Annotated in this window: 42 protein-coding genes; 24 read left to right on the forward strand and 18 right to left on the reverse strand. The window is 38.3% G+C overall.

The features are described from left to right. Window positions 1-318: 318 nt before the first annotated feature. Window positions 319-1593, reverse strand: a complete 1275-nt coding sequence (locus GVN22_RS21955; protein WP_095166370.1) for a Glu/Leu/Phe/Val dehydrogenase — start codon at window positions 1591-1593, stop codon at window positions 319-321. 443 nt (window positions 1594-2036) lie between these two features. Between GVN22_RS21955 and GVN22_RS21960 the strand changes: the two genes are divergently transcribed. The 5 genes from GVN22_RS21960 (at window position 2037) to GVN22_RS21980 (ending at window position 6996) form a co-directional block, all read left to right on the forward strand. Next, window positions 2037-2435: a TraR/DksA C4-type zinc finger protein gene (locus GVN22_RS21960; protein WP_240915740.1), complete on the forward strand. Its 399-nt coding sequence runs from the start codon at window positions 2037-2039 to the stop codon at window positions 2433-2435. A gap of 171 nt (window positions 2436-2606) precedes the next feature. Continuing rightward, window positions 2607-5192 carry a M14 family metallopeptidase gene (locus tag GVN22_RS21965; RefSeq protein ID WP_166553160.1) on the forward strand — a complete coding sequence of 862 codons (2586 nt, stop codon included), beginning with the start codon at window positions 2607-2609 and terminating at the stop codon, window positions 5190-5192. A gap of 71 nt (window positions 5193-5263) precedes the next feature. After that, window positions 5264-5602, forward strand: a complete 339-nt coding sequence (locus GVN22_RS21970; protein WP_166553161.1) for a phage holin family protein — start codon at window positions 5264-5266, stop codon at window positions 5600-5602. Between the two features lie 238 nt (window positions 5603-5840). Next, window positions 5841-6269, forward strand: a complete 429-nt coding sequence (locus GVN22_RS21975; protein WP_166553162.1) for a hypothetical protein — start codon at window positions 5841-5843, stop codon at window positions 6267-6269. After that, window positions 6229-6996 (forward strand): geranylgeranylglyceryl/heptaprenylglyceryl phosphate synthase, encoded by a 768-nt coding sequence (locus GVN22_RS21980; protein ID WP_166553163.1) that lies wholly within the window; start codon window positions 6229-6231, stop codon window positions 6994-6996. The genes GVN22_RS21975 and GVN22_RS21980 overlap by 41 nt, the downstream gene beginning before the upstream one ends. A gap of 17 nt (window positions 6997-7013) precedes the next feature. Here the strand turns inward: GVN22_RS21980 and GVN22_RS21985 are convergent, their stop codons facing one another. Together GVN22_RS21985 and prfB are read right to left on the reverse strand one after the other, a co-directional pair. Continuing rightward, the gene (locus GVN22_RS21985; RefSeq protein WP_205691001.1) at window positions 7014-10097 is read right to left on the reverse strand and encodes a glycoside hydrolase family 3 N-terminal domain-containing protein; all 3084 of its coding nucleotides are present in this window, start codon (window positions 10095-10097) and stop codon (window positions 7014-7016) included. Window positions 10098-10665: 568 nt separating this feature from the next. Further along, a protein-coding gene (gene prfB, locus GVN22_RS21990; protein ID WP_166553164.1) for a peptide chain release factor 2 occupies window positions 10666-11740 on the reverse strand; the annotation gives its coding sequence in 2 pieces (ribosomal slippage) (window positions 10666-11679 and window positions 11681-11740; 1074 coding nt in all). Between the two features lie 373 nt (window positions 11741-12113). Here prfB and GVN22_RS21995 point away from each other — a divergent pair. From GVN22_RS21995 to GVN22_RS22005, 3 genes are all read left to right on the forward strand, one after another. Then, window positions 12114-13106 carry a DUF4382 domain-containing protein gene (locus GVN22_RS21995; protein WP_166553165.1) on the forward strand — a complete coding sequence of 331 codons (993 nt, stop codon included), beginning with the start codon at window positions 12114-12116 and terminating at the stop codon, window positions 13104-13106. Between the two features lie 323 nt (window positions 13107-13429). Then, window positions 13430-14824, forward strand: a complete 1395-nt coding sequence (gene lpdA / locus GVN22_RS22000) for a dihydrolipoyl dehydrogenase (protein ID WP_166553166.1) — start codon at window positions 13430-13432, stop codon at window positions 14822-14824. 162 nt (window positions 14825-14986) lie between these two features. Next, window positions 14987-16807 (forward strand): FAD-dependent oxidoreductase, encoded by a 1821-nt coding sequence (locus tag GVN22_RS22005; protein ID WP_166553167.1) that lies wholly within the window; start codon window positions 14987-14989, stop codon window positions 16805-16807. An 80-nt stretch (window positions 16808-16887) separates the two neighbouring features. Here the strand turns inward: GVN22_RS22005 and GVN22_RS22010 are convergent, their stop codons facing one another. Further along, window positions 16888-17883 (reverse strand): YhdH/YhfP family quinone oxidoreductase, encoded by a 996-nt coding sequence (locus GVN22_RS22010; protein WP_166553168.1) that lies wholly within the window; start codon window positions 17881-17883, stop codon window positions 16888-16890. 347 nt (window positions 17884-18230) lie between these two features. Between GVN22_RS22010 and GVN22_RS22015 the strand changes: the two genes are divergently transcribed. The 3 genes from GVN22_RS22015 (at window position 18231) to GVN22_RS22025 (ending at window position 19584) form a co-directional block, all read left to right on the forward strand. Then, window positions 18231-18566, forward strand: a complete 336-nt coding sequence (locus GVN22_RS22015) for a helix-turn-helix domain-containing protein (protein ID WP_166553169.1) — start codon at window positions 18231-18233, stop codon at window positions 18564-18566. Window positions 18567-18701: 135 nt separating this feature from the next. Continuing rightward, complete coding sequence (locus GVN22_RS22020) at window positions 18702-19157, forward strand: GyrI-like domain-containing protein (RefSeq protein ID WP_166553170.1); 456 nt, start codon at window positions 18702-18704, stop codon at window positions 19155-19157. Between the two features lie 34 nt (window positions 19158-19191). Then, on the forward strand, window positions 19192-19584 hold the full coding sequence (locus GVN22_RS22025; protein WP_166553171.1) for a VOC family protein: 393 nt from the start codon (window positions 19192-19194) through the stop codon (window positions 19582-19584). A 152-nt stretch (window positions 19585-19736) separates the two neighbouring features. Here GVN22_RS22025 and GVN22_RS22030 read toward each other — a convergent pair whose 3' ends face one another. From GVN22_RS22030 to GVN22_RS22045, 4 genes are all read right to left on the reverse strand, one after another. Then, the gene (locus tag GVN22_RS22030) at window positions 19737-20987 is read right to left on the reverse strand and encodes a sulfate adenylyltransferase subunit 1 (RefSeq protein ID WP_166553172.1); all 1251 of its coding nucleotides are present in this window, start codon (window positions 20985-20987) and stop codon (window positions 19737-19739) included. A gap of 42 nt (window positions 20988-21029) precedes the next feature. Further along, complete coding sequence (locus tag GVN22_RS22035) at window positions 21030-21407, reverse strand: four helix bundle protein (RefSeq protein WP_166553173.1); 378 nt, start codon at window positions 21405-21407, stop codon at window positions 21030-21032. A gap of 63 nt (window positions 21408-21470) precedes the next feature. Continuing rightward, window positions 21471-22421 (reverse strand): sulfate adenylyltransferase subunit CysD, encoded by a 951-nt coding sequence (gene cysD, locus GVN22_RS22040; protein ID WP_166553174.1) that lies wholly within the window; start codon window positions 22419-22421, stop codon window positions 21471-21473. Between the two features lie 211 nt (window positions 22422-22632). Then, the gene (locus GVN22_RS22045; RefSeq protein ID WP_166553175.1) at window positions 22633-23343 is read right to left on the reverse strand and encodes a phosphoadenylyl-sulfate reductase; all 711 of its coding nucleotides are present in this window, start codon (window positions 23341-23343) and stop codon (window positions 22633-22635) included. 207 nt (window positions 23344-23550) lie between these two features. On the opposite strand from GVN22_RS22045, the gene GVN22_RS22050 reads away from it, so the two are divergent. The 5 genes from GVN22_RS22050 (at window position 23551) to GVN22_RS22070 (ending at window position 30164) form a co-directional block, all read left to right on the forward strand. Continuing rightward, on the forward strand, window positions 23551-24246 hold the full coding sequence (locus tag GVN22_RS22050) for a helix-turn-helix domain-containing protein (protein ID WP_205691002.1): 696 nt from the start codon (window positions 23551-23553) through the stop codon (window positions 24244-24246). Between the two features lie 225 nt (window positions 24247-24471). Beyond that, on the forward strand, window positions 24472-25860 hold the full coding sequence (locus GVN22_RS22055; protein ID WP_166553176.1) for a hypothetical protein: 1389 nt from the start codon (window positions 24472-24474) through the stop codon (window positions 25858-25860). Window positions 25861-26139: 279 nt separating this feature from the next. Next, window positions 26140-28083 (forward strand): KUP/HAK/KT family potassium transporter, encoded by a 1944-nt coding sequence (locus GVN22_RS22060; protein WP_166553177.1) that lies wholly within the window; start codon window positions 26140-26142, stop codon window positions 28081-28083. A gap of 77 nt (window positions 28084-28160) precedes the next feature. Then, complete coding sequence (locus tag GVN22_RS22065; protein ID WP_166553178.1) at window positions 28161-29222, forward strand: NAD-dependent epimerase/dehydratase family protein; 1062 nt, start codon at window positions 28161-28163, stop codon at window positions 29220-29222. 258 nt (window positions 29223-29480) lie between these two features. Then, window positions 29481-30164 (forward strand): hypothetical protein, encoded by a 684-nt coding sequence (locus GVN22_RS22070; protein WP_166553179.1) that lies wholly within the window; start codon window positions 29481-29483, stop codon window positions 30162-30164. Between the two features lie 199 nt (window positions 30165-30363). Here the strand turns inward: GVN22_RS22070 and GVN22_RS22075 are convergent, their stop codons facing one another. The 4 genes from GVN22_RS22075 to GVN22_RS22090 form a co-directional block, all read right to left on the reverse strand. After that, a complete protein-coding gene (locus GVN22_RS22075; protein ID WP_166553180.1) occupies window positions 30364-31356 on the reverse strand; it encodes an aspartate-semialdehyde dehydrogenase in 993 nt (330 codons plus the stop codon). A 114-nt stretch (window positions 31357-31470) separates the two neighbouring features. Then, window positions 31471-31992: a hypothetical protein gene (locus tag GVN22_RS22080; protein ID WP_166553181.1), complete on the reverse strand. Its 522-nt coding sequence runs from the start codon at window positions 31990-31992 to the stop codon at window positions 31471-31473. 212 nt (window positions 31993-32204) lie between these two features. After that, window positions 32205-32792 carry a 5-formyltetrahydrofolate cyclo-ligase gene (locus tag GVN22_RS22085; RefSeq protein ID WP_166553182.1) on the reverse strand — a complete coding sequence of 196 codons (588 nt, stop codon included), beginning with the start codon at window positions 32790-32792 and terminating at the stop codon, window positions 32205-32207. Beyond that, window positions 32789-32938, reverse strand: coding sequence for a DUF2256 domain-containing protein (locus GVN22_RS22090; RefSeq protein ID WP_166553183.1), 150 nt, complete (start codon window positions 32936-32938; stop codon window positions 32789-32791). Before GVN22_RS22090 ends, GVN22_RS22085 begins: the two co-directional genes overlap by 4 nt. A gap of 788 nt (window positions 32939-33726) precedes the next feature. Here GVN22_RS22090 and ileS point away from each other — a divergent pair. Further along, the gene (gene ileS, locus GVN22_RS22095) at window positions 33727-37116 is read left to right on the forward strand and encodes an isoleucine--tRNA ligase (protein WP_166553184.1); all 3390 of its coding nucleotides are present in this window, start codon (window positions 33727-33729) and stop codon (window positions 37114-37116) included. Window positions 37117-37381: 265 nt separating this feature from the next. Here ileS and GVN22_RS22100 read toward each other — a convergent pair whose 3' ends face one another. Both GVN22_RS22100 and GVN22_RS22105 read right to left on the reverse strand, forming a co-directional pair. Beyond that, entirely contained in the window at window positions 37382-37570 is a 189-nt protein-coding gene (locus GVN22_RS22100) for a hypothetical protein (protein WP_166553185.1), read from the reverse strand. A gap of 58 nt (window positions 37571-37628) precedes the next feature. Then, on the reverse strand, window positions 37629-38000 hold the full coding sequence (locus GVN22_RS22105) for a hypothetical protein (protein ID WP_166553186.1): 372 nt from the start codon (window positions 37998-38000) through the stop codon (window positions 37629-37631). 329 nt (window positions 38001-38329) lie between these two features. Here GVN22_RS22105 and GVN22_RS22110 point away from each other — a divergent pair, with 329 nt between their 5' ends. Continuing rightward, the gene (locus GVN22_RS22110; RefSeq protein WP_166553187.1) at window positions 38330-38797 is read left to right on the forward strand and encodes a hypothetical protein; all 468 of its coding nucleotides are present in this window, start codon (window positions 38330-38332) and stop codon (window positions 38795-38797) included. A 157-nt stretch (window positions 38798-38954) separates the two neighbouring features. After that, a complete protein-coding gene (locus GVN22_RS22115) occupies window positions 38955-40388 on the forward strand; it encodes a TolC family protein (protein ID WP_166553188.1) in 1434 nt (477 codons plus the stop codon). Window positions 40389-40736: 348 nt separating this feature from the next. On the opposite strand, the gene GVN22_RS22120 is transcribed toward GVN22_RS22115, so the two are convergent. Beyond that, entirely contained in the window at window positions 40737-43244 is a 2508-nt protein-coding gene (locus tag GVN22_RS22120; protein ID WP_166553189.1) for a glycoside hydrolase N-terminal domain-containing protein, read from the reverse strand. Between the two features lie 622 nt (window positions 43245-43866). Here GVN22_RS22120 and GVN22_RS22125 point away from each other — a divergent pair. The 5 genes from GVN22_RS22125 to GVN22_RS22145 all read left to right on the forward strand — a co-directional run bounded on the left by GVN22_RS22125 (window position 43867) and on the right by GVN22_RS22145 (window position 50724). Beyond that, entirely contained in the window at window positions 43867-45024 is a 1158-nt protein-coding gene (locus GVN22_RS22125; RefSeq protein WP_166553190.1) for an iron-containing alcohol dehydrogenase, read from the forward strand. Between the two features lie 547 nt (window positions 45025-45571). Continuing rightward, a complete protein-coding gene (locus GVN22_RS22130; protein ID WP_166553191.1) occupies window positions 45572-47218 on the forward strand; it encodes a hypothetical protein in 1647 nt (548 codons plus the stop codon). A 586-nt stretch (window positions 47219-47804) separates the two neighbouring features. After that, window positions 47805-48491: a hypothetical protein gene (locus tag GVN22_RS22135; RefSeq protein ID WP_166553192.1), complete on the forward strand. Its 687-nt coding sequence runs from the start codon at window positions 47805-47807 to the stop codon at window positions 48489-48491. A 36-nt stretch (window positions 48492-48527) separates the two neighbouring features. Beyond that, complete coding sequence (locus tag GVN22_RS22140; protein WP_166553193.1) at window positions 48528-50207, forward strand: hypothetical protein; 1680 nt, start codon at window positions 48528-48530, stop codon at window positions 50205-50207. 82 nt (window positions 50208-50289) lie between these two features. Further along, window positions 50290-50724 carry a hypothetical protein gene (locus GVN22_RS22145; RefSeq protein ID WP_166553194.1) on the forward strand — a complete coding sequence of 145 codons (435 nt, stop codon included), beginning with the start codon at window positions 50290-50292 and terminating at the stop codon, window positions 50722-50724. A 22-nt stretch (window positions 50725-50746) separates the two neighbouring features. Here the strand turns inward: GVN22_RS22145 and GVN22_RS22150 are convergent, their stop codons facing one another. From GVN22_RS22150 to GVN22_RS22160, 3 genes are all read right to left on the reverse strand, one after another. Further along, window positions 50747-51406, reverse strand: a complete 660-nt coding sequence (locus GVN22_RS22150) for a hypothetical protein (RefSeq protein WP_166553195.1) — start codon at window positions 51404-51406, stop codon at window positions 50747-50749. 63 nt (window positions 51407-51469) lie between these two features. Further along, window positions 51470-52033 (reverse strand): hypothetical protein, encoded by a 564-nt coding sequence (locus GVN22_RS22155; RefSeq protein WP_166553196.1) that lies wholly within the window; start codon window positions 52031-52033, stop codon window positions 51470-51472. A 105-nt stretch (window positions 52034-52138) separates the two neighbouring features. After that, window positions 52139-53266, reverse strand: a complete 1128-nt coding sequence (locus GVN22_RS22160; protein ID WP_166553197.1) for a helix-turn-helix domain-containing protein — start codon at window positions 53264-53266, stop codon at window positions 52139-52141. Window positions 53267-53380: the final 114 nt, after the last annotated feature.

Genomic DNA, 53380 nt, shown 5'->3' on the forward strand with positions numbered 1-53380 from the left:
AAGCAATATGCCCATAGAACAGGAAATCGGTGCCAAAATGCTTTGACACCGATTTATCGATTGAGAACTGCCATCCAAAACATGCTATGGTGCTACTTCGCACAACAAAATTCGGGATGACTCATGTTTAATGCTACTATGCTAGATATGAATGGCTTGAGACGCAATCATTGCGTCTCTACTGATGAAATACAAATTTTAAATTAATCACTCATTCGCTAAATCACTAAATCGCTAAATTCGGGATGACTCATGTTTAATACGGAGTAAGACGCAATACTTGCGTCTCTACAGATACGTTAAAATCACTCAATACGATTAATATCCACCTCTAAATTTGTAGGTATCAGCTACTTTTTTGATAGCTACGATATAGGCAGCAATACGCATCGGAACATTAAATTGTTGAGAAGTTAGGAATACCTTGTCAAAAGAATCTTTCATGATACGGTCTGAACGACGGTTAATACGGTCAAGATTCCATTTGTAGCCCATGCGGTTTTGTACCCATTCAAAATACGATACGGTTACACCACCAGCATTCGCCAAAATATCAGGTACAACCAAGATTCCTTTTTCATTGATAATATCATCAGCTGATGCCGAAGTTGGACCGTTAGCACCTTCTACAATCATTTTTGCCTGAATAAAGCTAGCATTATCGTGTGTAATAACGTCTTCTTTAGCAGCAGGTACTAATACATCTACATCCAACGTCAAAAGCTGTTCGTTAGTGATTTTTTCTGCTCCTGGGAAGTTTTCTAAAGTACCACGATTCAAGTCTCTATATTTGATAGCACCTTCGATATCGATACCATTTTCGTTGTAATAGGCACCCGAAATATCAGAGATAGCCACTACTTTTACCCCTCTTTCATGTAACAAAATAGCCGCATGGGAGCCAACATTTCCAAAACCTTGAATAGCCGCAGTAGCCTTATATGGATTAATTTTTAGTTTGTCCATACCAGCCATAGCCGAAACCATCACACCTCTACCTGTTGCCTCTGTACGACCCAACGATCCGCCCAATACAAGTGGTTTACCAGTTACGACAGCATTTACAGTCATACCCTTTGCTTTGGAGTATTCGTCCATCAACCAAGCCATCTCACGAGGACCAGTACCCATATCAGGCGCAGGAATATCACGATCTGGGCCGAATACATCTAACATAGCTACCGTGTAAGCACGCATCAAACGCTCCATTTCACCCGCAGACATTTCGCGTGGGTTACAAGCAATACCACCTTTTGCACCACCGTAAGGAATATCCACAACGGCACATTTCCAAGTCATCCAAGCTGCCAAAGCACGAACCTCGTCGATGTTTACAGCTGGGTCAAAACGAATACCTCCTTTGGCTGGCCCAAGAATATTTGAGTGTATAACTCTGTGACCCTCAAACACTTTGATTCTTCCATCGTCCATGGTAATAGGTAATCCAACCGTTACTTGGCGTGCGGGTACTTTCAAGATATAGTACATTTCTTCAGAGATACCTAACAACTCAACAGCCTTGTCAAATCGTTGCATCATGGATTCTAAAGGGTTCTCCTTATCTTTGATAGGAGCTGGTTCTATGTATGTCATAGCATTATCACAGTTTGTTGAAATCTATTAAGTTTTATAAAAAATTGAGTGATTTTTCTCATAAATTAACTACCAGCTCGTTCTTTATAAAATACAAAATAAACTTCCAAAAAATCAATTTGTTAATGAAATATTCACAATATTGCAACCCTTAAACGAGAATGTCAAGTGTCTGGTCTGTAAGTAGAAATACCCGATTTTTTAGCCAAAAACACAATTTTACACAATTTTTCATTTTTGCTTTTTAACTTTATGGGTAATACAAGCATTTACCAAATAACCATTGGCAAAATTGGTAAATTACCAAATTGTTATTTTTGGGAAAATTTTTATTATTTCTTGAAATATTTCAATTACTAAAAATTTACCACGTATATTTGCGCAATTTTAAGGATGTTCCCTACGCAAAGGGATTTTGACTCACTAAAATCATTGGTACAATTATGATGAATACAGGTTCGGCAGAAGAAAAAACACGCTACTCTGAAGAGGAATTGAAGGAGTTTGAAGAGCTAATCACTAAAAAATTAGATGACACTCGTAGTGAATTAAATTACATCCGTGAAGCTCTACACAAGCGTAACGACCCAGGTACTGATGTGACTTCGGGAAGCTCAAAGTTGATGGAAGATGGTGCTGATACTTCTGAAAAGGAAAGTATGAGCCAATTGGCTGCTCGTTTACAAAAATTTGCAACGCAGTTGGAAAATGCCTTGATTCGTATCAAAAATGGCACTTATGGTGTTTGTATTGATACTGGCAAGTTGATTCCAAAAGAGCGTTTGAGAGCAGTTCCTCATACTCAACAAACCATCGAAGCAAAACTCATGAAGCAACGTTAGTAACGTTTGTCCACTGAGTTTCTAGTGCTTTTACTTAAAGGTTATCTAGCTGCTAGAAAATCTTTTGGTAATTCGTGTGCATTTATTTTTTGAAAACTTTATATAAGCGCCAACACACAAGATGGTGCTCAAATTTTTATCGTCTTTCTTTATCAACCAACTTTTCACACTATGAATTACCGCTACTCGTTTAGCATTAGCATATTAAAGCGGGCAACCGCTTTTTTGCTTTTAATGCTTAGTCATTTGTCGTTTGCTCAAGTAGCAGACAGCTATTATTTACCACAAAATGTCAAATATGACCCAGCCATTCCAACGCCACAGCAATATTTTGGCTTCCAAGTAGGCGAATGGCATATCCAGCATGAACAACTTGTTGGATATATGAAAAAAGTTGCTGAAGTATCTAATCGTGTCAAGTTAGTCGAATACGGAAGAACTTACGAAAACCGTCCATTACTCCTCCTAACTATTTCTTCTCCAAAAAATTTGGCCAATATCGACCAGATCAAAGCTGAACACCACAAACTTGTTGAACCAGATAAGTCATCTAGCCTCAAAACGGCAGATATGCCAATCGTTGTTTGGATGGGCTATTCGGTACATGGTAACGAAGCTAGTGGTACTAATGCCTCTCCTTTGGCGGTGTATTATTTAGCAGCAGCACAAGGTGCAGAGATTGATTCAGTATTAAATGAGTCGGTGATTTTGGTTGACCCACGCATCAACCCTGATGGTGGCGAGCGTTTTTCGAGCTGGGTAAATGCTAATAAAAGTATGAACTTAGTAGCTGACCCCAACAGTCGTGAGTTGAATGAAACTTGGCCAGGTGGTCGCTACAATCACTATTGGTTTGACCTTAACCGTGACTGGTTATACACTCAGCACCCTGAAAGTAAAGGTCGTATTGTGAAATACCACGAATGGAAGCCTAATATTTTGACTGACCACCATGAAATGGGAAGCGGCTCGTCATTCTTTTTCCAGCCAGGTATTCCAGCACGTACGCACCCGATTACGCCAAAGAAAAACATTGAACTAACCGAGAAAATCGGAAAATTCCATGCTTCTGCTTTGGACAAAATCGGCTCTTTGTATTTTACCAAAGAAGGTTACGATGATTTTTATTACGGAAAAGGTTCGACCTTCCCAGATGCACAAGGTTGTATTGGTATCTTGTTTGAGCAAGCAAGTTCACGTGGACACTTACAAGATACACCTAATGGACCGATGAGTTTTGCCTTTACGATTCGTAACCAATTTACAACAACGCTTTCTACCTTACGTGCCGCAAAAGCAATGCGTCAAGAATTGTTAGATTACCAACGCTCGTTTTATCAGGAGAAAAATCCTAGCGCTACGCAAGCCTACGTTTTTGGTAATACAACAGACCATGTGAAGACTCATGAAATGATCCGTATTCTACGTCAGCACGACATTGAAGTGTATCGTTTGTCAAAAGATGAAATAGTAGAAGGTAAATCATTCAAAAAAGAAAATTCGTATGTAGTGCCACTTTCACAACCACAGTATCGTTTGGCACAGGGTATTTTTGAAAAACGTACCAAATTCGAAGATTCACTTTTCTATGATATTTCAGCATGGGGAATGCCATTGTGTTTCAACGTACCTTATGGCGAAGCTAAAACGCCTGTAGCTTTAGGCGAGAAGTTATCCAAAAATGAATTCCCTAAAGGTCGTGTAGTTGGTACAAGCAATTACGCTTACTTGTTTGAATGGGATGGATATTTTGCACCACGTGCTGCGTATGAATTACAGAAGAAAGGCTATAAGCTTAAAGTTGCCACAGAGCCATTTACAGGTGTAATCGAAGGCGGCACTAAGTCTTTTGACTATGGTACTGTAGAAATTACCGCTGGCGGTAACCAACTCAGCAATCTCGACGGATTACGAACGTTACTAGAAAAATTGGCTGAAAGAGATGGTATTGATTTCTACGCTGCTCCAACAGGCCTAACGCCAACGGGGATAGACTTAGGAAGTAGTTATTTTGCCCCAATGCGCGCACCACGCCCATTGATGATTACAGGAGCAGGTATCAATCCTAACGATGCAGGAGAAATTTGGCATTTGTTGGATACTCGTGTAAACCTACCATTGACGATGTCTGATATTGCACAAGTAAACCGCATGAGTCTTGACAAATACAATACCTTGATTTTATCGAGTGGTGAGTATAGCGCCTTGAACGATGAGAAAATCAAAAACTGGGTACGTGCAGGTGGTACACTAATCGCCGTAACAGATGCTGTACCATGGGTAGCTTCGAAAGGACTTTCGCCAGTAAAAATCAAAAATACGCCAGCAGATACTACTTCTAGCCCAAAACCTTATGCTTTGGCTGAACGATACAAAGGCGCTCAATTAATTGCTGGAGCTATTTTTCAAGTAAAATTAGACCCAACTCACCCAATTGGTTATGGCTACAAAGAGCCTACTTTGAGTGTATTTAAGGACAATACGATTTTCTTAGAAAAAATCAAAGATCCGTACAATGCTCCATTAATTTACGCTAACGACCCATTGGTTAGTGGGTACATTACAGAGCCAAACAAAAAGACCATGAAGAACACTCCAGCGGTAGTTGCTACAGCTTACGGAGCAGGAAAAGTTATCGTGATGACTGACAATCCTAACTTCAGAGCTTTTTGGTATGGAACTAATAAGTTATTTTTGAATGCTATTTTCTTCGGAAGCAATATCCTTTCTGGTATCAGAGGGGGCGACGAAGACTAATATATAGCCCGAACCTTAGTTCGGAGTTCATCCATAAACCTCCGAACTAAGGTTCGGGCTGATTCAAAAATATGAAACTTTTAGAACCCAACGGCTTGGTCGATAATTTGTACAAATACGTACAAACTCAAATTGAACTAACTCAGATTGAAGTTCAAGAACGCATTGAAGCAGCCATCAAAAAGCTGGTGTTACTGCTTGTTTTGGGCATAGTTTCTGCCATTTTCCTTGTCTTTGTCTTCATTACTTTTGCCCTTTACCTAAATCATCTTACGCATAGTGACTTTTTAGGATTTGTGATTGTCACAAGCCTACTTGGTATCATTACAGGGCTTGTATTTTTTCTTCTCAAACAACCTTTACAGGAAAACGAACCGCTCAAAGCTCCCTCAACTAATACAGTTGAATAGTAGCTCGGAAACTCATTTTTGAAGAATTTTCACAGAAAAGAATACTTTTTTTCCTAGTTTTGAACGCAAAGAGCTTTCCACACCTAAGGGTTGTAGAAGCGCTTGATGCATTGATTGGTATTTTTCTAAACATTTATACCTTAATTTTTCAATGTTTAGAAATGTGTTTTTCGTTTGAATCAAAAGGTTTATCAATCGTTTTTCATTCAAATCTTTCGAGATAAAAGCCCTATCCCTTATGTTACCAGCATTGAGTTCACCAAACACAGCTGCTCGCAAGGAGCAATTGCAGCAAGAAGCACAGGAATATAAAAATAAAATCGACACGCAAGTAATCACTCTCAAAACCGAAGCTACTAAAGTCGGTACAGCCACTTTGGTCATTGGTGGTGTTTTGTTTGGCACTTATTTATTGTTCAGATGGCTTTCGCCTGCCGATAAAAAAACGAAGGTGAAAGAAATCGTCTACGATGAAAATACCAATCTTCCCGTAGCCGTTAAAGAACCCAAAGAAGAGTCATGGATTATTAGCTCAATCAAAGGATATATCATGTCTTTTTTGATTGCCATTGCTAAAGACAAAATCTTAGAAGCGATTTCGCTGATGAAAGAATCTATTAATGCTGATGCAGACGACAACAACAACCTTACTCCAACAACTGAATAGCTTTAAAGAGCAACGAAAAAAGGCGCTAGCGGTGCTTATCGACCCTGATAAAGTGGATGAAGACGCTTTATCGAAGTTATTGGCTCTTTGTAATACCTATCCAATAGATTTCTTTTTGGTGGGTGGCAGTTTAATTACCACACCTTCTATCCAGTCTGTGATTAGTCAAATTAAATCGCAGACTTCTAAGCCTGTCATTCTTTTTCCAGGAAATAGCTTGCATATCGAGCCATCAGCCGATGCCATTTTGTTTTTGTCATTGCTTTCTGGACGAAATCCTGAGTTTTTGATTGGTCAACATGTGGTTGCTGCTCCTTTGCTCAAACAAAGCCAGCTAGAGGTGTTATCGACAGGTTATTTGCTTATTGAGAGTGGTCGCCCGACGACGGTCTCGTATATGTCTAATACCACGCCAATTCCAAATAACAAACCAGATATTGCCGCTTGTACTGCTTTGGCTGGACAATATTTAGGGATGAAATTAATTTATTTGGATGCAGGTAGTGGAGCCGAAATTCCAGTCCCTGCCAAATTGATTAAGACAGTGAGAGGGATGATTGATATTCCGTTGATTGTAGGAGGAGGACTAAATACGCCTGAAAAGGTAGCTCAAGCCCTAGAAGCAGGGGCAGATATTATCACGATTGGCAATGCCTTTGAGGACAAACCAGAGTTTTTGGAAGAAGTAGCAAAGGTTTTTGAAAAATATAATCAAGCTTCTATTTGACTACTGATATTTCTACCCTATTTAAGCGCTTTATAAACCACATCCATTACTTTTCTACGAATACCTAATGTATTGATTTTGGTGTTTTCAGCTGAAGTATTTACTCTGTTAGACAAAAATACAAATACGATTTCCTTGGTTGGGTCTACCCATACAAGCGTGCCAGTATAGCCTGAGTGTCCATAAGAGGTGGGTGATACCAAAGAAGATATATAGCTACTAGAGCCTCCTGAGGGCAATCTATCCCAGCCCAATGAGCGATGACTTCTTGGAGATTTGGTTTGGGTAAAATATTCGACAGTACTTTCTTCCAAGTACTTTTTGCCAGCATACGAGCCTTTGAGTAAATTCATTTGCATCAAAATAGCCAAATCCTTTGCTGAACTAAACAAGCCTGCATGTCCAGATACACCTCCCAACATGGCAGCAGTTTGGTCTTGTACCGTTCCTTGTAATAATCTCTCTCTAAATACCTTATCGTTTTCAGTCGGTGCCATCTGAACTTTTGGAAAACGTTGTAAAGGATTATAGCCCGTAGTAGCTAGCCCTAATGGTTGATAAAACGTGTTTTTTACAAAAATATCCAAAGGTTGACCTGATACTTTTTCTACTAAATGTTGCATCATAATCAAACCCAAATCACTGTAGACAAATCCGTAATGTCCTTCTTTGTCTTTTTTTCCAGTCAATGACGATTGAATTACCCAATGCCAAACAGAATCACGAATGACAGTTTTGGCATACATTCCTTCAGCTACTTGCAATGGGTATTCTGACGATTCGATATTGCTGTAATATTCATTTTTCCAGCCTAGTGGCGTACGCGTACGGCTCCAAAAAGGGATATAGGCTACTAACCCTGCCTGATGCCAAAGCACATCTTTGATGGTAATATGTTCTTTATTGGTGCCACGTAACTCCTCTAAATAAAAAGAGACCTTTTGTTCAAGGTCTATTTTCTTTTGATCGTATAAAGCCATAATGGCTTGTAAGGTGGCTGATACTTTGGTCACTGATGCCAAATCATAAATGGTTTGGTCGTTGACTGGATTGCTGGACGACTCATAACTTAGTCGTCCGAAGTTTTTCTGATATACAATTTGTCCTTTACGAGCTACCACCACTTGACAGCCAGGGAAGGCTTTTTGCTCAATGGCACTCTGAACAATCGTATCTATTTGGTTAAGTGTTGTGGTATTAAAACCCAAACCTTCGGGGTTACCATCTTGTACCAATCCTGTTTGATTGGTAATAATACCATCTCCTGCTTTGTACAATCCTTCTACAGATACTGGAAGTTTTCCTTTGGCTGAAAGTCTACCAAAAATCACATTAGCAACTGCTTTGTGCGCTTCAGACACATCCTCGTAGCCACAAATTACGGTTTTAGACTCGTTGAAATATTTTAAACTGTAAGGGTTTCCAAAAACACATAGAATGACATTGGTTTTCTTTTCTAGTTTTTTGATAAACTCCTGCATTGAAGTACTTACTCCGTAGCGCGTATATGGGGTATTTTTTAAATCATGAATACCAACAACCACCGTGCTAGTTGAGTCTACTGAGCGAAGGACTTCATTATAAAATGCCTCAGAATTTTTGCCTCCGCTAGTAAAATGTTGGAAGTTACCGTATTGATCCAAAGCCCTTTCAAAACTATTATCAGGACTGATATCAAGACCGACTGAAACCAATTTTTTGTCTCCTCCACTCATTGGAAGTAAAGTCTGGTCATTTTTCACCAAAGTCACAGCACCATTGAATAACTCTTGACGAATGGCTGCTGCCTCTTGTGTATGAAGGTCTTGATATAGGTTAGTAGTCTCAACATATTTGAATTTGTTTAACCCTACCCAATATTTAGCATGTAAAATTTTCTTTACTCTATAATCTACCTCTGCTTGTGGAATGGTGCCATTGGTAATGGCTTCTTTGATTTTTTTGATACCTTCTGGAATATTTTCAGAGTATAACAAAATATCATTTCCTGCCAAAAACGCTTGCAAATCTACGCCACCGGGTATATGAGGAGATGTTTGAACTCCACGCATATTTAAGGCATCAGTAATAACTAATCCTTTGAAACCCATTTCTTGTTTCAACAAATTTGTCACAATCGTTGAAGAAAGCGTGGCAGGTTTCCAATCATATACTGGTACTTGGAGGTGTCCAACAATAACAGACTTGATAGAATCATTAATCAATCGTTGGAAAGGATACAACTCCATATCCTTGAGGCGTTGTGCACTATAAGCCAATTGAGGTAAGGTACGATGTGAGTCTCCATGTGTATCGCCATGCCCCGGAAAATGCTTGGCACAAGCCAATAATTGCTCGGCCTGCATACCACGCATATAAGCACTACTTTTGGCAGCTACATTCTCGCGTAGCTCACCGAAAGAACGGTGTCCAATAATCGGATTATTAGGATTGCTGTTGATATCTACTACTGGAGCAAAATTGAGATGCACACCCAAACGCTTACATTGACGAGCAATTTCTTGCCCCATACGATAAATCAAGTCGTTGTCTTGAATCGCACCAAGGGTAATTTGTTTCGGAAAAGCCATCGTATAATTCATACGCATAGCCAAACCCCATTCGCCATCGATGGATACTAATAAAGGAACACGAGCTTGTGATTGAAGACGGTTATTGATTTGTGCTTGAAGGTGAGGTTCGCTTTTGAAGAAAATTACTCCTCCTACTCCATAATTGTTGACAAGAGTTTCAACTTTTTTGAAATGTCCTTCTCCATTATTGGGATGTACAGCCAACATGAAAAACTGACCTATTTTTTGGTCATCTGTCAAAGTTGAAAATACACTATCAACCCATTGATTTTCTAGTAAAATACTGTTGGTATTAAAAAGAGGAGCTGTTGGCGGTGTAAAAACCATATTCGCAATTGGGTGCGCTATTGCCACACGTCGCACACGTGCACGACTTTTGCGTGAACGACTACTTTTGCGACTCACATGGCGACGCTTCCGGGCTCTTTGCTGTTCAAGCGGTGAAGCCGACGAAACATCTGTTGCCACAACGATGGCACCTAACAATAGAGTTATAATACAACTTAACGCTAATAATCTTTTCAACATCTTCTTCTCTAATTTCCTATTCAGTCTATTGCTAAACTAAACGAATTCAATGGCTAGGTTATCTTTTATTGTCCGTTTTGACAATCATTTTCCACAAAAACCACTCCTCAAGCCTAATTCCACAAAACAAATTTTCTTTTAAATTACAAATTTACCATAAATACTTTGGCATTAAAAACCTGAAACCAAACTTATTATCAATTGCGTGAATTGTGATGGAGGGTTTGAGTGATTTTACTTATTTATGTATTCATGTGGCATTGTGAGTCATAAATTAGGGTTGTTATGAAGGATTTCATTTTGTTAAAAAGAATTCTTTTGATTAGTATTTTTAATGTAGTGGCAACCATTGCAGTTGCTGCCTTCAAAATAGCAACTACAAGAGTTGCCACTAAATCAATTTCATTAAAAAAAGCGGTCAGAAATTGTTTTTCCGACCGCTTTTGGGGTAATAATATGCTATGTCTAACTCGGCTTAAGACGCAAAGCATTGCGTCTCTACCAATGACAATGTATTTTTAATAATCACTAAATCGCTCAAGCTCTCATTCACTCAATTCACCTGAAACTATTGTTCCATCAAATAAGCTTTGATAAATTCGTTGATTTCGCCATTTAATACAGCATCTGTATTAGAAGTCTGGTAATTGGTTCTATGGTCTTTTACACGACGGTCATCGAGGACATAACTACGGATTTGTGAACCCCATTCAATCTTTTTCTTTCCTGCTTCTACCTCGGCACGAGCAGCATTACGCTTTTCGATTTCGATTTGATAGAGTTTTGACTTCAATAATCGTAGGGCAACCTCCTTGTTTTGTAGCTGTGAACGCTCTTGCTGACAAGCAATAATAATTCCCGAAGGTTTGTGTGTTAAACGTACTGCGGTTTCTACTTTGTTTACGTTCTGACCACCTGCTCCTCCCGAACGGAAAGTATCCCATTCAATATCTGCGGGATTTACGTCAATTTCAATCGTATCATCGGCCAATGGATATACATAGACAGATGCAAAAGAGGTATGACGACGAGCATTGGAGTCAAACGGAGAGATACGAACTAAGCGGTGTACACCATTTTCGGACTTAAGATTTCCATAGGCAAATTCGCCATCAATTTCGAGTGTCACGGATTTAACACCCGCTACATCGCCATCGTTATGGTCTACTTCTCTTACTTTGAAGTTGTTTTTTTCGCCCCACATGATATACATACGCATCAGCATAGCAGCCCAGTCTTGCGACTCTGTCCCTCCTGCTCCTGCATTGATTTCTAGTACAGCAGACATATTATCGCCTTCATCAGACATCATTTTGCGGAATTCGAGTTCACCAAGTTGGGTTTCAAGTTTCTCTCCTTCGGCATCTACCTCTTCTTCTGAAGCTTCGCCAAGGTCATAAAACTCAAAAATAGTTTCTAAATCCCCCAAGTGTCCATTGGCTTTGTCAAAACCCGAAGTCCAGAATTTCAATTCACGCATTTGGCGCATGATACTTTCTGCTTTTTTGGGGTCATTCCAAAATTCAGGATCTAGCGTGATGGTTTCTAATTCTGAAATTTGGTACTTCTTGTTATCGTAGTCAAAGATACCTCCTCAAAGCCTCTACTCTGGCTTTCAGGTCATTGAACCTGTCTCTTGTCATGTTGTTTGATTGTTTTAATTGAGGTGCAAAGATAGTGCATTTTTAGGGAAGAAATAACAGCGACTTCGGTATTCGGATTAAGGATATTGGATTTCGAATTTGTGGTAATTGGTTAAAATAGGAATGGCAAATTTTATTCCGAAAGCCAATTCTCATATCTCTATTTCGTCACCCAATCATGTGAAGCAGCATCTAAAGTGGTTTTTCTGAAAAAGTTTAAAATGAGTGTTTTAGAAAAACGTTGCCTTTTTTTGACCACATCATTGGGTGATAATTAAATCTGAGTCACAATTCTTATCGTTAGTTAAGTACAAAAGTCTTCAAACGATGGCTTTACGTCCTTTACTTTATTCCCTTAAATTTTTCCTTATTTATGAAAACTAACAAATTCCTTACATTGGCCCTAGCTGTAATGGGCGCTGGTATGATTCAATGGTCTTGTAGCAAAAACGAAGATAGCATCGAGCCTGTTCAGCAAGACCCTAACGCACCCAAAGGTCAAGTACGCATTGGCGTGACGGATGCTCCTATCGACAATGCCGAAGTAAAAGGTGCTTTTGTTACAATCACTGAAGTACGTGTTGATGGTAGAGTTTTCGATGCTTTCAAAGGTCCTAAAACGGTCAATATTGCAGAACTTAACAACGGAAATTTCCTAACGCTAGGCGAAGGGCAGTTACAAGCAGGTACTTATTCAAAATTGACTTTTTTCTTTGATTATGAAAAAGATGCAATGGGAAATGCACCAGGGTCTTACATTCTTAAGGCTGATGGTACAAAAAGTAAACTAGTTATTTCGGGAAATGCCCGTAACTATCTTGACCTAAATACAAAACCTTTTACCATTAGTCAGGATGGCACAACCGATTTGATGGTAGATTTTGATTTACGCAAAGCGATTAAAACATTCAATGAAAATGCACAAAAACAATACTCTTTTGTAACCTACGGCGAGTTACAATCTTCGATTCGAGTGGTAAACAAAACGGCTACAGGTACTATTTCTGGACAAGTAAGTGGTTATAACGCAGCCACAATGGGCAATGTAGTAGCCTTTGTGTATAAAAAAGGGGAATTTAACCAAAACGTTGAAACAAAGGGTCAGGGAGAAAGTTCAGTAGAGTTTAAGAATGCCGTATCGAGTGCCAAGGTAGATGCCGCAGGTAATTTTAAGGTATCATTCTTGGAAGAAGGAGATTACGAAATCCATTTTGCTTCCTTCAAAAGCTCGGGCGATGCTAATTCGTCTGTAGCACTAAACTCATTCTTGAACCTTTCAGGAAATCTTGATTTGACAAAACTTTCGGTAAAAAGTAGCACAGAGGTACGTTTATCACTATCTATCAAAGGTTTTTTAGGCTTGTAAAAAGCAATAGATTATAAACAGCTCATTTTTTATCCGAAAAACACTGGTTGACGAGTGCTTATACCTTGAATTTATATCTTAACTTAATTTGTTTTGACAATCCTCCTTCGAATTTTCGGAGGAGGATTTCGTTTTTTACTGAGAGGGTTTACTGCTTTTGAATATTTATACTTCTTCCTCAATACCTTGAAGTTATCAAAATTGATAGATGAAGTATAAACTGTATAAGTTTAGCCAAAAACTTGTAATTAATCACTTAGCAGTTGACAGCTTATAACTATATTTGTAGCCAAATTGTACTTTTCCCTTTAAAATAGAACAAAATGGCAACAACTTATGATTTAATAGTGATTGGTTCAGGACCAGGTGGATATGTAGCTGCAATTCGTGCGTCTCAGTTGGGTTTGAAATGTGCCGTAGTAGAACGCGAATCGTTGGGAGGTATCTGCTTGAACTGGGGCTGTATTCCTACTAAAGCTTTATTGAAATCAGCGCAAGTTTTTGAATACATCAAACATGCTTCTGATTACGGTATCACTGTTTCTGAAGCTAGCGCAGATTTCGGTGCTGTTATCAAGCGTTCACGTGGCGTTGCCGATTCCATGAGCAAAGGTGTTCAATTCTTGATGAAGAAGAACAAAATTGACGTAATCATGGGTAACGGTAAAGTAAAACCTGGCAAAAAAGTAGAAGTAACCGCTGCCGATGGTGCTGTTACAGTATATGATGCCAAAAATATCATGATTGCTACTGGCGCACGTGCTAGAGCTTTGCCAAATATCCCTATCGACGGCGTAAAAGTAATCGACTACCGTAAAGCAATGTCTCTTGAAACTCAACCAAAATCATTGGTTGTAATCGGTTCTGGAGCAATCGGTGTTGAGTTTGCTTACGTGTACGCAGCTATGGGTACAAAGGTGACGATTGTAGAATTTATGCCAAACATCGTTCCTGTTGAAGACGAGGACGTATCTAAAGAATTGGCTAAACAATACAAAAAATTAGGTATCGATATTCATACTAACTCATCTGTTGAATCTGTAGATACAGCTGGTGAAGGTTGTAAAGTATCGGTAAAAACTCCTTCTGGTAATATCACAATCGACTGTGACATCGTTCTTTCGGCTGCTGGTGTTATCTCTAACCTTGAAAACGTAGGTTTGGAAGATGTTGGTATCATTACTGACAAAGGCAAAATCTTGGTTAACCAATGGTACGAAACTAACATCCCTGGCTACTATGCTATCGGTGATGTTACGCCAGGTCCTGCATTGGCTCACGTTGCTTCTGCTGAAGGTATTATCTGTGTAGAAAAAATCGCTAACCACCCAGTACACCCATTAGACTATAGCAATATTCCAGGCTGTACTTACTGCTCTCCAGAAATTGCGTCTGTAGGTCTTACTGAGAAAAAAGCAAAAGAAGCTGGATACGAAATTAAAGTGGGTAAATTCCCATTTGTAGCATCTGGTAAAGCTACTGCTGCTGGTGCTAGAGACGGTTTTGTGAAAGTAATTTTCGATGCAAAATACGGTGAATTCTTAGGTGCACACATGATTGGTTACAACGTAACTGAAATGATTGCTGAAGTAGTTGTGGCTCGTCGCCTTGAAACTACTGCTCATGAAATCATGACAGCTGTTCACCCTCACCCAACTATCTCTGAGGCTATCAAAGGTGCAACTGAAGCAGCTTATGGCTGTGCTGTTGACTTATAATCAGCGTTGATATTCTTCTATAAAGGCCGTGTAGAACCCTCTACACGGCCTTTGTTTTTTATATAACTTAGAATAAAATTAAAAGGCAGAAGATGATTTGAAATAACTGAATTGCCCTTCTACTTTTATCATTTTATGAGTCTTCTCAAGATGTTATCATTTATGAAAAAATTTGCACTCCTCTTTATATACTTTATTCCTCTTTGGAGTTTCGCACAGCTAAAAACAGATGTTCTTGTGATTGGTGGAGGTGCTAGTGGCGTGATGGCAGGTATTCAAGCTGCTCGGTTGGGCGTAAAGGTTACCATTATTGAAGAGGAAGCTTGGCTCGGCGGAATGCTTACTTCGGCGGGGGTCAGTGCCATAGATGGTAATCATCATTTACCAAGTGGGCTTTGGGCAGAATTCAAAAATGCACTTGTCAAACATTATGGTACAGCCACAGCTCTACAAACAGGTTGGGTAAGCCAAGTGATGTTCGAGCCCCAAGTAGGACAACAGATCCTTTCCGAGATGTGTAGTAAAGAATCAAACCTTCATATCTTATTGGGCACTCGATATACCCAGATTATTGCTCAGAATAACAACTGGCTTGTCTCTTTAGCAGGAAATACCCCCGAAACTATTCAGGCCAAAATCCTTATCGATGCTACTGAGTTAGGCGATGTTGCAGCTCTCTTAGGGGTAAAATATGACTTAGGAATGGATGCTCAAAGTACCTATCAGGAAAGAGTAGCTCCTCAGAAAGCCAATGACATTATTCAGGACTTGACATACGTGGCTGTACTAAAAGACTACCATCAGGTTCAAAAGCCTGTAAGCCCTTCTGCTGATTATCGTAGAGAGGATTTTATTTGTGCTTGCGAAAAATTATGCCCTGACAAACAAATGCCTCGGCTTTGGGATTGTGAAAAAATGAAAACGTATGGGAAGCTACAAAATGACATGTACATGATTAATTGGCCAATTCATGGCAATGATTATTATGCTAATATGGTTGATATGAATGCCGAACAACGCAAACAAGCCATTATTAAAGCCAAAGAGCATACCCGAAATTTTGTGTACTTCATGCAAACCGAATTAGGCTGGAATACCCTCGGATTAGCTGATGTTTTTGAAACAAAAGATTCTCTTCCTATGATTCCCTATCACCGCGAAAGTAGACGTATCAAAGGACTTGCACGCATCAATATGAATCATCTTGAAAAACCATTTACCCAAGCCGAACCACTTTACCGTACAGGTATCGCCGTGGGAGATTATCCTATAGATCAGCACCATGGCAAAAACCCCAAAGCACCCGATTTGTACTTTGTTCCAGTACCTTCTTTCAATATTCCTTTGGGGAGCCTTATCCCTGAGAATGTCAGTAATCTTATCGTTGCTGAAAAATCTATCTCCGTATCCAACCTTGTCAACGGAGCTTCACGCCTTCAGCCTGTTGTCATGGAAATAGGACAAGCGGCTGGCGTGCTGGCTAGTATTGCTGTTCAAAACAAGGTTTCTCCAGAAAAGGTATCTATTCGAAAAGTACAAAATACCTTAGTCAACCAAAAAGCATACCTGATGCCTTATATCGATGTATCTCCTGAGCATCCTTATTTTAGAGCTATTCAAAAAATTGGAGCAACAGGTATCTTAAAGGGAGAAGGTAAAAACAACAAATGGTCGAATGAAACATGGTTCTACCCAGACTCCACCATTTTGTTGAAAGATTTCTTGCTAGGATTAAAACCATACTATCCTAAGCTCAAGTTACCCACATTTACAGAGTCGGAGTTAAGTTATCCACTGAGTTATCCACAATTGGCGAGCATATTTATCCACATATCACCAAAACATCAAGTAAATCTTCCTCCGACAGGAACTATCCAAAGAGGAGAACTTGCCTATCTGGTGGATAAAGTATTAAATCCTTTTTATCAAAAAATCGATCATCAAGGTTTTTTAGCACAAGAAAAAAACACAAAAAATCCATAGATTTACCTTCTATTTTTTACCTATTCTAGAAAGATAAATCTATGAATTTCGGAAAAAGGTTTTATCGGGATTATCCTATTTTAGTCAATAATTTTAACCAAGCTTTTCCCCAATGCTTTTCCTTGTAACATCAAGTCTAATTTTGCTGGAACTTCCTCTAAACCAATCTCATGACTAATTAAATTTAGGTTGTCTAACTTCCAGTCACTGGCTAAATGCTGCCAAATTTCTAAACGTTTACTCATAGGACATTCGGCCGAATCTATACCTAACAGAGCATTGCCTCTTAAGATAAATGGAAATACCGAAGTAGGTAAATCAGGAGATGCCACCAGACCGCAAGCTGCAACAGCTCCGCCATAGTGAAGTGACTTCAAAATAGTTGCCAAGATATTCCCTCCTACGGTATCTACTGCTCCTGCATAAATAGACTTTAACATTGGACGACCAGAGGTATCATTCAAACTTTCACGGCTGACAATCTCGGTTGCCCCTAAACGCTGGAGTAACTCCGCTGCTTCGGGCTTTCCTGTGACAGCCACTACCTCGAAGCCTAATTTTGCTAAAATAGCTACCGATAAAATACCTACTCCACCCGTTGAACCTGTGACAATCACTTTGCCTTTTTCTGGACTAACCCCATATTTCAACAAAGCATCAATACATAAACCTGCCGTAAAACCCGCTGTACCCAATATCATCGCTTCAGCAAGACTCAATCCTGCTGGCAGAGCAATTACCCATTTGGCAGGTACACGAATGTATTCGGCCAGAGCACCCGATGTATTCATTCCCAAATCATAACTGGTGACTAATACTTCTTGCCCAACCGAAAAATTAGCATCGGTACTTTCAACCACGACACCCGAAGCATCAATCCCTGGTGTATGCGGATAATTACGGGTTACGCCTTTGTTTCCAATCGAGGATAGGGCGTCTTTATAATTCAAAGTAGAATAATGGACTTTGATTAATACCTCACCTGCGGGTAAGTCTTCGATATTACGTTGTGTGATGGTTCTTACATATTGCTTTTCAGCATTTTCGGATACCACAAGGGCTTTAAATTGGCTCATAGTTTTGTTATGTTAATGGGCATTTTGCCCGCTTTAAGCTTTATGCATTAAGCTCAAAACTGTGCTTGCCTATGACTTACTGCATAAAGCGTAATAATTCATTATTACTAATGATATATCTATCTATTACTTCTAATCAAAGAGTTATTTCAAAATTTCTATTCTTACCCAATATCTCAACTGAACTTTACCTCTCTCATTAGATTGCTTTCAGATAAAATTCATTTATTTTGCTTTCTGTCATAAACTTCTACAAAATATCCCTGAAAGTCAAGCAATTACAAAGGGTACAGATACTTACAAAAAATGCAGTTTTGCTGACTATCAATGTTTTATTTTTTGAAATAATGGAAAAAAATCTTGTTGAATATAACTGTCCTTCAGATGTATTTATGAAAGTCTTGAAGGGAAAATGCAAAACCACTTTATTGGTACTTATCAAAAAAGGGGTCAATCGATTTGGCGAAATGAAACGCTCGCTTCCAACCATTAGCGAACGTATGCTCGCCAAGCAATTAGATGAACTCGAAGCAGATGGTATTTTGAGTAGAACCGTTTTTGCCGAAGTTCCGCCACGTGTGGAATATGCTTTGACCGAATATGGAGAAACGCTTTACCCGATTGTAAAGGAAATTCGAAAGTGGGGACGTATTCATCAGGAAAAAACTTTACAAAATATGTAATTTTTTTTGACCCTACTGACATACCCTTGTCACTGAGCAGTAGTTATTTTGTCATGTCTTCAATGAAACGCTAGATGTTGAACATTGATTTAACCCATTGCAAAAACTTCTTATACTTTAAACTTCACAATCAAAATGACAACAAAACAAATCCCTGCTCAGAAGTATTTTATTTACAGTACTGAAACTACCCTACCGCATGTCAATACTATAGCTATGCGAGAAGTAGAACCTCTGTACGTAACGGCATCTCAATTAGGTTTAGAAGCACAAGGGCCCTTAGAGTTTATTTATTGGAATGCTTCTGGCGACCCGACCAAACCTTTTACACTCGAAATCGCATTGCCTGTCAATGAAGCAGAGGTTGAATTACCTGAAAAATATACCTTGACAACACACGAAAGCTTCAAGGCTATGGCTCATGTGCATCATGGTGATTTCAGTAATATCGAGGCTGTATATGAAGTTTTATTTAAGGAATTATATGGCAGTGGCGCAAAACCCACCAATCAAGTTCGTGAAGTGTATATTCATTGGGTCGATTTAACTTCAGCCGACAATGTTTCAGAGATTTTATTAGGAATAGAATAAGATTTATTTCGTCAAAACTCAAATCCTATTTGCTATGATTAAGTTTGCCTATACCATTCTGTATGTCTCAGATGTTGAAAAGTCTGTGGCATTTTATGAAAAAGCTTTTCAATTCACTACCAAGTTTATCAGCCCCGACAGCACGTACGCCGAGTTGATTACAGGTGAAACAACTTTATCTTTCGCGCACAAATCTTTAGCAGCAAGTAATTTGCCTGAGGGTTTTCAGGAAAGTAGTCTTTCGTCTAAACCTTTCGCTATTGAAATTGGCTTTACTACCGATGATGTTGAAGCTTTGGTACAACAATCTATAGAAGCAGGCGCCATCTTGGTAGTACCTCCCAAACAAAAGCCTTGGGGACAAGCAGTAGCTTATGTGCGTGATATTGATGGCTTTTTGATAGAGCTTTGTACGCCGATGGGATGAGAATATTGAGTGAGTTAGCGATTGGAGATTTAGTGATTTTCATTCTTAGGCATACATCATTCAAATCCTTTAATTCTTAAAATTATTTACAAAAAAAGGTTGTCAAAGCTCTATAGCCTCGACAACCTTTTTTTCATTCTTTTTTGTCAAACCTACAACACAAAACCAACACCTACGGTTGAGTGTGAAAACTCATCTACTAAAATAAAAGCTCCGTTAGATGGGTTATCTTCGTATTTATCAGCAAAAATTGGTTTGGCCGTTTTGATTGTTACCTCTGCAATTTCGTTTAATTTCAATTCTGAGAAATCAGCAATAATATCGTGATTTACGACATCGTACTTTTTGTTTAAGCTTACAACTTTAGCTTTTGAATCGTTGATACCATGTTGTAAAATGTAGTTACGACCCGAAGTCAAAGCTTGTGAGTCTAACCAACATACTTTTGCATTGATTTCTTTCAACTGCGCTGGTTGGTCATCTGATTTTACCAACATATTACCGCGCGATACATCCACATCTGTTTCGAGGGTAATTACTACAGATTCTTTTGGCCCAGCTGTTTCGAGCTTTTGACCAAATTTCTCAATAGTAGCAATTTTTGTACTTTGTCCAGTTGGCAATACCGTTACAGTATCTCCTACAGTAAACTCACCACTAGCAATTTTACCAGCGTATCCTCTATAATCATGGAATTCTTCTGTTTTTGGACGAACTACAAATTGTACAGGGAAACGAGCCGAGTGCGAAGCACCAACTGCTGTTTCTGGATGGAATTGCTCTAATTCTTCTAATAATGGTAAACCGTTGTACCAAGACATTTCGTCAGATTTGGTAGAAAGGTTTTGTCCATATAAAGAAGACATAGGAATAAAAGTAATCTCTTGACCTTCGAAAGATACTTTTGAAGCTAAATCTTCAACGCTAGCTTTGATTTCGTTGAAACGCTCTTCGCTATAACCTACCAAGTCCATTTTGTTGACACAAACAACAACTTTCGGAATTCGTAAAGTAGAAGCGATAAAGAAGTGACGGTAAGTTTGCTCCAATACACCATTACGAGCATCAATCAAAATCATTGACACTTTGGTATTGGAAGCACCAGTTACCATGTTACGCGTATATTCGAAGTGCCCAGGCGTATCGGCAATGATATACTTGCGTTTTGGTGTCGAGAAATAAATATGTGCCACGTCGATTGTGATACCTTGTTCACGCTCTGCAATAAGGCCATCTGTCAACAATGACAAATCAAGAAAATCAAGACCTTTTCTTTTCGAAGCCGCTTCAAGTGCTTCAATTTTGTCTTTTGTGATAGATTTTGTTTCGTATAATAAACGTCCAATCAATGTACTTTTTCCGTCATCAACCGAACCTGCTGTTGCTATTCTTAAAATGTCCATCTTTCGATTTGGGATTTTAGATTTTCGATAGGGGATTTTACCTTATCTCTCTTTTACTCTAGTTTTTTGTTCTAAACTACGTTTTGCTGTTTTGATTGAGGATACTATAATAGAGGTTAATTCATTGGCCTCCGTCATGAGTAATTCCAACTTTTCTTTTTTAACAATACCTGATTCTACTAAAAGCTCTAACCAAAAAAGAGATTCATCCGCTTCCTCCTCAACAATTCCTAACTTTGCAATAAATTCAGCTTGTGAACGTGCACGGCAAGAGGCTCTATAATTGGCTGCAACAGCAGTACTAGATCGTACTATTTGTTTTGCAATAACCTGTGCTGAAACAGTCTGAGGCAAAGAGTCTACAAGTCGAATAACTCTAATAGCAAATGTTTTTGTTCTTTGCTTTATTAGCTCTTTCATAAGATTAAGTTTTTGTAGAAAACTATCAGATAAAATCTGAAATCAAAAATCAGCAATCCGAACTTAGAAATATCCTTGTTGCTTGCGTTTTTCCATGGCAGCTTCAGAGCGTTTGTCGTCGATGCGGGCACCACGTTCTGAGATTTCTGCTGAAAGGATTTCGCCAATAATATCGTCTAGCTCTACTGCTTCTGAAGATACCGCTGCTGTACAAGTCATGTCGCCTACTGTACGGAAACGTACTGTAGCTTCGAATGGGATTTCGTCAGCGTCTTTGTTTAAGTATTCAGAATCAGCCCAAAGCATTCCATCTCTTTCAATTACCTGACGTTTGTGCGAGTAATAGATTGAAGGAATCGCCATTTTCTCTTCCTTGATATAATTCCAAACATCTAATTCTGTCCAGTTTGAAATAGGGAAAACACGTACGTTTTCACCAATAGAGATACGTCCATTCAACATATCGAACAACTCAGGACGTTGGCGTTTAGCATCCCACTGACCGAAGTCGTCACGTACCGAGAAAATACGCTCTTTAGCACGAGCTTTTTCTTCGTCGCGACGAGCGCCACCGATACAAGCATCAAACTTAAATTCTTCGATTGTGTCTAGCAAGGTTACTGTTTGCAAAGCATTTCTTGAAGCATACTTACCTGTCTCTTCTTTTACTTTGCCTTGGTTGATAGAATCTTGTACATAGCGAACGATTAGGTCGGCACCTACTTCGTTGGCTAGCCAGTCTCTAAACTCAACGGTTTCAGGGAAGTTATGTCCAGTATCGATATGTACTAATGGGAAAGGGATTTTCCCTGGATAAAACGCCTTTTGTGCCAAGCGCACAAGGGTAATAGAATCCTTACCCCCTGAAAACAACAAAGCAGGACGCTCAAACTGCGCCGCTACTTCGCGGATAATATAAATGGCTTCGTCTTCCAACTCACGAGGAAATACGCCCCATTTTGGTTGCGCTTCGGAAGCTACTTCAACATCTTTTTCTATCGATACATTACTCATATTCTATTATTATTTAATCAATATTCTTCTATATATTGAGTGATTTGAGAATGAGCGATTTGACTCATTCATGGTCAAATTGACAAATTCACTAAGTTAGTGGGCAAAATAAAAATTACACATTCGGCTTTCAGCAAAAGTATCTCTCAATCCAATGAAGCGTTTTGGCTTAATGCCTAAAGCTTACAGCCCATAGCCTATTAATTCAATTTTATTTTGCTGCATGTAATCCGCATTCTTTTTGAGATGCTTCCCACCACCAACGACCTGCACGAGGATGCTCTCCTTCGGTAATAGCACGTGTACATGGCGCACAACCAATCGAAATAAATCCTTTGCGATGCAATGGACTATCAGGAACGCGATTAGCTTTGATATAGGCCAATACCTCTTCGTAAGTCCAGTGGATTAATGGATTGAACTTAATGATTTTATTAGCTTCATCCCACTCTACAATTGGCATATCCGAACGGTTGTCTGATTGTTCGGCACGCAAACCTGTAATCCAAACCTCTGCACCTGTCAAAGCACGCTTTAATGGTTCGATTTTACGAATAAAACAACATTCTTTACGATTCTCAACAGAGAAATAAAAACTATTAAAGCCCTTTTCCTTTGCCAATGCTTCTACCTTCGCTGTATTTGGGAAATACGTTTCGAACGATTGATTGTACTTAGCTCTTGTAGCATCCATCAAATCGTACGTTTCCTGAAACAAACGACCAGTATCAAGCGTAAAGACACGAATATTGAGAGCAGCATTGGTAGGATTGTTCTTGTAGATTGCGTCGGTAATTACCTGATCTTCCTGCCCAAATGAAGTAGAAAACACTACATTTTGATAATTTTCGGCTACATACTGAAGCGCTTCGCCGAGAGAGAGTGATTCTAATGTTTGTTTTAACGCGAATAAATCTGCCATTTTCACATAAAGCAAGTATCGTACCTTGCTGATTTAGCGAGGCTTAGCCCCATTTCAATTCTACTACAAATATATATAAAGTCTAGTGATAAAGTAGTCTTGTTAGGTGAAATATTTTTTATTTACATGAAATTTTCTCAATCTAAAACTGTTATCTTTAAAAGCAATAGTGACAACTACATGTGTCGAGCATAAATATAAAAAGCTATGAATCAGAGACTTGTTTCGTATTTTGAAAAAACAAACAGTCGCAGCCGCATGTCGGACATGGACTTGAAGGATTTGAAAAATCTTGTGCGGAAAGGAGAAGGCAGTCAACTCGAATTCAAGCTAAAAGCCAAGCATCCTGAAAAAATTATTCGTGAAATAGTAGCCTTTGCCAACACTGATGGAGGAACGTTATTGTTGGGTGTTGGCGATGACAAAAGTATTCCAGGCTTAAAATTCGCTGACGATGAGGAGTTTATTCTAGTACAAGCCATTGAAAAATTTTGCGACCCTCCTATTAATTTTCAACTTGAACGAATGGCTATTACCAACGAGCGTGATATATTGATTTTTACGATACCTCAAAGTAATGAAAAACCGCATTTTGTTAAACTTTCGTCTACAGAACCACCAAAGGCTTATGTAAGAGTACAAGATCGTTCGGTACAAGCCAGCAAGGAGGTTAAGCAAATTTTACGTCGTGAAAATGAGGAAGGTATTCGATTTGTGTTTGGTGAAAAGGAAAAAGTATTGATGGAGTATTTAGCTCAACATCAAAATATTACTTTAGAAAAATTTGCTGAGATAGCCAAAATTCCACTATGGCTCGCATCAAGAACATTGGTGTTATTGGTATTAGGTCATGTACTAAGAGTACAACCCAACGAGTTGGTAGATACATATGTGATTTACTAAATTATTGCTGAATGAGAATTCTTGTGTAGAGCAACCATATTTTATAACTCTACACAAATCTTTGGGCAAAATTGAATAAATGTTACCCGTGATAGGCAATATGCCATAGGATAAAGTATTTCTAAATACATTTGTGCCCAACGCCTACCTACGGCTTATAGCATAAAGCGTATTAATACAAAAGCTAACAATTTCCGTTTTCTTTACATTTCTCGAACCTCCAATATGAAAAACTCTTACTCCATTTTGTTATTTGGAGCTTTTTTAAGCGTACTTACCATTACTCTAGGTTGCTCCAAAAAATCTATTGATAGCACTGACGCTACTACAGTATCTTCTTTTGACTTAATTCAGCAAAAAATACTCACTCCCTCATGTGCTACTTCTGGTTGTCATGCCTCCACCAGCGACAATACCTATGCTCAACATGGCTTGGTGCTAGAAAAATCTGTAGCTTACCAAAATCTCATAGGGATTAGTCCCAAGAATGATTTGGCCAAGACAGACAATCTGCAAAGAGTTAAACCTTTTAAATCTTTAGAAAGCCTTCTTTTTCATAAACTCGAATGGGACGCAAGCCACCACAGTGGCAAGCAATACGGACTTCCGATGCCGCTTGGAAGCAATGCTTTATATGTAGGACAAATTGAATTTATCAGAAGATGGATAGAAGCTGGTGCTCCACGCACAGGCGATGTGGTAGACAAAACTTTATTGGACGATACAACACCAAGTTATGCAGCTAATAGTGCTCCTTTCGAAGCACTCAAAAGTCCTCAAGAAGAAGGAGTTACTGGCATTCAACTACACGTAGATGCTTTTAATGTAGCGGCTAATTTTGAAAGGGAAATTTTTGTTAGAAAGAGTTTGGGTAATACCAATGATGTGTATGTGAATCGCATCAAGCTCAAATCTCGTGCTAATAGTCACCACTTAGTACTCTATGATTTTAGAAATAAAGATAATGCTCTATTATTACCTACCATTGATATTGTCCGCGATTTGAGAAACTCTGATAATTCGCTGAATGCTCTTACGGTTTTACAAATGTCAAATCATATCTTCTTGGGTGGTGGCACCGATCCGAATCAAGATTATACTTTTCCTGATGGTATGGCATTGAAACTCCCTGCTGGTGCTACAATCGATATAAATCCACATTATTTCAACAAAACAAATCAACCATTTTTGGGAGAAAACTATGTTAATCTCTACACGGTGTCTGCTTCGAAAGTACAGAAAGTAGTGCAAATGATTGATTTTAATAATACAAGCTTTAGTCTTCCTGCCAATCAGCGCACCACTATTACCAAAGATTTTAAATTTGATAGCAATGTCTCGATCGTTTCGCTCACCTCACATAATCATAAGTATGGTGAAAAATTTGTTATCAAAATCAAAGGAGGCACACGCGATGGCGAGACCGTTTATGAAAGCACCGACTGGGAACATCCTAAAGTGATTAATTTCAGCGTTCCTATTCAGCTGAAAAAGGGCGAAGGATTAACCTCTGTAGTAACCTATAACAATACAACTAACAAAAACTTAGGCTTTGGTTTAACCTCTGAAGATGAAATGAATATCATCTTTGGATACTACTATGTTAACCCATAAAGCCAAATTCCAAATCATCAGCGACTTAATCCGTTCATAGATAAAATATATCTTTCATTAATTGGGGAACTTTTTCTTGATGAATAAATCAGAAGAGATATTATATTTGCTCACTTTTAGCACTTTGAAATATTATCAGACAAATATCTATTACAAAACCCCTAACTTTTTGTGTTTTTTATAGATTAGAGAAACATGCTTACCAACAATAAGTCATAATTTACAGATACTCAGACAAGTAATTCTAATCATTATTATAAAACACAAGCGATTCCATCTATGGAACACAAACATACCGACAAAGCCACAGCAGCGGGTCTGCTAGTGGCAATGGGAATTATCTACGGTGATATTGGTACATCCCCACTCTACGTAATGCAGTCTATAATAGGCTCCGCTCCTATCAATGAAACAACCGTTTTGGGCGGTTTATCTTGTATTTTTTGGACATTGACCTTACAGACAACACTCAAATATGTTATTCTAATTTTGCGAGCAGATAACCGAGGTGAGGGTGGTATTTTTGCACTATTTGCCTTAGTTCGTCGTCATGCCAAATGGCTCACAGTGCCTGCAATCATTGGTGGTGCTACCCTACTAGCCGACGGAATTATTACCCCTCCAGTATCAGTCGCCTCCGCTGTTGAAGGTCTTCGAATGATCAAACCAGACATTGAAACCGTACCAATTGTACTCGCAATTATTACAGTTTTGTTCATGTTCCAAGTGCTTGGTACTAAAATGGTTGGTCGTGCATTTGGTCCTATCATGTTGATTTGGTTTAGTATGCTTGGTTTTCTAGGCATTGTATGGATTGCTAAAGACTGGAGTATTCTAAGAGCGTTTTCACCGCATTATGCAGTACAATTGTTGACCAATCCCTACAATGGAGAAAGTGGATTCTGGACATTGGGTGCAGTATTCCTTTGTACCACTGGTGCTGAAGCCTTGTATTCAGACTTAGGTCACTGTGGCAGAGGCAACATTCGTGTGAGTTGGGTATTTGTAAAAATCTGTTTGATTCTTCAATATTTTGGTCAAGGAGCATGGTTGATTCATCAAAATGGTAGTCTTTTGAACGGACGTAAACCTATTTTTGAATTGATGCCAGAATGGTTCTTGCTTTGGGGTATTGTGATTGCTACAGCCGCTGCCATTATTGCCAGCCAAGCCTTGATTTCGGGTTCATTTACCTTAGTATCAGAAGCAATTCGTTTGAACTTTTGGCCAAAAGTTCGCTTGAACTACCCTTCAGACCAAAAAGGTCAACTATATGTACCAAGTGTAAACATCTTCCTTTGGTTGGGCTGTATGGGCGTGGTATTATGGTTCAGAGAATCGGCTAATATGGAAGCTGCGTATGGTTTGGCAATTACCCTTACCATGTTGATGACCACCGCTTTGATGGCCTATTATTTACATGTCAAAAAATTCGATATGTGGTGGATTGTAGCATTCATTGTAGTATATGTATCTATTGAAGGCTCATTCCTAGTTGCCAACCTACGTAAATTTGTACATGGTGGTTATGTTTCTTTGATTATTGCCACTGCAATTATTGCCCTGATGATTATTTGGTATCGTGCATTTATCATCAAAATGCGTTTGACCGAATATGTCAAATTGGTAGATTATATCGAGCCGTTGAAAGACTTGAGTCAAGATATGAGTATTCCAAAATATGCTACTCACTTGGTATTTATGTCAAATGCCGCTCGTACAAGCGAAATAGAATCGAAAATCATTTATTCGATTTTTCAAAAACGTCCAAAACGTGCTGATATTTATTGGTTTGTTCACGTAGATACCCTCGATGATCCATATACAATGGAATACAAAGTGGACATCATCGAACCAGACGACGTGATTAAGGTAACTTTCCGTCTTGGTTTTAGAGTAGAACAAAAAATCAATTTATACTTCAGAAAAGTAGTTGAAGAGTTGGTGAAAAATGGAGAAGTGGATATTACTTCACGTTATGAGTCACTCAATCGTCAGAATGTAATTGGAGATTTCCGTTTTGTAGTTCTTGAGAAATTCTTGTCTTATGACAACCAATTATCTATGTTTGAGTCTTTAATTATGAAAGCTTATTTCTTTATCAAAGACTTTACGCCATCTGAAGACAAATGGTTTGGTTTGGATACCAGCGCCGTAAAAGTTGAAAAAGTACCATTGGTTATTCGCCCAGCCGAAAACATTCGTTTGAAGCGTATTGACTAATTTTTTATCCATATTCAAATCGTGTTCTATCAAGTCTTTGTATAGAACACGATTTTACTTTTAATAAACAATCATATATGAAAATTTTGATTACAGGAGGAGCTGGTTTTGTTGGTTCTGCCCTGGCAATTGCTCTAAAAACAAACTATCCCTCTTACGAAGTTATTTGCCTTGACAACCTCCGTCGCAAAGGTTCAGAACTAAACCTTCCTCGTTTGGCGCAAGCTGGTGTTACATTTGTACATGGTGACATTCGTAATAAAGAAGATTTTGATGCACTTCCTATCGTAGATGCCCTTATTGAAGCTTCAGCCGAACCTTCTGTTTTGGCAGGCCTAGACGGTACGCCTGATTACTTAATCAACACCAACTTGGTAGGTACTATCAACTGTTTGAACTTTGCGAAAAAAAGTAATGCCAACTTTATCTTCTTGTCAACTAGTAGAATTTATCCAATCAAAACGATTGAAAAATTAAACTTCGTTGAATCAGATACACGTTTTGCCTTAGCTGATGAACAACCAGTAAGAGGTGTATCGTCAAAAGGTATTGCTGAAGATTTCCCATTAGATGGCGCTCGCTCTTTGTATGGCGCTACGAAGTTGGCTTCTGAATTAATGATTCACGAATACAATGAATTTTATGGTTTAAAAACTGTTATCAACCGTTGTGGTGTATTAACAGGACCATGGCAAATGGGTAAAGTTGACCAAGGAGTAATGGTTCTTTGGGTAGCAAAACACTATTTCGAACAGCAATTAGCCTATATCGGTTACGGCGGTTCAGGAAAGCAAACTCGTGATATGCTTCACGTACTTGATCTATATCGTTTGATTGATTTCCAATTGCATAATATGGATAAAGTAAATGGCGAAATCTTAAACGTGGGTGGCGGTGTTGAAGTAAGTGCTTCTTTACAAGAACTAACGCAGATTTGTCAGGAAGTGACAGGCAAAACAATTCCTATTAATAAAGTAACTGAAAACAGAGCTGCCGATATTCGTTTGTACGTAACTGACAACTCTAAAGTTACTGCCTTGACAGGATGGACACCAAGCATTTCAATGAAACAAATTGTTTCTGAAATCACCGCATGGTTAACTGAGTATGAAAGTCAGTTGGCTTATGTATTGAAATAGATTGGGATTTCGCTATACATAAATTAATGATTATCAAAAGGGAGAAACTTAGGTTTCTCCCTTTTTGCTTTCCGTTTGATAATTATTTGATTATCAAAGTTGTAAAAGACCGATTTTTTCTTATTTTTATGTAAATTTCTTCTAATTGCTCCGCCCCCATATCAATCTTATATATCCAGTAATCACATCCTTATCTTGCCGTTTTTCAACTTATGACACTTTGTGATTTTACTCACTTATTTAAGACCTTGATATACTATGAAAAAAACTCTACTTATTACAATTCTTTTATTGTGTATTTTACATGTTGACAGTCTGGGGCAAATTCAAATTAGCTCAGGCTTCAGCTATATTGGAGAAGGCGGATGGGGTAATAAAGCTCAATATGCAGGCTCGGGAATAGATATTAGTGCTAAAAAGTATTTGACAGAAAACCTCAGAATCGGTATGAATTGGGGCGTATATGATATGCGAACCAATTTGATGATTCAAAAGCAAAGCGACGCTCTGCCTATTGTTTATGGTCGAATTCTGAAGCGAGTTGTCCCACTCAACGTTTCAGGAGAGTATTTTTTATGGACAAAACATCTCATCAAGCCTTTTGTGGGCTTAAGTACTGGTACCTATATGAGCCAGTATGATACACAAATAGAGAAAGACTATGAGTATCTAACAGCTCGCAAAACTTTTGAAAATAGCATCAATTGGGGCTTTTCACCAAGCGTAGGACTTCAGTTACAAGAAACAGCCGACCGTTTGGGTCTCTATCTAAAATTTAGTTATACTGGGATTCAGTATAGTTCTTCGCAAGGAGGATATACTTCCTTTTATGGCGTATATGCAGGTTTTAGTTTTAAGTTTGGGAAAAAAGTTTACTGGCGTCCTCCTGTGTTGACAGTACCAAAACCAGCTCCTTATTTCGAATCCAAAGACCAACGATAACAAAAAAGCCGAGACTCTCGTCTCGGCTTTTTAATTCATCATCGAAGATAAGCCAAAAGATGAACTGGACACCACTCCAAATACACCGCTCCTCTTCCTTTTTTTTGACTCTTGATGCTCAAACCTAATAAAAAATATTTTGTTGTAGGCTTTAAGCTGTAAGCAATAGGCTTTTACCTATAACTTTCATGCCTTCTAATTACAATAGATTGTTTTTAGACAAATACTCTGCAATTTGAACAGCGTTTGTAGCAGCACCTTTACGAAGGTTATCAGCAACAATCCACATATTCAACGTTTTTGGTTGAGTTTCGTCACGACGGATACGACCTACGAATACTTCGTCTTTACCATGCGCATTGATTGGCATAGGGTAAACAAAGTTTTTCGGATCATCTTGTACGATTACACCTTCTGTATTTGCCAAAAGATCAAATACTTCTTGCAAATCGAACTCGTTTTCAAACTCAATGTTTACTGACTCTGAGTGACCACCAATTGTAGGAATACGAACCGTAGTTGCAGTCACCGCAATTGAGTCATCCATCATAATTTTCTTAGTTTCGTTCACCATTTTCATTTCTTCTTTGGTGTATCCGTTATCCAAGAAAACATCGATGTGTGGCAATACGTTCAAGTCAATTTTGTGAGGATATACCGCAGGTACATCTGTACGACCTTCACGTTCTGCGAACAATTGGTCAACCGCTGCTTTACCAGTACCAGTTACTGATTGGTAAGTTGAAACAACCACACGTTTGATTTTGTATTTCAAGTGCAATGGGTTCAACACAACTACCATTTGGATAGTTGAGCAGTTAGGGTTTGCAATAATTTTATCTTCAGTCGTCAATGTGTGAGCGTTGATTTCTGGAACTACCAACTTTTTAGTTGGGTCCATACGCCATGCCGACGAGTTATCTACCACTGTAATACCTGCTTCAGCGAAAAGAGGAGCAATCTTTGTAGATGTACCACCACCTGCAGAAAAAATCGCTACATCAGGCTTCATCTTGATAGCATCTTCGAAGCCTACTACGGTGTACTGCTTACCTTTAAACTCAACCTGTTTACCTACTGAACGTTCTGAGGCTACTGGGATAAGTTCTGTTACAGGGAAGTTACGCTCCGTTAAAACTTTCATAATTTCGCCACCGACCAAACCCGTGGCTCCGACTACTGCTACTTTCATTGTTTTACGTACTTTGTTTTTTGGTTATAGTGAAAAGCTGTATGCTTTTATTTATCAATTAAAAAGAAGCATTTAACAGCCGAAAACTTAAGCTAGCGATAGCTAACTCATTACTTAAAAAGTCTGTTTCCAACCTAAGCCAATGACTGGCGTTTGGTCAGATGTTTGATTTATACTTAGCCCAATCCTACTTTGTTGCAGTTGCAACTGATTGTATCGAGCAATAGACTTCGACAAATGGACAGTCGAGCGAAAATTCAAATAGGTGGTAATCACCAAAGCACTGCCCAATGAAGTCCAGTAAAAATTATTTGAAACTTTATCTCGATTAAAAATTGTATAAAGCGAAACCCCAGCTGATGCAATATTGACCCATTGCATGGCTTTTCGTTGACTCTTAAACTTCAAGAACCTACTACTTACTTCGGGGTCTTGTAGTTGTAATAATGGAATTTGTAATGCCAATGGGTTTTCGATAGTCTGCCTTTCGTAAATATATTTCATACCCCAAAAACTGCGCTCTACTGCAATATACTTTGGTCTGGGAAGCTCTGTCTGTCCCAAAGCTGCCTGAGAAATCCCCCAGCATAGTACTACACACCAACCTATTTTTGCATACTTTGATAAACGCATCATTCCATACTTTTTAAGTGTCAAATAGGGCTTTTTATATAAGTTTTTGACAAATCGTGAGTAATTTTCTGATTTTCACTACGTTGCGACCGGTCAAAAAGTCCGCAAAATTACTCCATAATCTCCGAAGAGAAAAGAAATTTCTTTAGTTTGAATAATATATTCCTAATATTTTAATAAAATACTATGCTATACTGTTTCCAAAGGGTTCTTTTTCAGTTTTTTACTCCAAATTCATAACATCTTTGTGGAGTCACACAAAAATCGAGTGGAATGTCCCATTCGCCTACTTCTTCTATTAATGGCACTGCTTCTTCGAGACATAAGCCTATTTTTTGTACTTCGGGTCGGCAATCTGTCAGAAATCTATCATAAAAGCCTTTGCCATAACCCACTCTATTTCCTTTTTGATCAAAAACTAATAAAGGTAATAAAACAGCATCTATCTTTTGAGGCGATACTTGTTGTGAAGAGTTAGGCTCAGGTTCGGGAATACCCCATGCGCTCAAAGTGATTGTTGCGGGCTTATATAAATAGTGTTCCATTTCAAAGGAGTTAGGAACGACCCTCGGCACTACCAATTGCAATTGTGGGTATTTTAACTGAAGTTGTTCAATCAGCGGAAAGGTATCTATTTCTTTCTGAATACGAATCGGCAAAAAGAGATGCAAATAATGTATTGCTGAAAAATCGAAGTTTTCCAATACTTTTTCCACAATTCGCTCACAGCGCTGTTGATATTCAGATTCAGAAAGGTTATTGCGTTTTTCTTTATACTGTTTTCGTAATTCCTTTTTGGTCATTGATTGTGTGATTTTGTTTTACGGCATTTGTCGGAGCAATATTTTACCTCATCCCATACTTTCTCCCATTTCTTTCGCCATGCAAAAGGTCGCTTGCAAGTTTCGCAAATTTTTGAAGGCAAATCTGCTTTTTTACGCATTTTCATTGCTTTATCTATTTTAAAAATCTAATTTTTTATGACTTAAAAACCATTTAAAGCAGATAAATGTTAAAAAACAAGTCTAAAAAAATGACTTTTGCAAGTTTCTTAAAAAACTATTATTACCAAATTTCGCTCATTTATTGCCAAAAACTTTCTATTTATGACAGTTCATCGAATACAAACCACAAGCCCAGTTTTTAGGTATAAATTTGTATCAACAATAAGGCAATAAAGTTAGAGAGAAAACGATGCCTAGCCACTAAAAAAACATTACGTTGTGATTCTCAATAGATTTTAAATTGGTGCAGCTTTTTAAAGTCAAAAATATAAGATCACGACACACCAAAGTTAAGGATTCGACATTACGCATCCGCCAAGTTTACTTCAATTTAAGGGCTTGAAGTAAATATAATAAGTAGAAAAAATTTCATAAGTAGGAGAGTTAGAAGGGCAATAATCTTTTAATGTTGTGCACAAAGGTGTATCTGTAATCAGATACACCTTTTTTATTAGTTACGAGTTTTGAGTTGTCCTATGTCCGAAACCCCAAATCTGAAATTGTTTAAAATCCTTCGTACACTCCTAATGGGGAATATATGTCTCAACAATCTATCCTTTATTTCTCCTTTACTTATTTTCAGGGTATCGACTCCCCTTTTAAAAAGGTTTTTGTACTTTTGCAGGAATTTTGGGGCAAGTTGTTATGTTTCAGTAATACAAGGGCTTCCTTAGCCTATCATCTGCCCCCATTTGGCAAGTAACAAAACGTGCTTTTTAGCAAACAGTTTATAATGAACTTCAAAGAATATAAAAACCTAGATTACGCTCAGGTAGCAGATGAAATTTTGCAATTCTGGCAAGAACAAAAGGTTTTCGAAAAATCCGTCGAAATCCGTGAAGGGCAACCTACTTTTACTTTCTATGAAGGTCCTCCATCGGCCAATGGTACACCTGGTATTCACCACGTGATGGCACGTGCCATTAAGGATATTTTTTGTCGCTACCAAACCCTCAAAGGCAAGCAGGTAAAACGCAAAGGTGGCTGGGACACACATGGTCTTCCTGTTGAGCTTCAGGTAGAAAAAGAATTAGGTATTACAAAAGATGATATTGGTAAAAAAATCTCGGTAGAAGAATACAACAAAAAATGCCGTGAGACAGTAATGAAATTTACTGACCTCTGGAACGACCTTACCGAGAAAATGGGCTACTGGGTAGACCTTGATGACCCATATATCACTTATAAAAACGATTATATTGAGTCTATTTGGCATTTGTTGAAGCAGTTGTACGACAAAGGTTTGTTGTACAAAGGTTATACCATTCAGCCATATTCTCCAGCAGCAGGTACAGGTTTGTCTTCGCACGAATTAAACCAGCCGGGTTGTTACCGTGAAGTAAAAGATACTTCGTTGACAGCGCAGTTTAAGGTAAAACTTACAGGAAAATCAGGATACTTGTTCGACGCAGCCGATAGCGATAATATCTATATCTTGGCTTGGACAACTACACCTTGGACACTTCCTGCCAACTCGGCCTTGACTGTTGGAAAAAACATTGACTACGTTTTAGTAAAAACATATAACCCATATACTTATTTGCCAGTAAACGTAGTATTAGCACGTGATTTGGTAGGTAAATATTTCAACGAAAAAGGAAAAGATGCTGACTTTGAAGCTTACAAAGACGGTGATAAAGTGATTCCTTGGACAGTGATTATGGAGTTGAAAGGTGCGCATTTGGAAGGTATCGAATATGAGCAATTGTTGCCATACATTCAGCCAGATGCTCCTGCATTCCGTGTAATCTTGGGTGACTTTGTTACGACAGAAGACGGTACAGGTGTGGTTCACACAGCTCCAACTTTTGGTGCTGACGACTTTAGAGTAGCTCAGCAAAATGGCGTGCCTGCCATTTTGGTAAAAGACGAGAATGGTAAAGAAGCTCCTATCGTAAACCGCCAAGGTCGTTTTGTCTCTGAAATTACTGACTTTGCCAACGAGCCAGTAAAAGAAGCTTACCTTTCGGACGAAGAGAAAGAAATCGAGCGTGAAAAACAAGGTCGTGACAAATACCTTTCTGTAGACGAGCGTATTGCGATTAAGTTGAAAACTGAAAACAAAGCGTTCAACGTTCAGAAATTTGATCACCCTTATCCACACTGCTGGCGTACTGACAAACCAGTCTTGTATTATCCACTCGATTCTTGGTTTATCCGTACTACTGCCGTAAAAGATAAGTTAATTGCCTTGAATAATACGATTAACTGGAAACCTGAATCTACAGGTACTGGTCGTTTTGGTAACTGGCTCGAAAACTTGGTAGACTGGAACTTGTCACGTTCTCGTTATTGGGGTACTCCACTTCCTATCTGGCGTTCGGAAGATGCAGAAGAAGTTTGTATCGGTTCTACTCAGGAGTTAATCAATGCCGTAAAACACGCCTTGAAAGACGACGCTTTGAGTGCAGAACAAAAAGAGAAAAACCAAGCATTCTTAGATGCCGCTGATCAAGATACTCTTGATTTACACCGTCCGTTTGTGGATGAGGTATATTTGGTATCTGCTTCGGGTAAAGTAATGACGCGCGAAACAGACCTTATCGACGTTTGGTTTGACTCAGGTGCAATGCCTTTTGCACAATGGCATTACCCATTTGAGAATAAAGATATTTTCGAAAAATCATATCCTGCTGATTTTATCTCTGAAGGTGTTGACCAAACTCGTGGTTGGTTCTTTACGCTTCATGCTATCTCAGCCATGATTTCGGATTCGGTGGCATTCAAAAACGTGGTTTCAACAGGTTTGGTATTGGATAAAAACGGTAACAAAATGTCTAAACGTTTGGGCAATGCTGTTGACCCATTCGAAACCTTGAAGAAATACGGTGCTGACCCAACTCGTTGGTATATGATTACTAACGCACAACCTTGGGACAACTTGAAGTTTGACTTGGCAGGTGTAACAGAAGTACGTAACAAGTTCTTCGGTACATTGACTAACACGTACAACTTCTTTGCTTTGTATGCTAACTTGGACGGCTATCAGCCAACAGGCACATTAGATAAGAGCATTGCTACGGAGCTTGACCGTTGGATTTTGTCAAAACTTCAAACTTTAGTAAAAGAAGTAGATGAGTCCTTCAATACCTACGAGCCAACCAAAGCAGGTCGTGCTATCCAAGAGTTTGTGAGTGATCACTTATCTAACTGGTATGTACGTTTGGGCAGAAGACGTTTCTGGAAAGGTGATATGACTGATGATAAAAAATCAGCGTATGAAACCTTAGCATATTGCTTAAAAACTGTTGCTCAATTGATGTCACCAATCGCACCTTTCTATGGTGATTGGTTATTCAAAAACTTGACAAGAAACCAAGTTGGTGCACCAGAATCTGTACACTTAACAGATTTCCCTACAGTTCAGACAGAATGGATTGATGAAAATCTTGAAACTTCAATGGACTTGGCACAGCGTATTTGTTCGTTGATTCACTCATTGCGTAAAACTAATAAAATCAAAGTTCGTCAGCCATTGTCGAAAATCTTGATTCCAGTATTGAGTGAAAAAACACGTGAGCAAATCCGTAGTGTAGATGATTTGATTAAGTCAGAGGTAAATATCAAGTCGGTCGAATACCTAGATGACGCATCGGGTGTATTGTCGAAAAAAGTAAAACCTAACTTCAAAGCATTAGGCCCTAAGTTTGGTCCACGCATGAAAGAGGTAGCAGCTTTAATTTCGGCTATGAGCAACGATGATATTGCTATTTTAGAAAAAGAAAATCAATACACACCAGCAGGTAGCGACATCGTAGTTACGCCAGAGCTTGTTGAAATTTTGACAGAAGACCTTCCAGGTTATCTTTCAGCCAAAGACAACGAGTTGACAGTAGCACTAGATATTACAATCACTGACGAACTTCGTCAAGAAGGGATTGCTCGTGAGTTTGTTAACCGTGTTCAAAACTACCGTAAGGATTCTGGATTTGAAGTAACAGACAAGATTAAAATTGAATTGTTGGATACACAAGCTGAAGTTTCGGCAGGGGTATTGGCATTCAAAGAATATATTTCACAAGAAGTTCAAGCAGTTTCATTAGAAGTAGTAGATACTTTGAGCGAATCTGTTGAAGTAGAAATGGAAGAATTGGTGCTACAATGGCGAATCGTCGTAGCCTAGTTTATTGAGTGAGTTGGTGATTGAGTGGTTGAGTGATTTTACTAAAAAAAACAACTACTTTTTCAAAAAAAAATCGCCGTAGATGTAACAAGCTTGTGCTGTTCTATCTACGGCGATTTCTTTTTTTATGACTATCGCTAGTTCACGACTTAGTCTTGGACTTATTCTTTAAACAGTTTAGAAACTGAAAACAAAAGCCAGTCCGAGACTAAGTCTCGAACTAGTCAAATTTCTTAATAGCGTTCTCCCCTATTGCCAATTTTTATTATCGATTTCCTTCTCTTTTTCTTGTTAAAAAGCTCACCGAATTCAATATAAAAACTAACGCTGTTACACAAAGTCCAACTATTTGCATTTGTGTAAAATCATGAGCAAAAAGTAGCAATACACCAATCGAGACGATTGAACCTAATAACGAAAAGAAAAGCAGGGTATTTTTCAGTGTAGTATTCATAACAGTTATGATTTGGTTTAAAATAATCCTTTAATCCGTAATGATAGAAAACTTCTATTTACCTTCTAATTGGAGTATATGGAATAGGTTCTTTGATATAAATGACTACTTCCGTATATCGAAAGTCTCCCACATATTTTGGACCAAAAGATGTAACAAGGGCATAAGTCAGATCTATTTCTTGGCCATTGACTAGCATATAGTATTCGTAAAACACAGGTTTGGCTTTACCTAATTTCAAAATACTAGAGTTTTTGTTGTTATAGATAATAATGGAATCGACAATGGATAAGTCTTTGGTAAATCTGTCTAACTGTTGGGCCGTATTTATACCATTACTTCGGTCTACAGGAGGAGTTGATTCGTCAGATTGACACGCGCTAAGCAAGCTGACCATCAAACATAGGGAATAGATTAATAGGTTTTTCATTTTGAGTAATTGTTATTTATGTAGAAAAGTTTTGGGGGAATCTGAATTATCTTCGGCTAATTTAAGCCTATTCTTCTAAAAACGCTTATTTTTTTGATATAATCCACAGAATCAATAGCATAGAAAAATATATTTTCAAAAAAATATCAATCCTAGCAATCCAATCTTCAATCTGTCCCGTATATTTTTTTGAATTCCAACATTTGTGAGACAATAAGAAAAAACGACAGCATGCCTTCATTGGCATGGGTTCCTTTGTATTGTCTCTATTTTACGTTGAGCTGTCCTAAATCCATATATTCCACATTTACAAAAACTCATTTTTTATTATGAAAAAGCTCTTTATTTTATCCGCACTAGTATTTGGTTCTGTTGTAGCATCTCATGCACAAGCACTTACAGGAACTCTTAATGGCGTATTAAATCCAGTTGTTGGCAATCTTAATGCTCCTGTAGCAACATCTAATGTTGCAAATCTTACAAGCCCATCAAACGGAGGTCTTACAGTTGTTTCAGGTACAAGCGGTTTAGTTAATACCGCAACAAGTAACGTAGCACGTTTGAATACATTTGCAGTGGTAAACACATTGTCAAATAACCCTACAGTAGCTAATCTTAACGTTAGCAATACACAAGTACTAGGAAACAATGTAAATAACAATACAACTGTTGTGACGAATTTATTAAACAATACTAGTGGTGCGAAATACATTTCGGCAACAGCTCCTACAACAGTAACAGGAGGTTTGGCAAACGTTGGCATTACACCATCAGTTGGTGTGATTATTAATAAATAATTTTTTTCAAGGAGTTATTTGTAAATATTTTACCCGCCATTATAACTCCTTAACCCGTAAAAATCAATTGGATAGCTGAAGCCACTGATAGGCATACGTGCTGAGTCAGTGGCTTTTTTATTAAACCATCAACAACCACCAGTATTTTGGTTGACCTATGAAAACTTTTTTCTTCATCATGACTTGTTTAGCGATAAGTCTGATGCCTGTCCGAGCGCAAAAGGTTTGGAATCTTCATCAATGTATCCAACATGCTCAAAACAATAATCTTCATATAAAGCAAACTCGTCTGAACCAAGAGTTGGCATTAGAAAAAACTATTTATACCAAAACCGACCTCTATCCTACCGTTCAGTTTTCGGTAAGTCCGACGTTGGCAATGGGACGTTCGCTTGACCCCACAACCTATCAATATGCGACCAATGGTTTTATCAACAATATTATGGGCGTAAATATGAACCAAGTATTGTGGGCAGGTGGTCGTAAAAAAAACTCCCATCAACAAAGTATCGTTGAACAAGAGATAGCGAGCCTTCAAGAACAAAAAAATACTGTTGCCATAGCCATACAAATCACACAGGCCTATTTTCAGATATTATTACAACAAGTTTATGTCAAAAGTGCCGAACGTCAGCTCAGTATTTCGGGTGAGCAACTAGCCATTTTCCAAAAAGCTAATACCACAAACCCTGACACAGCCTACAGCGTTTTGGAATGGCAAGCACAAGTAGCCAACGATGAGTTTACGTTGACAAAATATAAAAATGAGTTGAAAACAGCTCAAATTAACCTTGGTACACTTTTGGCATTGCCCGATCCTTTGGGCATTGAAATTGCAGAAATAAAAGACGAAACATTTACCATAGATAGACCTATCGGGCAAAAAAAGGGAGAGTATGACTTATTTTACAAAATGGCATACTGGCATCCATCAACCAAAATAACACAACTCAACCAAAAATTAGTGGCTTTGCAATTCGATGCTGTAAAAGCCAGCGCCTATCCTACAATCTCGCTGGCGGCAGGAGTATCTTTGCCCTTTTCGAGCCTTTTTCGTGAAGTAGACCAAGCTTATTTGGTTCGCACCGATACCATTCCTGTGTATTCGCAAGGGCAATTACGTCTGGCACTTTCCCCAAACTACGCATACAGTTACAAGACCACGTCTTTGGTTTCGCAATGGAAACAGTTAGCCAGTGCGTATGTGGGTTTTCAAATCAATTTGCCTATTATAACAGGTGGGCTTCGAAAATACCAGCAACAACAAGCCGCCATTAATATCGAAAATGCACATATTTCGATGCTTTCGGCACGAGCTGAGATTTACAAAGAAGCGCTCTTATCAACTAATAATCTGGAGGCAGCTATTTTACAATATCAGGCAGCACAAAAAACGTTACAAGTCTGGCAGGTGTATTTTAATACCACCTTACAGAAAGTACAACGAGGAGAAGTGAAAATAAAGGATTTTGAATCGGTTAAAAATAGCTTTTTTACGATTCAACAAAATGCAGAAATAGCCAAATACGATTGGCTTTTGAAAAAGAAAATCTATCAATATTATAGCACTGGCAATATGGAAGATTTGTGAGTTATTGAGTGATTTGTGGTTGAGTAAATGAGTGATTATTTTGAGCTAAATGACTATCTGTGAATTAACACCTTGCATCCGATTTCAGACTATTGCGGATTTGGGACTTCTGATTGCAGAAATATTGAAATATTCCCCTCAAAATAGAATTTTAAAAAATAGGTTACACTGCCAAAATAAGAGATTTAATTTCACTTAGCGGGTGAATTTATTCACCAGTAACAAAAAAGGCAGACGAAAAACTAATTTCGTCTGCCTTTTTTGTTACTAAATTTTAAAAGGATATATCTCTAGAGACAAAATATTGCGTCTCTACAGATGAAATAGTAGACTAATCCTTTATCTCTGCTATTGACAAACGATTTTTTCGCCTTTTTTAGTTACTACATCATATTCGTAGTACTTTTTAGTTGTTTCTGTTGCCAAAGGTTGTCCAACTACCGAAACAGGTTTGGCGCCATCAATACACTTTAAAAGCGGATTTGATACTGTTCCTTTTGCTAGTTTTGCCCCTTTGATTTTCAAAGGTACTTCAGAACGAATACGGCAAGTGCCTCCCAATTTGGATAAGATAGTAGCATTTTTGAGTTTGCCATTTTCCCAAGTCATATCCACCTCAAATCCTCCACGAGCTACCAATCCTTTTACTTGTCCTTTTTGCCAAGTACTCGGCAAAGCTGGCAATAGGTGTACTGCGCCAGAGTGTGATTGTAACAACATTTCGGCAATACCAGAGGTAGCACCGAAGTTTCCATCAATCTGAAATGGCGGGTGAGCATCAAACAAGTTACGATATACACCTCCTTTGTGATAGTCATATCCTTCAAAACCAATAGGACTCAAAAGGTTTTTGAGGATAATCATTGCATGGTCGCCATCCAATAATCTTGCCCAGAAGTTTACTTTCCAGCCCATTGCCCAACCTGTACCTTCATCGCCACGACGTAATAAGGAATTTTTCACAGCTTTATACAATTCAGGGGAAGTCCAAGGGTTTACTTGGTTACTTGGGTGCAAAGCATACAAATGTGAAGAGTGACGGTGATGTACATCTGTTTCTTCAAAATCCTCTGACCATTCCATTAAGTTCCCTTTAGCATTGATTCTGAAAGGTTGAAGTTTCGGTAATAACTCTTCCAATTGCTTCACAAAAGCAGGGTCTTGATTCAATGCTTTGGCGGCTTGATAACAGTTGTTCAATAACTCACGAGTCAAGGCTAAGTCCATAGCTGTTCCTGCCGAAATTGCTAAGTTTTTTCCTTGATACTTATATTGATTTTCGGGAGATACCCCAAAAGCTAACTCATAGTAACCCGCATCGTTTTTATCCAAGAAACCAATTACAAATTCTGTTGCGCCTTTCATAACTGGATAAAACTCCTGTAAAAACTGCTTGTTACCTGTGTACAAATAATGCTCATATACATGACTACACAACCATGCAGCACCCATTTGCCAGTTGGCCCAAACAGGGTCGCCTGTACCAAAATCACCAACAGGAGAAGTCAAGCCCCAAATATCAGTATTATGGTGCGCTACCCAGCCTTTGAGATTGTAGTGTAGTTCTGCCGTTTTTTTACCATTTACGGATAAATCTTTAATCAAATTCATCAATGGTTCTGTCAATGGCGAAAGGTTACACATTTCGGCAGGCCAGTAATTCATTTGCACGTTGATATTGGTCGTATAGTTAGAACTCCAAGGTGGACGTACCATATTATTCCAAATACCCTGAAGGTTTGCAGCCTGACCACCATGGCGCGACGAAGAAATCAACAAATAGCGACCATAGTTAAACAACAAAGCTACCATTTGTGGGTCAGCATCTTTGGCATAATTAACAATTCGCTTATCGGTAGGAATATTAGCCGTGCCTTTGCTTTCCAATGCCAAATCTACACGACCATACAGTGCGTGATAATCTTGGTAGTGCATTTTACGAATACTTTCATAAGAACGCCCCGATGCCAAACGCATCCATTCTCCAGCTTGCTTTGAGGGCTCTAAACCCTCTAAACCTGGCGATTTGAAACGTCCGTTATAGCTTGTCGCTGCTACTACGTACACTTCTGCCTCTGAAGCATTCTCTAATACTAGCTGATTGTCTTTGACACTTACTTTACCTGTTGCAGATTTGATTTGTACCCAAACCTCCGCTTCCATCCCTTCGCCATTCCAATCGTCATATTGAACGGCTTCTTCTGGCTTAAAACCTCCTCTGTAATTGGGTTCTACATGTTTAGGTGCTTTCAATCTGATTTTTAAGATATTGCCATCAATCCAAACCTTATTTTTCATCAAAGACGACGCTCCAATCGTAAAACCTAAACTACGACCACCTTTAGCTGTCAAACGCATAGCCATTGCTTTATCAGGGAAGCTAACTAATAGTTCACGCTCATAAGTAGCCTTAGGTGTGTTATAGCGAACATGAGTGGTAGAAGTATTCAAATCCAAATCACGGTAATACTCTCCAATTTGAGTAGTATCCGAAAATGTCATCGTAAGATCGGCAAGAGGCTGATACGACTGTGTAAATGCGCCTTGGAGTTTTTTAGAAAGCTCCTCTGCTTCGGCGTATTTCTTTTGTTTCATCAATGCCTTTACTTCAGGGAAGTACTGGGCAGCATTGTGATTGTTCCAATCTTTGGGAGCACCCGACCAAAAATCGGTATGGTTAAGCTGGATGAGTTCTTTGCCAGTACGACCAAAAACCATAGCACCCAAATGACCATTACCAATAGGAAGGGCTTCGACCCATGCTTTGGCTGGTGAATCGTACCAAAGTTTATCGGTCTGCGCAAAAGACTGCAGACCTATAAGCGAAGCACAAGCCCATAAAAAAAGTTGTTTCATGAAAGAATTGAGTTTAGATAGTTTGATTACCAGTAGGAAGTATTAGTGCTGAATTGTGAGTTGTGAATTAGTACCGTACGAAGGATTTCCAACTATTGCGGATTTGGGATTTCTGATTTCGGAAATAAAGAAAATCATCTTTGTTTTAAAAAAAATACAGAAGGTTACAGTTCCGAAATCCAACATCCGATATCCGAAATAAATGGTTTTATAATTCTTCGTACACTACTAGTTGTAAATTGTGAATGTAAAATTTACATTGAGTAGAAGCACCAAATTTGATTTAAGTTGTGTGCTTTAGGCTTTCAGATAACAGCTTTGGGCGGTGGACTTTGGATATTAAAAACATTTTAACACTCTTTACTCTTTGCCTTTTGCCTGTTGCCTTGTGCCTCAACAAATAACTTAAATCTTATCCTGCATGATCACTTATTACTTAAATAATCGTCTTTAAAACATTGATAACAAAAGGGGAAGCCTCCTAAAACTACTCAAAGGCTGTCCTCCACAGAAACTTTTGTAAGGGGTAAGGTGTTTTTCTTAAAAGCTTTAGGTCATAAACATTTTCAACCATTTACAGCCTGAAGGATTACGTTTTCATTTTTTTAAACAAAAACCAAACATGTTAAACTTTGAATTGCAAAATCCTACCAAAATTCTTTTTGGAAAAGGACAAATAGCCAACATTACCAAAGAAATCCCTACTAATGCACGTATCTTGATGACTTACGGAGGCGGCAGCATCAAAACTAATGGCGTTTATGACCAAGTAATTGAAGCATTAAAAAATCATGAGATCGTAGAATTTAGCGGTATTGAACCCAACCCTACTTACGAAACGCTGATGAAAGCTGTAGAAATCATTCGTACCCAAAAGCTTGATTATGTATTAGCAGTAGGTGGAGGTTCGGTGATTGATGGAACGAAGTTTATCGTAGCAGCTGTAGACTTTGAAGGTGAACCTTGGGATATTTTAGCAAAATCTATCCGTACAACAAAAGCAATGCCATTTGGTACTGTGTTGACGTTGCCTGCTACAGGTTCTGAAATGAACTCAGGAGCTGTGGTTACAAGAGTAGCAACGCAAGAAAAATTAAGTATGGGTGGACCTGGCTTATTCCCAAAATTCTCTGTTCTCGACCCTGAAGTAATCAAAAGTATTCCTGAACGCCAGTTGCGCAATGGTATTGTTGATGCCTATACTCACGTATTGGAGCAATATATGACTTACCCTGCCAATGCTTGGCTTCAAGACCGTTTTGCTGAAAGTATTTTACAGACTTTGATTGAAGTTGCGCCAAAGATTTTGGCTGATCCTAGCAATTATGAAGCGGCTGCCAACTTTATGTGGAGCTGTACAATGGCACTTAATGGCTTGATTCAAAAAGGTGTGCCAACCGACTGGGCTACGCACATGATTGGTCACGAACTTACAGCTTTGTACAATATCGACCATGCCATGACACTGGCTATTATTTTCCCGAACTTATATCGCAATCGTTTTGACAACAAAAAAGAAAAACTGGCGCAATACGGTGAGCGAGTGTGGAATATTACTGAAGGTACTACCGAAGAAAAAGCCCATGCTGCTATCGAACGTACTGTTGCTTGGTTGCATGAGCTAGGTGTAAAAACACGTTTGTCAGAATACACTAGCGACTATGCTCATACTGGCGAGTTTATCGAAAAGCGTTTTACTGAAAGAGGCTGGAAAGGACTTGGCGAACGCCGTGATATTACTCCAGAAGTTGTAAAAGAAATTGTAGAAATGAGCTACTAGGAACAAATTTGAGTGATGAATTGTGAATGATGAATTAGGACTTTCAAACCATTGCGGATGTGGGATTTCTGATTTCGGAAAAAGGGGCTTAAGTATTAGTGCTGTACGAAGGCTTAGTGTTGTCTTTAAAATAAAACAGATGTAGTGGCACCCTTGCGGTTGCCGCCTTCAAAATGGTAACTGCAAGAGTTGCTACTACATCACAAAACACTAATTATAAGAACTCTTTTAAACAAAATATAATCCCTCGTCCATTCACAATTCATCATTCACAATTCATCACTCATACTTACTCTCCAATCAGAAATCCGAAATAGAATTGATTCTTTCATTAATTCATAGCTCATCATTCTCAATTCAAAAAAGCTAGCTTATCTTTGTTCTTGCACACTTGCTTTTGAGAACAATTTCTAGAATGAAAAGCCTCTTTCTTTTTCCCATACCACTAAAAAAAAATATATACCTTACTGCGACAATCCTTTTTGTATGCTGTTTAGGAAACCTTTGTCTTGCCCAACCTGTATTCAACAAAAACCAATTTATGGAAATGAGTGCAGCACAGCGCTATCGCTATGTGCATGATTATCCATTTTGGAAAGTTGCCAATGTAAATCAATTATCTTCACTACTGGCACAAATGGTTGAAGTTGCTGACTTCAAAAAGGATTATCATACCCAAATAGCACTCAGTTACTACCTTGCATTAATTGGAACCAATGTTGGTTTTAAGTTTCCCAAAGGAAAACCAACGAGTATCTCCGGAGAATTTGAAGAAATGCAAAGAATTGCTAGCCAGCAAGGTTATGATATTGAAGCATTGATTGCCGCTGCTTCATTAACTAATAGTTTGTATTTGGGTCAGAGGATTTCGAGCGAACAATATTATGTAGATATACAACCCTCATTGGAACAACTACAAGAACTTGGATTTGAAAAGTGTCGAGACTATAACATTGCCTCTATCCTATTTGACTTTAGTAAATGTCTTTGGGATTTGGGTGATTTTGACAAAGCCTATTTATACCTACGGATTGCCGAACGATATATCGAGCCTACTATAGAGGGAGGCTTTCATTATACGCAGGTATTAAGTTATTTACAAACCTATTGGAAAAATAAAAAGGAGTACAACAAATCGATGATTTATGCAAAAAGGATTTTAGCTTTTCATCAAAACTTCCACTCAGATATACCCGAACACAAATATTGGAGTGAATTTTGGCTAAATTTTGCTTCTATCGACATAGCTTCGTTATTACTAGACCAAGGGAAAATCAAAGAAGGAGAAGTTTACGCCAGTAAGGGATTTCAGCTAATCAAGTCTCGCCTTTCGTTGGATGCAGTTGTCTCAAAACAAGCTGAATTTGACGCCTTGATGGTATTGATTCCTGTAAAATTAAAGCTAAAAAAAATCAATGAAGTGGCTCCACTTCTAAAGCTTGCCAATAATATCAAAACCTCATTAGAGCCTGATGGAAAACTTGACTATTTCAAGCCGCTTCGACTCTATAAATATTCTTCGGAATACTACGAAAAAGTAGGCAGTTATGCGGAGGCTTTACGATATACACATTTGGCACAAATGCTTCAAGATAGTCTCAATCGCCGAAATGATGCTCAAAAATTATCACAAATGCAATTGCGGTATGAAGTAGAAAAGTACGCCAACCATGTAAAAGCCATCGAGAGTGAAAAGCAATTACAGAAGTATTTGCGCAACGCCATTATTTTGATTCTGCTACTGGTGCTAGGGTTGGTATATGTCAACCATCAACGTTTGCGACATAAACATCGCGAGCAAGAAAGTGAATTAGAAGCAGCCCAAAACGAACTTGCATGGCAAACCAAACACTTTCGTAATATGTCGGAGTTAATCGAAACCCTCCGCCAAGAAAATGAAAAACTAAATGCCTCCGATAACCAACTTGAGCATTTCGAAAAACTTATTTCATCTACCATTCTTACTGACGAAGGCTGGACTAACTTCAAGCGTATGTTTGAGAAAGTACATCCAGGTTATATGCAGTCTGCCAAAGAAAAATACCCTGACCTCACCAATGCCGAACTTCGCTTGATGATGCTCGAAAAGCTAGATTTGAGCACACAAGAAATGGCCAATATGATTGGTGTAAATAAAAATACCATTCACCAGACTCGTTTACGTTTAAGAAAAAAAACATTAGATAAAAGTTAAAACATTTCTATAAGCCTCTGTTTTTGACAAAGTTGTCATATTGTCAACTTTTTGTCATGCCCATTTTTTGAGGTTTCCCAATCTTCCTTATCATCTTTGTCGTACCAATCCTGTTAGGCTTTAGTACGACAAGATTGGTTTATACTTATGGGTACAAAACAATTGTTTTCTAAATACAAACCACTCTATTCAAGTCTTGAACCTGAACCCAAGTAAAACATTGATTAAGATTTTTATTATAGCTGATTACTTATCGCTAACACTCTTTTTATAATATAGGATTACACGAACAAATTTATGGTACAACCTCTACCTTGAGGGCAATGGCACAAAGCGTTTTATAACGAAAGAGTCATTAGTTGTTATTCAACAAACGCTCACTTTGTGCCTAAAGCCTAATTGCTATAAACCATACTTCATGGATTGGCTAATAATCAACACCTTCATTACACTTGCTTAATTTGACACTTCCATGTTCTCAAGATTAGTGTAAAAATCTGAATCCTTTTCTCGTAATACCTCCTATATACACCCCCATAAATACTTTAATTATTATGTATGTATTCTAAAATTCAGTTAAAAACTTATGCAACAAAAAACTACTTTTAGTTTATTCCTTCTTTATGTATGTCTTATTAGTTACAGTAGTGTAACAAAAGCTCAATCGCTAAGCGGCACCTCTCATAAATTAGGTCTTAGTTTAAATCTTGGCACTACCCCTGGTATAGACGTTGGCTATGCCATCAGTCCCAAAATCACTGCACGTTTGGGATATAGTTATTTCAAATACAACACCAACACTACCGCTAAGACCTCTGGCGAAGAAGTAAAATTGGGAGGTGATGCCAATGTATCCATCGCTAGTCTTTCTTTTGAATATCATCCATTCAAGAGAAGTAGTTTCAAATTGATTGGAGGCGCTTCGTATTTCGATAAAGGACAAATTGCTTTCGTTGTAACACCAACGGGCACTTACAAATTTGGCAGTACAACGTTTACACCTGAAGAGGTAGGTAACGTGCAGTTTACCGTTGATTATGGCAAACAATATGCGCCTTTTGCAGGTATTGGCTTTGGACGTACTATTCCTAAAAGAAGAGTTGGTTTTGGCTTTGAAGTAGGCTCTTACTATACACAAACACCTAAAATAACCTTAACAGGTGACAAAAGATTGAGCAGTATGAGCGAACAACAAGCCAAAGTTCAAGAAAACATGAAAGACTGGAAATACTGGCCAGTTGTCAATCTGAGATTAGCCATCAGACTGGACTAAATTTTCCTTCTTTAATCAATCTTCTTTTAAATTCAGATGAAAAAAATATTTACTTCTATATTCCGTCCTGCGGTACTGCTTTCGCTAGGACTAGCTCTTACTTTCGGTTGTCAACAAATTAATCCACTTGAAGGTGTCGAGCTTACAGTAAACAATAACGTCTATAAATCTCCGATTCTGATTGAGTTTGTAGATGCAAACCCTAACAGTAAAACTTTACCCAAAGATTTAACCGTAACAATTTCAGGGCCTGGCAAAGACCTTGTTTTTACAGATCTTGGAGGAAAAGATTTTAAGGTAGCAGGCAATTTGCTTTCTGTAGTATTAGGACAAAATGCCAACCCAACTGAGAGCGCTCCTGTAGAATTTACAGTTTCTGTCAAAGGACCAAACTACGTATCTACCAACTACAGTGTAGTAGTAACCGATTTAGAAAGCTCTACCTATAGAGTAGCACTAACAAACCTCAATGCGTTACCCGATGGTGTTGGAGCTGTTTCAAAAACAACCTTATTAGCCATTGGCGAAACTATTACAGTTCCTGCAACCTCCTCAAAACCAGAAGTAGCTAAAATTGCTATCGCGCCGGGTACGCAAGTAAAAGATGAAAACGGTTTGGTAATCAATACTACTAACGTTTCGAGTACAATTGTGCAATACGGAACAGGTACAGAAGAAGCAGCCAATAGCCTACCAAACGAAGGAGAAGGGAATGTCATTAAGTATAAAGATGGAACAACCGATTTTGGGACGTTTCTATCAGCAGGCTTTTTGGACATTGAAATGACTGCTGGTGGCAAAAATGTTAAAAGTTTCTCAACGCCATTGGATGTAACATTATCGCTTAATCCAAACTATGAGGATCCAGAAACAGAAGCCCCAATGAAAGTAGGCGACCAAATTCCTGTATGGAGTTATGATAAAGCTAAGGATGAATGGACAGAAGAAGGAGTTGCCACTATTGCCAAAGACGCCAACGGAAATTTGATTGCCAACTTTAAAGTATCCCATTTGTCAGTATGGACAGTTGCTAAAAACTATAAAGGAAAAACTTGTGGTTCCAAAACCATCAAAATAAAAGTAGAGTCCAACGTTAGCTATGCCTCCTCCAAATTTAGTGCTCAAGTTACCTACTCTAAAAGCGGAAAAGCAAAGTTCAGTAAGACATTCTCCTCATTTAAGGTATCTAAAGGTGCAACCTATACAATTAAAGTAAAACGAGTACCTAGTGGCTATACTGGGCGTATTGTCGTTAAGCCTGTTAGTTCCTCTCCAAATACTACTTCGAAAGGTGGCTCTCAGACATTTAAGGCTTGTAATAATACAGTAGTATATGTAGAGGTAAAAGTTAACGAGGCGCCCCAAACTACTGATACCGAATCAGACGCAGTAAAAGTAAATCTTGACTTTACAGCGGCTTGTATTAGTAAAAATATCAGTGTCAAACCTACAGTTTGGTTAAAACTTGTAGATGATACCAATGCAGAACAACTCGTAAGTGTTGTTGAAGGAAAAGCCATCATTGGTATGAAGAAAGGGGTAAAATATACCTTAACAGCTACTTACAATGGAATTGACTTCGCTGGTGAAGTTACCATCAATGGCGATAGCGCTACCATCATTTCATCAACAGGTCTGAATGGTTCTTTCCCAATTGACGTAAAAACAGGGGAAGTAAACGCAACAATTATTTATCCACTCAATAATTGTCAGTAAATAGATACAAAAACGACATCAAGGAATACATTTATTCCTTGATGTCGTTGATTTCGCTTTCCACTAATTTAAATCATAACCTATGAAAAAGACTATCGCTTCTGTAACCTGTGGCGGTTTATTACTATTAGTGATTCCTCTTTTATTTTTAAGTTGTCAAAATATTAACCCCTTCAATGATATTCGATTTCCCAATAATATGAGTAACTCTCATCCCCCAATCCTCATTGAGTTTGTGGATGAAGATCAACCTAATATTATGTTTCCTAAAAATCTAACCATTTCTATTTCTGGTCCAGACAGAAATCTAGTCCTGAGTGATCTGGAAAGTAAAAATCATAAAATTGTTGGAAACTTGCTATCGTTGGTACTTTCACCAAATGCCAAGCCAAGTGTTCAGCATCCTATTAGTTTTACCATTACAGCCAAAGGCAAACACTATGAACAAGTAAGCAAAAACATAACTATTTCGACTTTATCAAATCAATCCTACACGATTCTGATGAATTACGAATAACATCCATTAGGATAATATCCCGTTAAACTACATCTCTCTGGCGATTAGTATCTACCCAATAAGCCCATACTATCAAAATCCATTGTAGTTGTGCTCCCCAAGCAATATCTTCAACATGTTGTGGGGGTGGTCCAAACACATTACCTATCTGAATTAAGATTAATAATCCAATCAACCCCCATAGCCCCACAATCCCCATCCAATTTTGAGCTGTGGAAGTCTTGATATATTGAAATAACCCTAGTGCCAATAACAGAAACTCTAATGCCATAGTAAGCCAAACGTGATTCCATAAACCTAATCCTACTTTAGGAGAGTTTTTGCTCCAATAAATAGGTAAATCAGGAATATGAACAGTCAAGTCTAATACCCAATGACTCAGCACACATAGCCCCAGAGTCGTAGCAATGATGAGATTTTGATAAAAGACCATTGCAATGCCTCCTAACAAAGCAGACCACACAAGTGCCATTATTAAGCTGTGAGAAATAGGATAATATATAAAGTCCAACGGATTAAAAGCTGTGATTCCAGCTCGAATTTCTACCTTTTCAAGACCCAGCTGTAGTAGCGTTGGCCAAAGCAAATCCAAAAACTGAACCGATAAAAATAAAGCTCCTAGCGATATACGTGGCTGAATGGCCTTTGTACCAAAGCCTACAGCAAAATGACCTATAAACATGTTTGTTGTTATGAGAGGGTGTTGTAATTAACAATTGTGAGCAATTATTTGGAATATAATTCTCTAAAAACGATAGCCTATATGTATCGTTGGAAAAAATAGCCATTTACTATTGTCATATTGGAGATTGGTAAACTTTACTGCTTTCGTATGCACAACATAGCCGTAGCTAAACCAAGGAACAAGGTATAGCCCCTTTTGAATGCCTTCTTGCGGTTTATGAAAGAAAAAGCGATATCCCATTTGAGCGCCAATTGTAATATTATTGCCATCCGCAACTGCCAAACTAGTATTATGAGTAGCATCTACAGTGGCATAACCAATATTCAGACCTGTATACAATCCACGAGTAGTGCCTTCCCCAAAATGGTAATTGGCCTTTATACCAAATCCATTCTGTCGAATTTTAAACCCATCATTGCCTGAAAATCCTTCAGGTTCCTCAATACCAAAAATGCCTAAATCAAAACTTATATGAGAAGATGGCTGAATAATGCCATGAAAAGAATACCCCTTAAGTACATACGCAATGGGATCCAACTCAATGCTATAATTTGTATTGAAGGTAGTCTCTTGAGCTAAAAGCTGATAAGACCATAATAAAATAATAAAGCAAAACTTCTTCATGATACTTTTCGTTTGTGTGTGAGATAATGGCTCAAAATTATCACCATCATTACACCACAATCGTCCGATTTTTAGTATAAAACGTTCTGATTTAGAAAGTCGAACCTACTTTTTCTTGTATTCTGAAGGAGTCATACCCGTAAATTTCTTAAAAGCTGTATTAAATGAAGATTTAGAATTAAATCCACAATCCATAGCTATACCTAGAATAGACAAATGCTTGTATTGATCGTCATTAAGGCGACGTTTGATTTCCTCAATCCGATAACGATTAATTAAATCAAAAAAGGTTTCTTGGTACTGTCGATTAATTACCTCTGACACTTGATAGGCAGGAACACCCAGTTCTAAACTTAACTGACTCAAAGAAAGCTCACTTTGCAGATATATCTGTTGGGATTCAAATAAACTCTTCAAGCGTACTGCTAAGTTTTCATTTATCTCAGCTTGAAGATTATATGTGCTGCGTGGCCGTTTCTCAACATTATTGATTCCATTTTCAAAGGCTTCTCTAACGACAAGCTCTTCTGCAATAATTGGGCGATTCCAAGCAGTATAGGCCAATACATAAATCAAGATAGCAAATGCTAGTCCAATTAAATTATTGATAATGACAAAATTAAGTGGCCAGAAATACATTGACACAAATACAATAATAGCCAACATCAACACCAAAATAAAAAGCTTAAGTACAAAATTAGCTTTGTTGAGATTGAGTCGACTTAAGTCTGAATAGTTATCCAGAAGTGTTTGCTGAAATTTTCGCGTCAAGTTTAGACTTGCTACAATGTAAAAAAATATATGAACTGTACGAAGTGATAATATAAATATCACTAACCCTGAAGGTGTATTATTCAGAAATACTTTTTCTCCAAAAGCAATTTTTGCTTCAGCACTTTGCAAGTAAAAAGGAATTAGGGATCCTAGATATAGCCAAAAAGGTATATAATGCCACCATATAGGATTGCCTTTATGTGTAAGAAGGCTAATATAACGATATAAAAACGGTCCATACAATAGCACTAGAGGGTCTCCTATTCGAATCAAATGAGGGAGTTCGCGATAATATCCAGTCATGCCTAACACAGGACCTAATAGGCTCAAAGAAATTACAGTAACTAATAAGGCCAAAGCCTTGTTTTCGGGGGTAGCTCTATTACGCCCTAATAAGACTATACACAAGAAGACTCCCTGAAAAGCTGCTGTAAAATTAACAATGGAAAGAAATTTCATAAAACCTACCTATGAGATTTAGAAAAGTATTATTTATTAATGCGAATATTGGGTTAAAAGATATAATGGAATAGTGCAGTTGCTAATGCTCCAAAAATATGTACCATCAATGCA

This window comes from Cellulophaga sp. BC115SP (assembly GCF_009905545.1).
Lineage (GTDB): Bacteria > Bacteroidota > Bacteroidia > Cytophagales > Spirosomataceae > Flectobacillus > Flectobacillus rivi.

Excerpts from the sequence above, each read along its gene's own strand:
- GVN22_RS21955 (WP_095166370.1), bottom strand. The coding sequence starts at position 1,593 with ATGACATACATAGAACCAGCTCCTATCAAAGATAAGGAGAACCCTTTA.
- GVN22_RS21960 (WP_240915740.1), top strand. The coding sequence starts at position 2,037 with ATGATGAATACAGGTTCGGCAGAAGAAAAAACACGCTACTCTGAAGAG.
- GVN22_RS21965 (WP_166553160.1), top strand. The coding sequence starts at position 2,607 with ATGAATTACCGCTACTCGTTTAGCATTAGCATATTAAAGCGGGCAACC.
- GVN22_RS21970 (WP_166553161.1), top strand. The coding sequence starts at position 5,264 with ATGAAACTTTTAGAACCCAACGGCTTGGTCGATAATTTGTACAAATAC.
- GVN22_RS21975 (WP_166553162.1), top strand. The coding sequence starts at position 5,841 with ATGTTACCAGCATTGAGTTCACCAAACACAGCTGCTCGCAAGGAGCAA.
- GVN22_RS21980 (WP_166553163.1), top strand. The coding sequence starts at position 6,229 with ATGCAGACGACAACAACAACCTTACTCCAACAACTGAATAGCTTTAAA.
- GVN22_RS21985 (WP_205691001.1), bottom strand. The coding sequence starts at position 10,097 with ATGTTGAAAAGATTATTAGCGTTAAGTTGTATTATAACTCTATTGTTA.
- GVN22_RS21995 (WP_166553165.1), top strand. The coding sequence starts at position 12,114 with ATGAAAACTAACAAATTCCTTACATTGGCCCTAGCTGTAATGGGCGCT.
- lpdA (WP_166553166.1), top strand. The coding sequence starts at position 13,430 with ATGGCAACAACTTATGATTTAATAGTGATTGGTTCAGGACCAGGTGGA.
- GVN22_RS22005 (WP_166553167.1), top strand. The coding sequence starts at position 14,987 with ATGAAAAAATTTGCACTCCTCTTTATATACTTTATTCCTCTTTGGAGT.
- GVN22_RS22010 (WP_166553168.1), bottom strand. The coding sequence starts at position 17,883 with ATGAGCCAATTTAAAGCCCTTGTGGTATCCGAAAATGCTGAAAAGCAA.
- GVN22_RS22015 (WP_166553169.1), top strand. The coding sequence starts at position 18,231 with ATGGAAAAAAATCTTGTTGAATATAACTGTCCTTCAGATGTATTTATG.
- GVN22_RS22020 (WP_166553170.1), top strand. The coding sequence starts at position 18,702 with ATGACAACAAAACAAATCCCTGCTCAGAAGTATTTTATTTACAGTACT.
- GVN22_RS22025 (WP_166553171.1), top strand. The coding sequence starts at position 19,192 with ATGATTAAGTTTGCCTATACCATTCTGTATGTCTCAGATGTTGAAAAG.
- GVN22_RS22030 (WP_166553172.1), bottom strand. The coding sequence starts at position 20,987 with ATGGACATTTTAAGAATAGCAACAGCAGGTTCGGTTGATGACGGAAAA.
- GVN22_RS22035 (WP_166553173.1), bottom strand. The coding sequence starts at position 21,407 with ATGAAAGAGCTAATAAAGCAAAGAACAAAAACATTTGCTATTAGAGTT.
- cysD (WP_166553174.1), bottom strand. The coding sequence starts at position 22,421 with ATGAGTAATGTATCGATAGAAAAAGATGTTGAAGTAGCTTCCGAAGCG.
- GVN22_RS22045 (WP_166553175.1), bottom strand. The coding sequence starts at position 23,343 with ATGGCAGATTTATTCGCGTTAAAACAAACATTAGAATCACTCTCTCTC.
- GVN22_RS22050 (WP_205691002.1), top strand. The coding sequence starts at position 23,551 with ATGAATCAGAGACTTGTTTCGTATTTTGAAAAAACAAACAGTCGCAGC.
- GVN22_RS22055 (WP_166553176.1), top strand. The coding sequence starts at position 24,472 with ATGAAAAACTCTTACTCCATTTTGTTATTTGGAGCTTTTTTAAGCGTA.
- GVN22_RS22060 (WP_166553177.1), top strand. The coding sequence starts at position 26,140 with ATGGAACACAAACATACCGACAAAGCCACAGCAGCGGGTCTGCTAGTG.
- GVN22_RS22065 (WP_166553178.1), top strand. The coding sequence starts at position 28,161 with ATGAAAATTTTGATTACAGGAGGAGCTGGTTTTGTTGGTTCTGCCCTG.
- GVN22_RS22070 (WP_166553179.1), top strand. The coding sequence starts at position 29,481 with ATGAAAAAAACTCTACTTATTACAATTCTTTTATTGTGTATTTTACAT.
- GVN22_RS22075 (WP_166553180.1), bottom strand. The coding sequence starts at position 31,356 with ATGAAAGTAGCAGTAGTCGGAGCCACGGGTTTGGTCGGTGGCGAAATT.
- GVN22_RS22080 (WP_166553181.1), bottom strand. The coding sequence starts at position 31,992 with ATGATGCGTTTATCAAAGTATGCAAAAATAGGTTGGTGTGTAGTACTA.
- GVN22_RS22085 (WP_166553182.1), bottom strand. The coding sequence starts at position 32,792 with ATGACCAAAAAGGAATTACGAAAACAGTATAAAGAAAAACGCAATAAC.
- GVN22_RS22090 (WP_166553183.1), bottom strand. The coding sequence starts at position 32,938 with ATGAAAATGCGTAAAAAAGCAGATTTGCCTTCAAAAATTTGCGAAACT.
- ileS (WP_166553184.1), top strand. The coding sequence starts at position 33,727 with ATGAACTTCAAAGAATATAAAAACCTAGATTACGCTCAGGTAGCAGAT.
- GVN22_RS22100 (WP_166553185.1), bottom strand. The coding sequence starts at position 37,570 with ATGAATACTACACTGAAAAATACCCTGCTTTTCTTTTCGTTATTAGGT.
- GVN22_RS22105 (WP_166553186.1), bottom strand. The coding sequence starts at position 38,000 with ATGAAAAACCTATTAATCTATTCCCTATGTTTGATGGTCAGCTTGCTT.
- GVN22_RS22110 (WP_166553187.1), top strand. The coding sequence starts at position 38,330 with ATGAAAAAGCTCTTTATTTTATCCGCACTAGTATTTGGTTCTGTTGTA.
- GVN22_RS22115 (WP_166553188.1), top strand. The coding sequence starts at position 38,955 with ATGAAAACTTTTTTCTTCATCATGACTTGTTTAGCGATAAGTCTGATG.
- GVN22_RS22120 (WP_166553189.1), bottom strand. The coding sequence starts at position 43,244 with ATGAAACAACTTTTTTTATGGGCTTGTGCTTCGCTTATAGGTCTGCAG.
- GVN22_RS22125 (WP_166553190.1), top strand. The coding sequence starts at position 43,867 with ATGTTAAACTTTGAATTGCAAAATCCTACCAAAATTCTTTTTGGAAAA.
- GVN22_RS22130 (WP_166553191.1), top strand. The coding sequence starts at position 45,572 with ATGAGTGCAGCACAGCGCTATCGCTATGTGCATGATTATCCATTTTGG.
- GVN22_RS22135 (WP_166553192.1), top strand. The coding sequence starts at position 47,805 with ATGCAACAAAAAACTACTTTTAGTTTATTCCTTCTTTATGTATGTCTT.
- GVN22_RS22140 (WP_166553193.1), top strand. The coding sequence starts at position 48,528 with ATGAAAAAAATATTTACTTCTATATTCCGTCCTGCGGTACTGCTTTCG.
- GVN22_RS22145 (WP_166553194.1), top strand. The coding sequence starts at position 50,290 with ATGAAAAAGACTATCGCTTCTGTAACCTGTGGCGGTTTATTACTATTA.
- GVN22_RS22150 (WP_166553195.1), bottom strand. The coding sequence starts at position 51,406 with ATGTTTATAGGTCATTTTGCTGTAGGCTTTGGTACAAAGGCCATTCAG.
- GVN22_RS22155 (WP_166553196.1), bottom strand. The coding sequence starts at position 52,033 with ATGAAGAAGTTTTGCTTTATTATTTTATTATGGTCTTATCAGCTTTTA.
- GVN22_RS22160 (WP_166553197.1), bottom strand. The coding sequence starts at position 53,266 with ATGAAATTTCTTTCCATTGTTAATTTTACAGCAGCTTTTCAGGGAGTC.